This window comes from Clostridium sp. 1001283B150210_160208_E6 (assembly GCF_015669365.1).
GTDB classification, from domain to species: domain Bacteria; phylum Bacillota; class Clostridia; order Clostridiales; family Clostridiaceae; genus Clostridium; species Clostridium paraputrificum.
Window position 1 is genome coordinate 182341 of record NZ_JADPAA010000003.1, and the last position, 57671, is coordinate 240011.

General features: G+C 29.4%; 60 protein-coding genes and 1 riboswitch (2 of these 61 only partly in view). Of the genes, 8 read left to right on the top strand and 52 right to left on the bottom strand.

Going from position 1 to position 57671, the window contains the following annotated elements; all coding sequences use genetic code 11:
- From I4V16_RS05630 to I4V16_RS05640, 3 genes are all read right to left on the bottom strand, one after another.
- Nucleotides 1-2776 carry the 5' portion of a discoidin domain-containing protein gene (locus I4V16_RS05630; protein ID WP_195966556.1) on the bottom strand. It extends 2288 nt beyond the left edge of the window, so only the first 2776 of its 5064 coding nucleotides appear in the window; the start codon lies at nt 2774-2776; its stop codon lies off the left edge, out of view.
- Between the two features lie 252 nt (nt 2777-3028).
- Nucleotides 3029-3409: a metal-dependent hydrolase gene (locus I4V16_RS05635; protein WP_195966557.1), complete on the bottom strand. Its 381-nt coding sequence runs from the start codon at nt 3407-3409 to the stop codon at nt 3029-3031.
- 215 nt (nt 3410-3624) lie between these two features.
- Nucleotides 3625-4341: an SHOCT domain-containing protein gene (locus I4V16_RS05640; protein ID WP_180269531.1), complete on the bottom strand. Its 717-nt coding sequence runs from the start codon at nt 4339-4341 to the stop codon at nt 3625-3627.
- Nucleotides 4342-4537: 196 nt separating this feature from the next.
- Here I4V16_RS05640 and I4V16_RS05645 point away from each other — a divergent pair, with 196 nt between their 5' ends.
- On the top strand, nt 4538-4900 hold the full coding sequence (locus I4V16_RS05645) for a lecithin retinol acyltransferase family protein (RefSeq protein WP_111937686.1): 363 nt from the start codon (nt 4538-4540) through the stop codon (nt 4898-4900).
- A 142-nt stretch (nt 4901-5042) separates the two neighbouring features.
- Here the strand turns inward: I4V16_RS05645 and I4V16_RS17420 are convergent, their stop codons facing one another.
- The 9 genes from I4V16_RS17420 to I4V16_RS05690 form a co-directional block, all read right to left on the bottom strand.
- Nucleotides 5043-5390 (bottom strand): FMN-binding protein, encoded by a 348-nt coding sequence (locus I4V16_RS17420; RefSeq protein ID WP_049178747.1) that lies wholly within the window; start codon nt 5388-5390, stop codon nt 5043-5045.
- A 15-nt stretch (nt 5391-5405) separates the two neighbouring features.
- Entirely contained in the window at nt 5406-6830 is a 1425-nt protein-coding gene (locus tag I4V16_RS05655; RefSeq protein WP_099329722.1) for a flavocytochrome c, read from the bottom strand.
- A gap of 110 nt (nt 6831-6940) precedes the next feature.
- A complete protein-coding gene (locus tag I4V16_RS05660; protein WP_242974257.1) occupies nt 6941-7627 on the bottom strand; it encodes a response regulator in 687 nt (228 codons plus the stop codon).
- 14 nt (nt 7628-7641) lie between these two features.
- Nucleotides 7642-9177, bottom strand: coding sequence for a sensor histidine kinase (locus I4V16_RS05665; protein ID WP_049178753.1), 1536 nt, complete (start codon nt 9175-9177; stop codon nt 7642-7644).
- Between the two features lie 23 nt (nt 9178-9200).
- Nucleotides 9201-10070, bottom strand: coding sequence for a GNAT family N-acetyltransferase (locus tag I4V16_RS05670; protein ID WP_049178755.1), 870 nt, complete (start codon nt 10068-10070; stop codon nt 9201-9203).
- 78 nt (nt 10071-10148) lie between these two features.
- Nucleotides 10149-12056, bottom strand: coding sequence for a bifunctional 4-hydroxy-3-methylbut-2-enyl diphosphate reductase/30S ribosomal protein S1 (locus I4V16_RS05675; protein WP_195966558.1), 1908 nt, complete (start codon nt 12054-12056; stop codon nt 10149-10151).
- Between the two features lie 30 nt (nt 12057-12086).
- On the bottom strand, nt 12087-12743 hold the full coding sequence (cmk, locus tag I4V16_RS05680) for a (d)CMP kinase (RefSeq protein WP_049178758.1): 657 nt from the start codon (nt 12741-12743) through the stop codon (nt 12087-12089).
- A 69-nt stretch (nt 12744-12812) separates the two neighbouring features.
- The gene (locus tag I4V16_RS05685) at nt 12813-14027 is read right to left on the bottom strand and encodes an NAD(P)/FAD-dependent oxidoreductase (RefSeq protein ID WP_099329720.1); all 1215 of its coding nucleotides are present in this window, start codon (nt 14025-14027) and stop codon (nt 12813-12815) included.
- 136 nt (nt 14028-14163) lie between these two features.
- A complete protein-coding gene (locus tag I4V16_RS05690) occupies nt 14164-14346 on the bottom strand; it encodes a hypothetical protein (protein ID WP_195966559.1) in 183 nt (60 codons plus the stop codon).
- Nucleotides 14347-14658: 312 nt separating this feature from the next.
- Here I4V16_RS05690 and I4V16_RS05695 point away from each other — a divergent pair, with 312 nt between their 5' ends.
- A complete protein-coding gene (locus tag I4V16_RS05695) occupies nt 14659-16647 on the top strand; it encodes a hypothetical protein (protein ID WP_099329719.1) in 1989 nt (662 codons plus the stop codon).
- A 68-nt stretch (nt 16648-16715) separates the two neighbouring features.
- Here the strand turns inward: I4V16_RS05695 and I4V16_RS05700 are convergent, their stop codons facing one another.
- From I4V16_RS05700 to I4V16_RS05790, 18 genes are all read right to left on the bottom strand, one after another.
- On the bottom strand, nt 16716-17282 hold the full coding sequence (locus I4V16_RS05700) for a phosphoribosyltransferase family protein (protein WP_049178765.1): 567 nt from the start codon (nt 17280-17282) through the stop codon (nt 16716-16718).
- Nucleotides 17283-17295: 13 nt separating this feature from the next.
- Nucleotides 17296-18348, bottom strand: coding sequence for an NCS2 family permease (locus I4V16_RS05705; RefSeq protein ID WP_195541746.1), 1053 nt, complete (start codon nt 18346-18348; stop codon nt 17296-17298).
- A gap of 36 nt (nt 18349-18384) precedes the next feature.
- A riboswitch (purine riboswitch) is annotated at nt 18385-18486 on the bottom strand.
- A gap of 202 nt (nt 18487-18688) precedes the next feature.
- Complete coding sequence (locus I4V16_RS05710; RefSeq protein WP_195966560.1) at nt 18689-19510, bottom strand: CAP domain-containing protein; 822 nt, start codon at nt 19508-19510, stop codon at nt 18689-18691.
- 99 nt (nt 19511-19609) lie between these two features.
- Nucleotides 19610-20542, bottom strand: coding sequence for an exonuclease domain-containing protein (locus I4V16_RS05715; protein ID WP_195966561.1), 933 nt, complete (start codon nt 20540-20542; stop codon nt 19610-19612).
- A gap of 466 nt (nt 20543-21008) precedes the next feature.
- Entirely contained in the window at nt 21009-21467 is a 459-nt protein-coding gene (locus tag I4V16_RS05725; protein WP_111937694.1) for a GNAT family N-acetyltransferase, read from the bottom strand.
- Between the two features lie 18 nt (nt 21468-21485).
- The gene (locus tag I4V16_RS05730) at nt 21486-22169 is read right to left on the bottom strand and encodes a YjjG family noncanonical pyrimidine nucleotidase (RefSeq protein ID WP_111937695.1); all 684 of its coding nucleotides are present in this window, start codon (nt 22167-22169) and stop codon (nt 21486-21488) included.
- Nucleotides 22170-22232: 63 nt separating this feature from the next.
- On the bottom strand, nt 22233-22556 hold the full coding sequence (locus tag I4V16_RS05735; RefSeq protein WP_195966562.1) for a hypothetical protein: 324 nt from the start codon (nt 22554-22556) through the stop codon (nt 22233-22235).
- 95 nt (nt 22557-22651) lie between these two features.
- Nucleotides 22652-23464, bottom strand: a complete 813-nt coding sequence (locus I4V16_RS05740) for an alpha/beta hydrolase (protein WP_195966563.1) — start codon at nt 23462-23464, stop codon at nt 22652-22654.
- Between the two features lie 106 nt (nt 23465-23570).
- Nucleotides 23571-24470: a hypothetical protein gene (locus I4V16_RS05745; RefSeq protein WP_049178781.1), complete on the bottom strand. Its 900-nt coding sequence runs from the start codon at nt 24468-24470 to the stop codon at nt 23571-23573.
- A 151-nt stretch (nt 24471-24621) separates the two neighbouring features.
- Entirely contained in the window at nt 24622-24840 is a 219-nt protein-coding gene (locus I4V16_RS05750; protein ID WP_049178782.1) for a hypothetical protein, read from the bottom strand.
- 183 nt (nt 24841-25023) lie between these two features.
- Entirely contained in the window at nt 25024-26388 is a 1365-nt protein-coding gene (locus tag I4V16_RS05755; protein ID WP_049178784.1) for a hypothetical protein, read from the bottom strand.
- Between the two features lie 257 nt (nt 26389-26645).
- Nucleotides 26646-27980, bottom strand: a complete 1335-nt coding sequence (locus tag I4V16_RS05760; RefSeq protein ID WP_195616963.1) for a hypothetical protein — start codon at nt 27978-27980, stop codon at nt 26646-26648.
- 133 nt (nt 27981-28113) lie between these two features.
- A complete protein-coding gene (locus I4V16_RS05765) occupies nt 28114-28926 on the bottom strand; it encodes an arginine deiminase family protein (protein WP_111937700.1) in 813 nt (270 codons plus the stop codon).
- A gap of 339 nt (nt 28927-29265) precedes the next feature.
- Nucleotides 29266-30873, bottom strand: a complete 1608-nt coding sequence (locus I4V16_RS05770) for a M20/M25/M40 family metallo-hydrolase (RefSeq protein WP_111937701.1) — start codon at nt 30871-30873, stop codon at nt 29266-29268.
- Between the two features lie 128 nt (nt 30874-31001).
- A complete protein-coding gene (gene fliB / locus I4V16_RS05775) occupies nt 31002-32123 on the bottom strand; it encodes a flagellin lysine-N-methylase (RefSeq protein WP_195966564.1) in 1122 nt (373 codons plus the stop codon).
- Nucleotides 32124-32187: 64 nt separating this feature from the next.
- Nucleotides 32188-33609: a potassium/proton antiporter gene (locus tag I4V16_RS05780; RefSeq protein ID WP_049178793.1), complete on the bottom strand. Its 1422-nt coding sequence runs from the start codon at nt 33607-33609 to the stop codon at nt 32188-32190.
- A 190-nt stretch (nt 33610-33799) separates the two neighbouring features.
- A complete protein-coding gene (locus I4V16_RS05785) occupies nt 33800-34948 on the bottom strand; it encodes a hypothetical protein (protein WP_111937703.1) in 1149 nt (382 codons plus the stop codon).
- Between the two features lie 118 nt (nt 34949-35066).
- On the bottom strand, nt 35067-36011 hold the full coding sequence (locus tag I4V16_RS05790; protein ID WP_195966565.1) for a hypothetical protein: 945 nt from the start codon (nt 36009-36011) through the stop codon (nt 35067-35069).
- Between the two features lie 141 nt (nt 36012-36152).
- Here I4V16_RS05790 and I4V16_RS05795 point away from each other — a divergent pair, with 141 nt between their 5' ends.
- The 3 genes from I4V16_RS05795 (at nt 36153) to I4V16_RS05805 (ending at nt 39491) form a co-directional block, all read left to right on the top strand.
- Nucleotides 36153-37202, top strand: a complete 1050-nt coding sequence (locus tag I4V16_RS05795) for a hypothetical protein (protein ID WP_049178799.1) — start codon at nt 36153-36155, stop codon at nt 37200-37202.
- A gap of 13 nt (nt 37203-37215) precedes the next feature.
- On the top strand, nt 37216-37971 hold the full coding sequence (locus tag I4V16_RS05800) for a DNRLRE domain-containing protein (protein WP_049178801.1): 756 nt from the start codon (nt 37216-37218) through the stop codon (nt 37969-37971).
- Between the two features lie 158 nt (nt 37972-38129).
- Complete coding sequence (locus tag I4V16_RS05805) at nt 38130-39491, top strand: MATE family efflux transporter (RefSeq protein WP_195966566.1); 1362 nt, start codon at nt 38130-38132, stop codon at nt 39489-39491.
- Between the two features lie 45 nt (nt 39492-39536).
- Here I4V16_RS05805 and I4V16_RS05810 read toward each other — a convergent pair whose 3' ends face one another.
- From I4V16_RS05810 to I4V16_RS05840, 7 genes are all read right to left on the bottom strand, one after another.
- Entirely contained in the window at nt 39537-40742 is a 1206-nt protein-coding gene (locus I4V16_RS05810) for a hypothetical protein (RefSeq protein ID WP_195541755.1), read from the bottom strand.
- 142 nt (nt 40743-40884) lie between these two features.
- On the bottom strand, nt 40885-41325 hold the full coding sequence (locus I4V16_RS05815; RefSeq protein WP_099327479.1) for an N-acetyltransferase: 441 nt from the start codon (nt 41323-41325) through the stop codon (nt 40885-40887).
- A 199-nt stretch (nt 41326-41524) separates the two neighbouring features.
- Nucleotides 41525-42808 carry a dicarboxylate/amino acid:cation symporter gene (locus I4V16_RS05820; protein ID WP_195966567.1) on the bottom strand — a complete coding sequence of 428 codons (1284 nt, stop codon included), beginning with the start codon at nt 42806-42808 and terminating at the stop codon, nt 41525-41527.
- A gap of 277 nt (nt 42809-43085) precedes the next feature.
- Nucleotides 43086-43658, bottom strand: a complete 573-nt coding sequence (locus I4V16_RS05825) for a hypothetical protein (protein ID WP_049178541.1) — start codon at nt 43656-43658, stop codon at nt 43086-43088.
- Between the two features lie 56 nt (nt 43659-43714).
- The gene (locus I4V16_RS05830) at nt 43715-44170 is read right to left on the bottom strand and encodes a metallophosphoesterase family protein (RefSeq protein ID WP_207745411.1); all 456 of its coding nucleotides are present in this window, start codon (nt 44168-44170) and stop codon (nt 43715-43717) included.
- 66 nt (nt 44171-44236) lie between these two features.
- On the bottom strand, nt 44237-45022 hold the full coding sequence (locus I4V16_RS05835) for a 5'-methylthioadenosine/adenosylhomocysteine nucleosidase (RefSeq protein ID WP_099330289.1): 786 nt from the start codon (nt 45020-45022) through the stop codon (nt 44237-44239).
- A 169-nt stretch (nt 45023-45191) separates the two neighbouring features.
- A complete protein-coding gene (locus I4V16_RS05840; protein WP_049178540.1) occupies nt 45192-45698 on the bottom strand; it encodes a GAF domain-containing protein in 507 nt (168 codons plus the stop codon).
- 118 nt (nt 45699-45816) lie between these two features.
- Between I4V16_RS05840 and I4V16_RS05845 the strand changes: the two genes are divergently transcribed.
- Nucleotides 45817-46239 carry a hypothetical protein gene (locus I4V16_RS05845; protein WP_027097812.1) on the top strand — a complete coding sequence of 141 codons (423 nt, stop codon included), beginning with the start codon at nt 45817-45819 and terminating at the stop codon, nt 46237-46239.
- 263 nt (nt 46240-46502) lie between these two features.
- A complete protein-coding gene (locus I4V16_RS05850) occupies nt 46503-46925 on the top strand; it encodes a hypothetical protein (protein ID WP_195966568.1) in 423 nt (140 codons plus the stop codon).
- Nucleotides 46926-47092: 167 nt separating this feature from the next.
- Here I4V16_RS05850 and I4V16_RS05855 read toward each other — a convergent pair whose 3' ends face one another.
- The 10 genes from I4V16_RS05855 to I4V16_RS05895 all read right to left on the bottom strand — a co-directional run bounded on the left by I4V16_RS05855 (nt 47093) and on the right by I4V16_RS05895 (nt 53346).
- Nucleotides 47093-47365 (bottom strand): hypothetical protein, encoded by a 273-nt coding sequence (locus I4V16_RS05855; protein WP_195966569.1) that lies wholly within the window; start codon nt 47363-47365, stop codon nt 47093-47095.
- Nucleotides 47366-47372: 7 nt separating this feature from the next.
- On the bottom strand, nt 47373-47750 hold the full coding sequence (locus tag I4V16_RS05860; protein ID WP_195966570.1) for a hypothetical protein: 378 nt from the start codon (nt 47748-47750) through the stop codon (nt 47373-47375).
- A 12-nt stretch (nt 47751-47762) separates the two neighbouring features.
- Nucleotides 47763-48131, bottom strand: a complete 369-nt coding sequence (locus tag I4V16_RS05865) for a DUF2089 domain-containing protein (RefSeq protein WP_099330268.1) — start codon at nt 48129-48131, stop codon at nt 47763-47765.
- Nucleotides 48132-48334: 203 nt separating this feature from the next.
- Nucleotides 48335-48985, bottom strand: coding sequence for a TIGR00266 family protein (locus tag I4V16_RS05870; RefSeq protein ID WP_207738377.1), 651 nt, complete (start codon nt 48983-48985; stop codon nt 48335-48337).
- A 27-nt stretch (nt 48986-49012) separates the two neighbouring features.
- Entirely contained in the window at nt 49013-49564 is a 552-nt protein-coding gene (locus I4V16_RS05875) for a class I SAM-dependent methyltransferase (RefSeq protein WP_347707995.1), read from the bottom strand.
- A gap of 74 nt (nt 49565-49638) precedes the next feature.
- A complete protein-coding gene (locus I4V16_RS17425) occupies nt 49639-49782 on the bottom strand; it encodes a hypothetical protein (RefSeq protein WP_243278406.1) in 144 nt (47 codons plus the stop codon).
- A gap of 146 nt (nt 49783-49928) precedes the next feature.
- Nucleotides 49929-50246, bottom strand: coding sequence for a nucleotide pyrophosphohydrolase (locus I4V16_RS05880; RefSeq protein WP_195966571.1), 318 nt, complete (start codon nt 50244-50246; stop codon nt 49929-49931).
- A 56-nt stretch (nt 50247-50302) separates the two neighbouring features.
- Nucleotides 50303-52231 carry a DUF2075 domain-containing protein gene (locus tag I4V16_RS05885; RefSeq protein WP_049178860.1) on the bottom strand — a complete coding sequence of 643 codons (1929 nt, stop codon included), beginning with the start codon at nt 52229-52231 and terminating at the stop codon, nt 50303-50305.
- Nucleotides 52232-52640: 409 nt separating this feature from the next.
- On the bottom strand, nt 52641-52916 hold the full coding sequence (locus tag I4V16_RS05890; protein WP_207745412.1) for an ATP-binding domain-containing protein: 276 nt from the start codon (nt 52914-52916) through the stop codon (nt 52641-52643).
- 124 nt (nt 52917-53040) lie between these two features.
- Nucleotides 53041-53346 carry a hypothetical protein gene (locus I4V16_RS05895; protein WP_049178858.1) on the bottom strand — a complete coding sequence of 102 codons (306 nt, stop codon included), beginning with the start codon at nt 53344-53346 and terminating at the stop codon, nt 53041-53043.
- A gap of 328 nt (nt 53347-53674) precedes the next feature.
- Here I4V16_RS05895 and I4V16_RS05900 point away from each other — a divergent pair, with 328 nt between their 5' ends.
- A complete protein-coding gene (locus tag I4V16_RS05900) occupies nt 53675-53815 on the top strand; it encodes a hypothetical protein (RefSeq protein WP_165438825.1) in 141 nt (46 codons plus the stop codon).
- A gap of 135 nt (nt 53816-53950) precedes the next feature.
- Here I4V16_RS05900 and I4V16_RS05905 read toward each other — a convergent pair whose 3' ends face one another.
- The 5 genes from I4V16_RS05905 to I4V16_RS05925 all read right to left on the bottom strand — a co-directional run.
- Nucleotides 53951-54469, bottom strand: a complete 519-nt coding sequence (locus I4V16_RS05905) for an ECF transporter S component (RefSeq protein WP_195966573.1) — start codon at nt 54467-54469, stop codon at nt 53951-53953.
- 17 nt (nt 54470-54486) lie between these two features.
- The gene (locus I4V16_RS05910; protein WP_099330273.1) at nt 54487-55074 is read right to left on the bottom strand and encodes a methyltransferase domain-containing protein; all 588 of its coding nucleotides are present in this window, start codon (nt 55072-55074) and stop codon (nt 54487-54489) included.
- A gap of 206 nt (nt 55075-55280) precedes the next feature.
- Complete coding sequence (locus I4V16_RS05915; RefSeq protein ID WP_049178855.1) at nt 55281-55661, bottom strand: VOC family protein; 381 nt, start codon at nt 55659-55661, stop codon at nt 55281-55283.
- Between the two features lie 412 nt (nt 55662-56073).
- On the bottom strand, nt 56074-56472 hold the full coding sequence (locus I4V16_RS05920) for a hypothetical protein (RefSeq protein ID WP_195966574.1): 399 nt from the start codon (nt 56470-56472) through the stop codon (nt 56074-56076).
- A gap of 165 nt (nt 56473-56637) precedes the next feature.
- Nucleotides 56638-57671 carry the 3' portion of an iron-containing alcohol dehydrogenase gene (locus I4V16_RS05925; protein WP_049178853.1) on the bottom strand. It continues 133 nt past the right edge of the window, so 1034 of the gene's 1167 nt are visible here — the last part of the coding sequence; the start codon falls outside the window, past its right edge — the gene reads right to left on this strand; the stop codon is at nt 56638-56640.

The following is a 57671-nucleotide window of genomic DNA, read 5'->3' on the forward strand; positions in this document are numbered from 1 at the left end:
CATCCATATTATATTGTGCAATATTTTCAGATTTTGTTTCTACATCATAATCAAAGTTTACTGTAGGGTCTTCTCCAATTTCATTAATTTTTTCTTTTGCTTCATCTAATGATAAGTCATTTTTACCCCATAGTTTTGCAGCAAATAGTGGCATTGCTCCACCAATACGATCATAAACATCATATTCACTTACACCATTATTAAGATAGTCAGTCATATCATTCCATACAGCAAATGCACCACCAATCATTTGGTCATCACCAGCAGGAATAGTAACACCACCAATAGAATTAATTGGTAGGTTATACATAGTGTTATCATTTAAGTAATCATAATAGTACCCTGCATTAGGAACAATATAGTAGTTACCATCATTACAGTTAATTAAATCGAAGCCTTTTTCGTACATTTCATCCATGTTAGCATAACCAAAGTTCCATAAATTCATTTGTACGTTTTCACTTCTTACAGGAGTTGTACCTCTACATTGAGATAAGCTTCCCCATATACGTGCAGTTCTTCCTGTATCTTGAACATACTCTAACATATCATCTGCAAATTTTCTGTAGGATTCTTTATCTGCATTATATTCATCTGCTCCTACATGAATAATTGTTTGATCATCAAATACTGGGTCTTCACCCATCATATACTCATCAAAAATACTCTTAACAAAATCTAAGCATTCATCATATTTTGTTTTTAAAGCAAGGTGATCATTATCACGTCCCCATGTTCCATGACGTAAATCAGGACGTACTTTAGTTAGTGCAAGAGAGTGAGCAGGAGTATCTATTTCAGGAACAATATTAACCCCATATATTCTTGAAGTTTTAATGAATTCATTAAATTCATTTTTAGTATAAAACATATCTGTACTAGTTAAATCAGCTTTGTTTAATCCGTTATTACCGCCCTCTTTTATGTCAGACTCTAAACGGAATGCAGAATAAGCTTCCATTGGATCTTTACCAGCAGAAGAATAGTTTTCTAACGGAATTAGGTTATCATTTAAGTGAACTTGGAAATCATTTAATTTATACCATGACATTTCCTTTACTACTTGTTCTAAATAATCCATAGTAAATGTCTTACGACCTACATCAAGAATAAATCCTCTTACTTTGTATAGTGGATAATCTCTTGTAACTCCTTTTGGAATTGTAATATTATTGTTTTGTTTTAAGATCTGTAATATTGTTCTTGTTGCCCAAAAAGAACCTGTTTCTGTTTCAGCTTCTACTGTAATATAATCTGAAATATCCATTAAATATCCTTCGTCTTGTAAACCTTTAGATTGGTCCTTTGTTAAAGTAAAGGAAATATCTCCAGCCTTAGGTGTTACTCCTGAAACTACCTTTAATGTTTTACCGCTCATTGCCTTATAATCTTCAGCAAAAGTTTCAGCCATTTCTTTAAGTTCTGAAGGAACAATTATTCTAGAGGAATTTGAAATTGTAAAGTTTCCTTTGCTTCCTTTCCATTCACGAAGTTCAGGAATTACAACTGGAGAAGCATTCTCCCCTTCTTCACTTGTATATTTACCAGGAACTTTTATAGCACATTCTTTGAACTTGTACTCTTTAGTCTCTTCATTAGTAACTTTAAATGAGACGTTTACAGTAACATCAGTTATAGGTTCATAAATTGTTAAATCTTCACCAATTACTTGTTCATAATCAGTACCATTATATTCAACAATAAAACCATCTTCATTTGGTAAATTAGAAATATCTAGCTTTTTATCACCTTTCTTAGGAGATTCAATATTAATAGAATTTACAATATCAGAGATGCTTTTTTTAGTATCTCCCCCATAAACCTCCATTTCATAAAGTGAAACAGAATTCCATGTAACAATTCCATCAGGATCATCTGCAGTATATTCATTGATATATAATCTTACATATCTTGCATTATATACTTTATCTAGAATGATTTTTTGATCCTTTCTAGATGGATTTTCAGTGAAACTTTGTATTGTTTTCCAGTCATTATCATTCATAGGGTTACTTAATGTGTCAGCTATTTGTATTTCATACTTTGTAGCATTTCTTCTTTCCCAAAATAAATTAATTGTTTTTATATCTTGTTTTTTACCGAAATCTACATAAATCCAAGCTGGCTTTCCAGTTGCAGACCAACGAGATCCTTTTGATGTAGTATCACCATCAACAGCTTTATCTCCACTTAAGGAACTTGTTTCAGAATCACTAACGAATACTTCTTTACCAAAAGCAATATTTTCTGATGGATCTTGCTCATCAGGCATAGATGAATCTTTTAGCATTACTTTAAAATCACTGCAGGAAACGTTAGGATAGCCCTTTTGTTCAGTTACTTCTAACTTTACATATCTTCCTTTTACAGATTCTTCTAATAAATTTTCAGATATTTTTGTAGTATTACCTGCTTGTACAACTACTGGGTCCCCCCAATTGTTAATATCATTAGATACATAAATATTATAGCTTGAGGCATAATTTTCATTGCTTTCCCAGATCATTCGAAAATAATTTAACTCTTCTTCCTGACCTAAATCAACATATGCCCACTGAACTGGTTTACTTTCTGATGACCACCTAGACCCCTCATCTTCATCTGTTAAATTGCTAGCAGGCATGGTACTGTACTCAGCACTTGCAATTACATTCTTGTTTAATGCCAAATTTACATTAGGTGAAGTTTTAGCTGAAACTGTCATTGCATTAAATGGAATTAAATTCACTATCATAGCGGCACTAAGTAAACTATTAATGATACGCTTAAATTTCATACTTACCTTCCTTTCTTTTTAGTCTTGTCTAGTTTTTTATTGATACAATACCTTCTCAATCCCCCTATTTACATCCCTCCTGTCTTCCATGTAAATAATCACAGATAAATTATTTACATATTTATACAGTTTCAGTTTATAGCTTGTTGCCTTATATGTATTTGCACTAATTAGTAAAATTTGTGAACTTTTGGTTTTTTGCAATTTAGAAACAAAAAAATAAGAACTCTAAATTTTAGAGTTCTTATTACTTCAATACCCTACCATTAATATGATAAATATAACTGCCATTGCACAGTTGCCTATAAATATATCGTCTTTTTTCTTACATTCTATTACTCTCACACCATATATCCTTTTACTTGGATATAAAAACTGAACTCCATCTTTAGTAAAAGAATCTAAAAATATATGAAGTAAATAATTAATACACCAGACTATAGCTATATTTATATCAATTAGTAAAATAAATAAGGTAGTAAACACTAATGATAACACCGAATGAGTTATTTCCTTTTTCTTAAACAAATCTGGTGCAACTGCTGAAAATAGCCCCCAAAAAGCTATTGGTACCTCTAGTATTAAGGGTAAAGTAACAGCCAATGCCACCACAATATGTGTTTTTTTAGTCATATTATTACCACTTCCTAAACTTAGTTATAAGAATAGTATTACCTAAAATTTCATATTTATAGGTATATAGTTTACCAAAAAATATAAGACTCAAGGTTAATCTTGAGTCTTTTTCTTATTTAGCAATCTTAGTTCATAAAGTATATCGCTTGCTCCCATTAATAAAAATCCTATAAATTTTAAAGCAATGTCCATATTTACCCCTCAATCCCCTATTAAAACCCTAATAGTCTACTTTGAATCTTATCAAATTCATCTTGTGTTATTACCCCTGAATCAAGCAATCCCTGTATCTTTAAAATCTCGTCTACTGTAGATAATTCATTACTAAGATCATTATCATCTGAAGAAGAATTTAAAGAATTATTTTCAGAATTTATTGTACTCTCAAGGAATTGCATAAGTTCTTTTACAGTACCATAAATTGAGTTATATAAATTTGAACGTATATTTAGTTCACTAGCTACAATTTTTATCTCTTTATTCCCCTTGTTTTTATTAGAGGAATATAATCTTAGCTTTAAGCTATTTACAAAAGCAGTAGTAGTTTGTCCATTTATATTTTCTATTGGAGGTTGCCCTAAACCACCTTTATTAATAACAAAACCATTCTCAACTAATTCAAATCTTGTTATATCACCATATCTATATACAACTGCATCTTTAACACGTTTACCAAAACTATCTAGAACTTGGAACATCTTATTTTCTTCATCTATCTCTATGTATGTTCCAATCTTCTTATTTCCATTAAATTTGTTTAATTCCTCTTGATTAAGAAGGTATTTTGAAATTGCATCTTCAATCTCTCTTACTCTTCTTTGTGATATATCTACAGTATTGCTTAGATAGTCATAACTTTTGTCATAACATTCTTTACAAATGAATCCGTTAAATATGGCAACTTTTGCCCCTACCTTATTACACACCATACAAGATTCTTTTTTGCCAAAAATACCCATGCCGTCACCCTTTCTCTACAAAATCATTATACTATCATACACTTTTTTTAACAATATTAATAACCTTAAATATGTAAATTGCATATTATATATTACAATATTCATCAATTATTTTAGTAAAACTCTTATTATTTATTTGTAGGACAAATAAAAAGTTGGTGAGAAAATGAAAAATATTAACTACTTTTTTCAAAATAAAAGAGCTAATTTTGGTGATGTTATAAGTGTAAATAGAGGGTTATATAGACATTATGGTATATATATAAGCGATAATACAGTAATTCATTATGCATCCTTTGGTAGGGATTTTGGTAGAAATGTATGCATTCATGCAACAAGCTTAAGAAGATTCTTAAATGGATCTAGGGGATATGAAGTTTGTGTTTTCCCTAATGGATTTAATTGTAGAGAGACTGTAAAAAGAGCCCTATCTAGAATTGGAGAAAGGCGTTATAACCTATTTACAAATAACTGTGAACATTTTGCAACATGGTGTAAAACTGGAGTATCTTATTCAAAACAAATTTGAATAAATGGCTATATAAAAAACTCTGCTTGTCAGAGTTTTTAGTATTTTGTATTAAACTAAAGGTAAGTCAAATAAGATGATAAAAAGGAACTGACCATAAGGCCAGCTCCAATATTTGAATAAAGGGATTTGCGAATTTTAATTACTTAGTTGCTCCTTCAAGTGCCTTATTTACTGCTTCTAAAACACCCTTTGAAGAATTTGTAGCACCACTTACAGCTTCAACGCCTTCAGTACCTTGCTTTTCAATAATTTCTGGAATCATATTATCCTTAACTCCATCAATTAATGTCTTTGTTTCGTTATGTTCAACTACATCAACTGTAGAAATCTTACCTTTTTCAACATTAACTTCAACTTTAATTGTTCCTGAAGTTCCTTGAGCTTCACCAGTGTAAGTACCATCTGTATACTTTCCACCTCCACATCCAACTAGAACACCAGCTGTTAATATAGCTGTAGCTATTAATGAAACTAATCTCTTTTTCATATCTATTTCTCCTTACTATTTTACTAAAGCAGCAGCATTCTTACCTGCAACTCTTCCATATACAACAATATCAGCTAAAGCATTACCACCAAGTCTGTTACCACCGTGTACTCCACCAGTAACTTCCCCTGCAGCAAATAATCCTTTAATTACATTTCCATCTTTGTTTATAACTTCAGCATTTGTATTTATCTTAATTCCACCCATTGTATGGTGAACAGCTGGAGTTACAGGAATTGCATAAACCTTACCTTGATTTAATTGTCTTGGTAAATCTTCTCTTCCAAGTTCACTATCAACCTTTGAAGATACTGCATTGTTATATGTATCTACAGAAGCTTTCATAGTTGCCTTGTCTATTCCTAGCTTTCCTGCTAATTCTTCAACAGAATCTGCTTCTGTAACAAGTCCCATGTTGAAGTACTCTTCTGTAGCCTTTAAGCTCTTTCTTAAACCTTCATCAAAGAAAAGGTAAGCAACCTTATCATCTTGTTCTAATATAGCCTTAGAAACAACGTCTCTAGTTAATAATTCATTTACGAATCTCTTACCTGATTTGTTTAATAATATAGCACCGTTTCCTCTAACAGCTTCAGTAACCATTACTGCCTTATCAGGAACAACTGTTGGGTGAGTTTGAATTTCTGCCATATCAACAAAATCTGCATTAACTGCTTCTGCAAGTTTTATACCATCACCAGTAGCACCATTATGGTTAGTTGTAGCAAATCCTTTAAGGTCAGCCTTATTTTGCACTACCATTTCTTGGTTAGCAGAGAATCCACCTGCAGTAATTACAACTGCCTTAGCTTTAATTGTATATTCTTTACCTTCTTTATCTGTAGCCTTAACACCTTCAACATTTCCATCTTTGTCAAGGATTATCTCTTTAGCTTCGTTCCATAATCTTAAGTCTACCTTTTCTTTATCAGCAGCTACTTTTAAAGTATCTACTAAGTGAGCACCTACTGCTGCTCCACCAGTTGGTCTATGAGTTCTATAGTTTGTTGAACCTGCCATCTTACCAACATCTGAAAGGTCAGCTCCAATATCAGTTAACCATTTAACTGCATCTTTAGCTTCATTTGCTAGCTTTTCAACTAATTCAGGATTGTTTTTATTATATCCACCCTTCATAGTATCTTTAATCATTTGATCTATGCTATCTTCAATTTCTTTAGCTTTTTGTTGGTCAGTTTCAGCAGCATTTAATCCACCTGTAGCTCTGTTAGTGTTACCACCTACCATAGGCATCTTTTCTAAAAGAACTACCTTATTTACACCTTCTTGTTTTGCTTGAACAGCTGCAGATAATCCAGCTCCACCTGCTCCAATTACAACAATATCAGCTGTTTCACTTTTACTTCCACATCCTATCATACCGAATGTTGGAATTGCTATAAGCGCACTTAACACTAATGCAAGCACCTTTTTCTTCATATGTTTATCCCCCTTATAACTAAATTGTTTTCTTTCAACAATTAAAAGTATAAGGGGGATATATAGTTACAGCAATAATTTGGTCTTATTGTTTATTTTGTTCATTTTGTTCATGAATTTAATAACATATAATAATTAGTTGGTCTTCCTATCTTTCCATATTCACAAATCTTATCTACCTTGTTTTCCTCATGTAATTTCTCTAAATATCTTCTTACTGTAACTCTTGAAAGCCCTATCTTATCAGCAATTTCTTCAGAAGTTAATTTTTCATTTGGATTTTCATATAGAAAATTAATGATACTTTCATAAGTTTTAATATTTATACCCTTAGGCATAGGTGATTCACTACACTTTGTAGTTTTGCTAAGCATAAAATTATCTATATGCTCCTGATCTAATTCATCCATAGCATAGAGTTCCTTCTTAATGACCTTATATTTTTCTAAGGCTTCCTTAAGTCTATCAAATCTAAAGGGCTTAATTAAATAATCCATAGCTCCATACTTAAATGCATCTCTTACTGCCTCTTTACTTCTATCTGCAGTAATTAGAATTGCATCTACAGTAATATTCTCATTTCTTGTCCACTTTAGAAAATCTATACCATTTCCATCAGGTAAGAAAATATCAATTAAGACTAAATCTATCTCATCCCTTAATTCTACAATAGACTTTTTAGCCTCTTCTATTCTTCCACATTCTTTTACAAGCTTAATACCTGATATCTTATTTAAAAATTGAATATTAATAGACCTAACCATAGGATCATCTTCAATAATCATAACTTTTATCATTTGTAAATCCTCCATTAAATTACTATATCCCATATGGTTTCATTTTCATCTGAAATTAAATTTATGGTTCCACCATTTGCTTCTACAATCTCTTTTATATTATAAAGACCCATGCCCCTAAAGTCTCCTTTTGTAGAATATCCTCTAGTAAATAACTTTTCTTTTCCTTCTTCATCAATCATTGCTCCATTATTCTTCACAAGAATTTTTATATTTTTGTCTTGATATATACCAACAAAAATATATCCTTCATCCTTTTTAGATACTTCCTCAATGGAGTTTTGTATTAAGTTACCTATAATAATTAGTAATTCATTTAATGAAAGCCCCCTAGGTATCTCCTTAAAGTTACTTTTTTCATCCACTTCAAATTTAATCTTGGCTTCATCTGCTCTATTATATTTTGCAAAAATAAGCCCTTGAATAGAAACTTCTTTAATATTTCTTAATGAATCAGTAATTAACCCTCTCTTTGAAGTGGTGTTAAATATGTATTCAATAGCCTTATCATTCTCCTCTAATTGAATAAGGCCTGCTATTGTATGTAATTTATTCATGAATTCGTGATTTTGAGCTCTTAAGTTCCAAAATAGCTCCTTAACCCCAGTTAGTTCTTCTGCCATATTTGTAACTATAGTCATATCTTGAATGCTGGCTATTCCACCTTCTACATTTCCTGAATCACCAAAAATTGTGTAAAAATTAGCCATAATAATGTTATCGTCAATTCTAATTTCTTTATTAAAAACTCTAGACCTTCTATACATAGTTTCCATTAGGTTATCTAGAATTACACTAGGGACCTGAGCCCTAGAATTAATTTTTAGGATTTCCTGTGCCCTTGTATTCATCAGTCTAACATCGCCAGTTATATTTATAGCAATAAGTCCATCATGAACATTATTAATTATGGACTCTCTTTCAAAAAGAAGTAATGCAATTTGATTTGGTTCAAGACCAAATATAGCTTTTTTTATATTTCTTGCTAGTATTCTAGCTCCTAAAATAGATACCATTAAAGTAAAGAAAAGCATAGGCAATATTTTATTTGTATACTTTTTCATTTCGTATAGCATATCACCTGCTAAAATACCAACAGATACTGCCCCTACTTGTTCCCCCTCATAATAGACAGGAACAAATGATCGTATAGAAGGTCCTAGACTTCCTGTTTCCTTTGACACATAGGATTCACCATATTCAAGTACCCTATACTTGTCGTTCTGTCCAAATTTAAGTCCTATATTTGCAGGTATAGGATGTGAATATCTTATACCATCCATATCCATAACTACAATAAATAAAACTTTTGTTTTTAATCTTAAGTTTTCAATAAAATTTTGAACCTTCATTGTACTTATTTCCTTATTTGCCAAGGTTTCTTGTACTAATGGTACTGATGAAACAACCCTACCTGTATCTAGGAGTCTTGCTCCAGTATCTTCTTCAATTCTTCCCTTTATCATTTCATAAGAAAAAAAAGATATAATTAATATAGTTCCACTAATTAAAAATATAATTAACAAAGTAAACTTATTTTCTAGTTTCATAGAAACACCTTTTCTTTAGTAAATTAAATAAGATCCTTTGCCCAAAGCCATGAGCAAAAGTCACCAATCTCCTTAAATCCTACACTGCTATATAATTTTTTTGCATGAAAGTTATTATGATCTACCCTTATATAAATATCTTTTATATTTGCTCCCTTTGCCATATCTAGAAGCTTAATTAATAGATCTTTCCCATAGCCTTCATTTCTATAGCCATTAACTATTCCAAAGTTAACAATAAGATTTATATCCCTATTATAAATTATTTGACCATATCCAATTATTTTGTTTTTAACCTTTATAAAAACACATAAGTCCTTTAAATAGTATTCTTGTTTTATATCATACTTTATATCATCTACTGTAAGAGGGGTTCTATTATCTTCATTGAAAATTTCATTTTGCAATTTACATCTAATTTCATCATCTTTTCCTGCATCGCATAGACTAAATGTTGCATTAGTTCCCCTTCTTTTAGGATTAAAGTCTTTAAGATTAAGCTTCATAAGGTTAGTAACCCTAATTTTATTCATTTTCATAGTATTAATTAAATATTTTGTATATGCATCTTCATAACCCTCATATATTACTAAGCTACTTTTAAATATTGAAAGAACCTTTTCATTAAAAAAGTGTATATACTCTTCCTTTAAATACATGTCAGATATTTTGGTTGATTGAGATGTTGAAACATCTGTCCACATATACCCAACATATTTGTCCTTGTATTTTATAAGCTTTACATACTTTTTTACAAAATATTTTACTATAAAGGATTGATTATCATAATATTTATAAAAATTCAATCTATAAGGGGTTTTGTTTCTAGCCTCATATAATAATTTCTTAAATTCCTCTGTGTTTTTACTACTTAGTTTCTCAATTACCATCATAAACACAATACCTCATAAAACATAGTGAAAAGAACTCCCTTATATAATATGGGAGTTCTTTTAATTTATTACCTAATTTTAAACGTCTTTAATACTTAAGCTAATTCTCTTCTTTTCTGCATCAACAGCTAAGATCATAGCTTTAACTTCTTCCCCAACCTTTAATACTTGTGAAGGATGTTCAACTCTATCATGGCTTATTTTAGATATGTGAACTAATCCATCAACACCAGGTTCTAATTCAACAAAAGCACCAAAGTCATTTAATCTAACTACCTTACCTAAAACAACAGTTCCTTCTGGGTATTTTTCATTAACCTTTGCCCATGGTTCTTCAGTTAATTGTTTTATACTTAATGATAGCTTGTTAGTTTCTTTATCAAGATCTATAATCTTAACCATAACCTTAGAGTCCTTAGTTAATACATCTTCAGGCTTTCTTACATGGTTCCATGAAATTTCTGAAAGGTGAATAAGACCATCTATTCCATTGATTTCAGCAAAAGCACCAAAGTTTGTAAATCTCTTTATTTCTGCTTCTACTACATCTCCAAGATGTAATGTTGACCAAGCTTTTTCTTCTCTTTCAGCCTTTTCTTTTTCTAATATAACTCTTCTTGAAGCTACTATTTTAGAAGGATTTTCTTTAGAGAATTCTATTAACTTAACTTCTAAAGTTTGACCCTTTAACTCTTCTTTGTTATTTACAAATTTAATATCAATTTGTGAAGCTGGGATAAATATTCTAACTCCATTTAAATGAGCTACTAATCCTTTTTCCATTACAGTGTCTATTTTAACTTCGAAAATTGCTTCTTCATTATATAACTTTTCTAGTTTTTCCATTGCTTCTTTCTTTTCAAACTCTAATCTTGAAAGAACAACGTAATTATCATCATTCTTAAGTTTAATTACCTTAGCCTTGATGCTGTCTCCAACTTTTAGTTCTTCTGCAAGTTTTGAAGGATCTTGAAGACAAGTTAATTCCTTAAATGGTATAACTCCATCTGACTTATATCCTACAAGAGAAACTAATATTTCATCTCTTGTTTTTGAAAGTATTTCTCCTTCAACTTCGTCACCAATTTTGAACCTTCTGTCAAGTTCATTCATTAATTGTAGTTGATCATCCATTTTGTTTAGTTCATCTTGCATAGTATTAATAACCTCCCTAATTATCCAATCTGGTGTTGATGCACCAGCGGTAATCCCTATTGTTTTAAAGTTTTTATTATTTATATATTCTTCTGGTAATTCAGAAGCATTTTCTATATGTATTGTATTTTCACAATTTCTCTTAGCAATTTGATAAAGCTTTGTTGTATTAGAACTGTTTTTTCCTCCAATTACAATCATAGCATCAACAGATTTAGATAATTCATCAGCGTTCTTTTGATTTACTTCTGTAGCATTACAAATTGTATTGAATGCAAGTACTTCTTTTGTGTTTGAAGATAAATTATTTAAAGTTTTCTTCCAATTCTCTTCTTTTTCTGTTGTTTGAGAAACTGCACAAATCTTATTTGGTACATTTTCTGGTAAAGTACCATCCTTAGTAATTAATGCTTTATTATCACACCACCCATTTATACCTATAACTTCAGGGTGCTTTTCATCACCTAATATAACTATGTTGTATCCTTCATTTGAATACTTTTCAACCTTCTTATGAATGTTTGTCACATAAGGACAAGTAGCATTCTTTACAATAAGTCCTCTTTCTTCTAGGTTTGCAATAACATCCTTAGATACTCCGTGAGATCTAATTACTACCACATCCCCTTCATTTAACTTATCAATTTCTTCTAGGGCCACTGAAAAGATATTATTATTTTCAAGGTACTGAACCACATCATTATTATGTATTAGTGGTCCTAAGGTATATATTTTTTTATTAAATTCTTTTTGTATCTTTAAAGATTCGTCAACTGCTCTCTTTACTCCAAAGCAGAATCCTGCACTCTTTGCAACTTTTATTTCTCTCATTTCCTATACTCCTAAGTATATGTTTCTCATTTACTTAATATTATTACTAATTACAGAATTAATCTTTTCTGTAACTTCTATTATATTAAGTCCAGTTGTATCTACTTCAATGGCGTCATCAGCCTTTCTTAGTGGATCAACTTCTCTATGAGTATCCTTATAATCTCTTTCTATTATATCTTTTAAAATAACTTCATATTCGCAGTCTATATTTCTTTCTTTAAGTTCCTTAAATCTTCTGTTTGCTCTCTCCTCTGGAGTTGCAGTTAAGAAGAATTTAAAAGGTGCTTCCTTTAAAACTACTGTTCCAATGTCTCTTCCATCCATAATTACATTGAACTTTTTAGACATTTCTCTTTGAAGTTCAACTAATTTCACTCTAACTTCTGGAATAGAAGCATAATCCGAAACGATTCCACTAATTTCAGGTACAGTTATTTCATTTTGAATGTTAACACCATTTAACACTAAATCATCATTAACAAACTCCATTTCCATTCCTTCAATTAATGCACATATATCATTAACTTTATCAGGAGTTAATCCATTTTCATTAGATTTTAAAGCAACTGCTCTGTACATTGCTCCCGTATTTATATACATTAAGTCAAATTCCTTAGCTACTAATTTAGCTATTGTACTCTTACCTGCTCCTGCTGGTCCATCTATTGCAACTGATATTCTCACAGCTATTTCTTCCTTTCATTTTAAACACTCATACTTTAAATTATATATTTTTTTACCTTTTCAGACAAGTTAAATATTTGAACCCGCTAGAAATCCTGTAGCTAAAGCAATTTGAACGTTATATCCGCCAGTAAATGCATCAACATCCATAACTTCCCCTGCAAAGGCTACATTTTCAACTATTTTAGATTTCATAGTAGATGGATCGATTTCCTTAATACTCACTCCACCTGAGGTTACTATTGCTTGATCTATTGGTCTTAACCCTGATATTGTCATTGTTAAGTTTTTAAGTAGATTAACTAGGTTTCTTCTTTCAATCTTTGTAATTTCATTTACCTTCTTATTTTCATCAATTCCAGAAAGTCTAATAATTATTGGAATCATTTTTTGAGGTAATAATGCATCTAAAGAGTTTTTAAAAGCCTTATTTAATACACCTTGGAAGTCCTTTTGTACCCTTTTATCAAGAGCTGCTTCGTCTAAGGCTGGCTTTAAATCAATAGTTAAGATGTATTTATGATCACCTCTAATAAATCTACTTCCACTTAATATTAATGGTCCTGTTACACCAAAATGAGTAAATAGCATTTCCCCTTGGTTTTCATATACAACTTTTTTATCTCTTTTAATCTTCACATTAACATTTCTTAATGAAAGACCCATAAGCTCTTTTACCCAATCTTCTTCTATATCCATAGGAACTAAGGATGGTTTTAAATCTACAATTTTATGTCCCATCTTCTCAGCAAATACTTGCCCTTCTCCTCTAGAACCTGTAGCTGGGTAAGAAGCGCCTCCAGTTGCTATAATAAAATAGTCTCCTTCTATTTTTTGGTTTCCATTAACAACAACAGCTTTAATCTTCTTGCCACTCATGATTACATCTGTAACCTTATGTTCAAGAAGAATTTTAACATTAGCCTTCTTTAGTCCATTTGATAAGCCTTTTATAATATCAGAAGATTTATCTGACTGAGGGAATACTCTTCCCCCTCTTTCAACCTTTAATTTTATACCTTCTTCTTCAAAGAACTTCATTGTATCTTCATTTGTGTATGTATAAAGTGCGCTATATAAAAATTGAGGATTACCAGGAATAAAATCAAAAAACTCTGAAATATCCTTTGCATTTGTTACGTTACAACGACCTTTTCCTGTTATATATAATTTTTTCCCCAATCTATTATTTCCATCTAATAAAATTACTTCATGTTCTTTACCAGCAGTCATAGCTGCCATCATTCCAGCTGGGCCAGCTCCAATTACAATTACTTTCTTCATCCTTAAAGCCCTCCTTTACACCTTATAATATAACTAGTTTATTCTTTTAAATCAACATTTTACTTAAAAGTAACTTAACTATAGAGTATTACGGCATAAAAAAAGAAAGAGAATTATTATTTCATTCTCTTTCACCTTAATCATGTATATCTTCTTCATTGTTTTCAAAATAATTGCTCAACATTATTTTACTTGTAGTTGCTATCGCTACAGTTGGATCACTTGGCTGATTTATCTTAACAGTAAAAAGTTTTAACGGCGTTAATAATAAGAATTTTATTAAAATCAAACAATATGCGACTTTACTTCCCTTTTTCATATCACACCTCCTTATTCAAAAATATTATTAAATACTTTATTTTCTTTATTTATATTCTTCCAAATAATTATTGTTTAAACCAAGTATTACATTGACTTACTTTTACTTCATTCTCTAAAAAGTATATAAATCCTCCTTCTGTACTAGAAAAAGCCTTGCATAGTACCATATACAAGACTCAATTTCATTATATTGTGATTAATTTAAACAAAAGATTAACTTAAAAATATTTAAAATTTACTTAATAAGATTTGAATAATTGATATTTTTCGAGAATATATTTGCTATAAAGTTATAAAAGGAGGTATAAAAATGAATGGGTATAACCCTAAAAACAGAAAAAAAATAGCAGTTGCATTATCTGCTATAATCCTTACAAGCCAAGCAATTCCAGTAAATGCACTTACAAATGATAAATTAGAAAATAAGAAATCTACTTACACAACAATTACTAGTCTAATTGCTTCAAAAGATACTGAAGCACCTACATCATTCCAAATTTCAAAAAACGATTGGGATGGATCCCCAAACTATACTATTACAATGAACATGTGGTACGGAGTAAATGGTGATGTATGGAAGCTTTACGAAAACGGTGTCCTAATTGCTGAAGTTCCATTAATAAATAATACTCCAGCAGCCCAAACAGCTCAATATACTTTTACTGACAAGCCAAATAAAACTTACGTTTATACAGCAGAGCTTGTTAATTCAGCCGGTGTTACTCAAGCTAGAGAGTCCGTAACACATGTCGTTACTAAAAATGAAAAACCTATAGATGTTCCTTTACCTGAATCAGCCTCAGGTCTTCCTGCAGTTGGATATACAGTTTTAAGTGAAGATGAAGATACATTTGAATGGGCTGTATTTATTGCAAATCCAAATCCATCATATATTTGGAATGGTAGAGATTTCTCTGCTTGGGGACTATCCTTTGAAACAGATAACGAAATAACATCTGTATCTAATTGTGCTTCTTACACTCAAGAGAATGGAAAAGTAACTATTAATCTAAAGCAAGATGAAAGATTATTAACCTCTAAAACAACTAGAGTATTTGTTATTCAAGGGAATAAAAAAGATTCAAAAGCTCCAAGTGGATTCACTCCAAATATATTCAGAGGAAATATAACTTATCCTGAATATCAAGGATTACCATCTTCATGGAGTAAAAATAAACCTGACTTAAATATAAAAGATCTTATAGAAAATGAAGCCGAATACTATAGTACAACTGTTAAAGGTAACACGGGTAATAAACTTATGTATTCAAATCCAGCTCATCCAACGCAAATTCAATTAGGGTTACCTAATTCAATGCCTGTTCCAATAAATGGTGTTAGTGGATTAAAGGTATGGATTCCATCAGAATACTTAGCAATGGGTCTTGCTACAGGAACAGAACTATTTGGCTTAAATCCAAACTTTATGATTGGCCTTTCAATTAAGGAAAACTTTACTTGTGGTCTTGCTCCAATAGAATCTGGTTATAATGAGAATATCGTTACTGTAGATGGTAAACAATGGTCATGGCCAATTCAAAAGAAACATCCAGATGGACCTTTCCAACAAGAAAAAGGTAATTTTAATGAAGTAAAGAAACAATACCCTGATTATTTACCATTAACAGCAGAACATGAGGACTATGTAACATTAAAAACTGGAGATATTGATGATCAATCTTACGTTCATGCAGCTATAACTTCATATATTAGTTTAACAATGACACGTGAATTTTTATATGCTATTCCTAATAATAATTTTGATGAATTTATTAAGGCTGCAAAAGATCCTTGGGCTGAATTTGTCTTAGTTGATAATGCTTATAATAGAGGTGTTTATGGGTTATTACAAAGAAATTTATTTACAACTCATAGAGAACAAGCTATCAATACTAATGACATAAATGCAGAGTTCCAATTATCAGGATTTGCAAATCACATTGAGAATATAAGTAATGTTATAAAAGAAATGGATAAGGAAACTTCAAATATTTATGATGCAAAAATAACTTGGAGCGAAATGGAAAATTATTTTGATGAGTTTAGAAAGTTTTATGGTAATGGTACACCATCAGATTCCGAATGGAATGATATGAAATCTGATGTTAAACGAGCTTTCGATGTCTTATCCGACCATTGGGGAGATGGGACTATATCTTATAGGTATGACTTCTTAACTCTATTAAGAGTAGCTGAACAATACCTTCCTGAAGATAAACATCCAAACCCAACAGGACCATCTTGGATAGAACAAATTGTTTCAGCAAACAACCAAGCTGCTTCTGCTCCTTCTAAATAAATATAAAGGGTTATATCTAAATAATTTTCAAAACCTAGATGTAACCCTTATCATATATTTTGTTTTTCTTATATTTCTATAAAATTATTTTCGTCATCTACTTTAAATAACGGAAGTCTTTTAATAAAGATTATATCATCCCTATTAGCTGCATCTCCTTCTGCTAATATAGCAGCCTTTGCTGTCACTATTCCTCCAACCTTCTGAATTAAAGACTCCACTGTCTTTAAAGATTCACCAGTAGAAATAACGTCATCAATAATTGCGACTTTTTTACCTCTAACTTTTTCTGCATCTACTTTATCTAAACAAAGGAATTGTGTCTTTTGTGTAGTTATTGAATTTACTTCTTCGGTAATTGGAGAATCCATATAAGATTTGATGCTCTTTCTTGCTACTACAAATTCCTTCATTCCTAATATATTAGAAATTTCATAAGCTAAAGGAATCCCCTTTGCTTCAGCAGTTACAATTACATCAATATCTTTTAATTTTTTAGCTATTTCTGGAGCTACAGTTTTTACTAATTCTGAATCACCTAATATAACAAAACTTGCAATAGCTAAGTCATCCTTAATTTTAATTAAAGGTAGTTCTCTATTTAATGAAAGAATTTCTAAGTTATATGTATTCATTTTTCATTACCCCCTAAAATAATCCTAAAGCGAATCTAGCGATAACACCTGCAAGCATACCAAAGAATGGATCAGTAATTGCAGTTACACCCATAGTAATACCACCAATTAGACTATCAGCACCTGCAAGTGCTGCAGCAGCATTTGATGGTACAGTAACGATTATACCAAGGACAAATAAGAATCCACTTATTGATTGTGAAGGTACATATTTACCTATCTTAGGTAATAATCCAAAGAAAAGTATGGCAGCCATTATAAGCATCATAATTATACCTGAAGCTAATGGATGAGGTGCACTTCCTGTTGCAGAAATTATAGACTCAACTGGTGCTCCACCAAAAAGTGATGAACCCATATCAGCTATACTACTAATTACAGAAAGGTGATCAATGTTTACAGATGTATTAGCCATACTTCCTGTAATTTGGCCAAAAGCAATATTGGAGCCAATGTTTAAACATACCATTCCTAAAGCACCACGTAAAATTTTGCTGTTAAATATTAATTTTCGTCTCTCAACTTTTTCTTTTGGTATTTCTACATTTCTCATTTCTTTGTTAGTTATATTACCAACAATGCTTGATAATAGAACAGAAATTGTTATTGTCAATACAAGATCATTTGTAGCAAAATAAACAATTACTGCAGAAGCAATAGAAACAATACCTACTTTATTATCAGCCTTAAGCATGTCCATTGAAACTTTTGCAAGCATTATTCCAACACCAGCCATCATCCCTGATGTAATCGTTGGGCCAATAAAATCTACGATTTTGCCCAAAAACCCGAACATTCCTATTAAAGTCATAATTAACGCCCCAAAGAATATCATAGATAATCTTTCCTTCATATCCTTTCCAGCAGTTCCTGCGTATGTAATAGTTTCTGCTTGGAATGAAATAGGTGCTACTGAACCTGTTAACAAATTACCAACTGCTCCTATTAAAAATGCAAAAGCTGTTGGAATTGAAGCAAATCCAAAGGTAAGCGCCAAAAGCCCTTGTGGTAAGCCGTTTAGTACAACACCTATGATTGCTAAGAAGTCAGTTATAAATTCTGACATAGTTGTTTTCCCCCTTTAAACTTGCCTTCTCATCTCTCGTAATAATCATATCCTTATAGTAAGAACCTTTACGGAGTTCTTGTAGAGACATCTGGACCATATCACCAGAAATATACAAAGACATCAATAATTTCTAATAACAATATTATCACTACTTTCGAACATTTTCAATATTTATTTTCAAAATGTACGTTATTTTGTTCTGGTTATAAATATTCACTACAATCTCTACATAACAAAAAGGGGTTATATTTTTAACACTCTAGTTTCCTAAAAAACAAAAAAGAGAAATTGCAAAGCAATTTCTCTAAAAATTTCTATTACGTATTATTTTTATTTTTTAAAGTGGTGTATAGAATATTTGTGTTTCATATAACTTTCCGTTTCTAAAAGTAACACCTATTCCTATCTCTGTGTATCCACTATTTAAAATATTTTTTCTATGCCCTTCTGAATTCATCCAACTATTTGTTATAGAAGCTCCACTTACGCTGGAAGCTTGTCCACCCGTCATAGTATATATGTTTTCACCAATCCTTGAATACTTCCATCCATCTTTCTTAGCTATATCTTGTATATATCCATTGTTTGGCGACTTATGATCAAAATAGTTTAAGTTTAACATTTCTAAAGACTTACTTCTAGCATACTTGTTCGCTGTTGAATTTCTTTTTAATGCTGGCAATCCTTGTTTTTGTCTCTCTGCATTTGTAGCATTAAAAATTTCATCCTCTACTCTTGCTAAATAATCTCCTTCACTTTGTGTTAGTGTTTCAACTTTATTATTTGTTTCAGTTTTATTGGTTGAAGGCTTAGTTATATTAGTTGAAGGCTTAGTTACATTAGTAGAAGGTTTTTTAGTTGTATTATTTGAACCCTTCGGTGTATCTACATTAGTTATGGTACTTTTATCTTTTACAACAGATTTACTTTCATTATTTGTATTATTAGCATTTGCTTCTTCCTTTTGTTCATTACTCTCCTTGTTGACAGTAGAGTCATCAACTACTTCTTTATTTTCTTCCTCTTGCTGAGGAACAGAAGCCATTTCTACCTCCTTGGAAGTATCGCTGATTTCCTTATTTGACACAGAACATCCAGTAAGAATGCTTGTACAAATCATCCCTGCAACTAATAAGGTTATTATTCTTTTTCTTCCCATCTAATCACTCCTTTTGTTTTTTAGAGGTCACATATAAGATAACATGGAAAATGAATGGTAATCTATAGTTGATGAATGGTGCTATTTGTAATATATCACCTAATGAGTAATACCTTCCTTAATTGCTATTGATAAAAATTCCTCTTCAGTTAATATTTCTATATTTTGTCCATTATTTATTAAAGATTCTGCCTTCTTTAGCTTTGTAGACTTATACATATCATCCAGGTATTCTCTACCTTTTATGCCTGTAATCAAAATATCTGTCTTTTTAGTTACACTACTTCCTATAATGCCTCCTAATTTTATCACTATCTTAGAGGCTTCATTTCTTCTCATAGAATCTAATGGACCAGTAAATACTACAGTTTTATCAAAAAAGTAATCTGTATTCTCATTTAGAGATAAGCTTAAAGCTTCTTTCTTTGTAACATTGTTTTTATGTTTTATAAGTGATGTACATGACTCATATCCTCTATCATAAACAGAACCAATATTTAAGCCTCCATTAATATGTAAAGAAAGTAAATCTTCTATTCCATAATTTTCACTTATATGGATTAGTATTTTAGCACAAGCTGTTGCATCCTCTCCTGCGTGATGATGCTCAAATTTATGACCAACATATTCTGCAAGTGTATTTAATTTATGATTTCTTACATCTTTTATCTTATTTTTGGATAGTAAAACAGTACATATATAATGTAAATTAGGATATTCAAATCCATAATAATTAAGCAAACTTCTAAGTACACTTAAATCAAAGGCAGCGTTATGAGCCACAACTAATTCTTCATCAAAATAATGTTTAATTTTAGGCCATAACTCCCCAAATGTCATTTCATTTTCTACATCCTGTGGGTATATACCATGAATCCATATATTGTGAGCATTAAATCTCATCTCTGGAGGTTTTATTAAGTGGTATTCTGTACCTACAATTTTATTTCCTTGAACCTTTGTAATTCCAATTGCACAAGCACTATTTCTACTTTCATTTGCTGTTTCAAAATCTATTGCTACGAAATTCATTGTAATCATCCTTCTTTTCTTATCTAAAGATAAAATACCACTTACTAGGCAATTATACAATGGTATATTTTCAAATTTTCATGAGTAAACTAACTTTGAATTATTTTTTAGGTGATTTTATGGATAGATTTAAATTTGGAGTATACTTTGCTCCCGGAATTTTTATTTTGCTCTTATCAAGTATTCTATATATAGCAATGGGACATCATTCATTTAGTGGAATTTCAATAATTCTTTTAATAGGATTATATCCTATAGTATCAGTACTACAAGGAATTTTTGTAACCTTAAAGTTCTGTAACATATATTTAGCTATAATTATTTCAGCATTTTTTATTTATATAACTTTCCTTTTATATTTTAATAAAGGTCTATATGTGTATATAGTTATCTATTTAATACTTGAATTTATCTCCCATGTGTTTATAAAGATTTTTAAAGAAAAATAAAAGTTGTATTAGTTATACTAATACAACCTTTTTTCCATTGAAATATCACATCTTGAGCATACTTCACTGGAATTATATTTAAAACCTGATTTTTCATAAAGTGGAATAGCCTTATTCAAAAGTGAGTTTGTTTGTAGTGTCATAACTTTATAACCTAACTCCCTTCCCATATTTAAAGCATCATCCATTAGTTTTTTTCCTATACCTTTTCCTTGGTAACCTTCAAGTAAATACATTTTTCTTAGTTCACACTCATTATCATCTATATGATACACACCAACGGAACCTACAATTTTATTATCATCTAATACTACTTCAAACCATCCTGAATTATTTAAGTAATATTTTTCTATGTCACTTACATCAAAGTCTGCCCCATTAGGTTCAAGGCTTAATCCATACTTAGATAAAGCTTCACCAATAACCTTTAAAACCTCTTTCTCATCGCCATTTTTTGCTAACCTATAGGTAATCATAATGCCCCCTAATAACTTTTATAGAATTTCTTTTAATTCATTTAGTGAATGTATTTCATATGTTAAGTTTAAACCAGATTTATTTTCTAAATGGTTTGGATTATACCAGCATGTATCAATACCTGCATTTATTCCACCTTGCATATCTGAAGTTAAACTATCACCAATCATAAGAACTTTAGATTTATCCATGTGATCAAGTTTATCTAATGCATAATCAAATATTCTTGGGTCTGGTTTTGATATCTTTATCTCATCAGATATTATAAGCTCTTGGAAATAATCCTTTAATGGAGTCTTACTAATTCTACTTTTTTGAACATCCTTAAGTCCATTAGTTACTAAAGCTAGTTTATATTTTTTGCTTAAATAATCTATTACTTCAACTGAGTCATCAAAAAGGTATGCTCCTTCTCCTAGAAATTTAGCATATGCTTTACTAAAGCTTACAGCATCAAAATCTATCTTTATTTTCTTTGAAAATCTTTCAAATCTTTCTACACGTAATCTATCTGCTGTTATTTCTCCTCTTTCAAACTCTTCCCATATGTGTTTGTTTATTTGAGAATAAAGCTTTAAGCTCTCTTCTTTATCTACATCTAGCTTATACTCCTCTAAGGCCTTTAAAAAAGCTTGCTTTTCTGCCATTTTAAAATCAAATAATGTTTCATCTGCATCAAATAAAAGTACTTGGTATTTCATATGTATTGCCACCCTTCTGTTGTCATTTAAGAGAATAACTGAAGTACAATTACTCCCTTCCTCTTATATATTAATAATTTTTTTGTATACTTCATCTGTAATTTCTATATCATCTATATCTATTTTGTTTGGATTTGTAGTTAAAGGATATTCCTTAATCCAAATATTATCGTCTACAACCATGCCTGGAGTTATAGCTTCACCAGGATTTTCATCATAAACCTCTTCGATATTTTCATCCTTTGTTAGTATAACTAACCTTCTACAAGGTTCATCATCCTCACCATAAATATTAAAAAAGGCATTATATTTATCAAAGGCTTTAATAGAAACTACAATTTTTACATTTAAATCTAATTTTTTTGCTACATCTATAAGCTTTACCATCTTCCCACCCCGTCTATATAAAACTAGATTTATAATAACATAATTTTACTTAAATAAAAAGAAGCTAACCAAGGCTAGCTTCTACATAAATATACCTAATTATCTATAAATGTTTTTAATTCATTATTAAATCTATCTTTTTCATCATAAAATAATCCATGTCCACTCTTTTTAAACTTGATTAGTTTAGAGTTTTTAATAGCCTTATTCTGCTGTTCACTTAATTCTGGCAACACAACTTGATCATGAACTCCTTGAAGAATCAATGTAGGAATGTGAATACTCTTTAAATCTTCAAATAAACATTCATTTATCCATGTTTGAGCAATCTCTGCTGTTGCCCATCCTGCAGCTTGTAATCCAAGACTGAAAAACCAATTAGAAAAAGGAATACTTATTTTCCTATAGAAGAATATTTTACCAAAGTCATCTAACATCTTAGGCCTATCTGTGTATGTCCCATTAATTATATTTTCTACTACTTCTTTTTTTATTCCGTAAGGAAAGTCCCTTCTTTTTATTAAACTAGGTGCTGCAGCAGCACAAAGAACTAATTTTGCTACATTAAATCCTTTATGTCTTGCCATATATCTAACAGCAATTGCCCCACCTGTAGAATGTCCAACTAAACAAATATCTTTTAAACATAGCTTTTCAACTACTTCCTTTACATCATCTGCTAATGTATTATAGTCATAACCTTTTGGTGGCTTATCAGACTTTCCAAAACCCCTTTGATCAATTCCAATACATCGATATCCTTCTTTTATGAAATAATCATACTGATATTCAAAAAGCTCATGACTTCCAGGCCATCCATGTAAAAACACTATTGTTTTATTACTGTTTTTGTTAAGATCCTCAACATAAAGCTTTGTCCCATCCTTAGACTTTACGTAATAACTCATTCCATATCTCCATAAAAATAATCTTATTCTATATTACTCATATATATGAAAAAGTGATAGTAAATAAAGAAAGAAACACTAGCATAAGCAGTGTTTCATACTCGTATTACTTTGTATCACAATTACAATCACAATCTGATAAAACAACATCAGTGTAATCTGCAAATATTTTTGCTTTAAAATTTCTACTTACACATCCTGATGAATCTGTTATAGGAAAGCAAAAACCTGATGCTGTAAAAGATGTACATGGAGTTATATTTGGAATTGTAAATTCTTTAACTAAAAATCCTCTAGGTTCTTCAACTTCCTGTGAATTAACCTCCACTAAATTCACCCCTACTGCTATCATTCTACCACTACATACGTTGTCTATATCTACACTTACTTCAACTAATTTTCCATTACATTGAAGATTGGGAACCACCACCGATACAGGTATAATACTGTCACATGGTTCTACAGTAAATGGATAACATGCTTGGCAGCAACAATTGTCCTCTGGACAATTAATATTCAAATCGTCTTGGAATTTTCCATCTTCATGTTTTATTACTTTCTTTATTCTTCCACACTTTGTATCATCTATTATTATTTTCTTATTAACATAAGCATCTGGATTATTTATAGCATTATCTTTTATTTTAACCCTATAACGTAAAGTTAAAGTATCACCTATTCTAATGTTCAAATTCTTTAATTTAATCTCCGGAAAATTTACATGAACATTACTTGCAGATATTTCAGTATTATTAATTTTAGCTACTATAGAGTGCCTTACAATACTTTCTATAAAATCATCATTTACTACATCTGTAATAGTAGCTCTTTTCAAAGGTAAGTTAAATTTTATAGTTAAATTAACATCTACTAATTTAGTATTACATACATCATCAGGAATGCATAGGGTTTTGGATAGGGATTCAATTAATGTGCATTTATTTGTAACTGAACTTTTAGAAATAGTTCTTCTATCATCTGAATGTTTATTAGTGTAATAAATCATTTGTATTCCCCCAATATAATTTTATACTATATTATATTTTAAAAGGAACTTAATGCTACTTATATAGATTAAACTTAATTCAAACTTCTGAATATAAAAATAAAAACCCTACGTACCTTAAGGCAGTAGAGCTTCAACCTAATTTTTCTTATTACTCATAAATAAGGGCTTTCAAAACTTTGTCTGTATATAAAATAATACTACACTTATCAGTCTTTAATTTTAAGTAATCTGGCTCCTTTGATTGTAAGTAAGCTATTAATGTTGACATTGTCTCATTCTTAATTATGTAATAGTCTGTCCCATTAATAGATTCATCAGTTGTAAATTTAATATCTTCTCCGTTAATTAATGTTAATTCTACTTTCATGTCATTACCTCTTTGTTATCTTTATTATGTATAAAATTCTACGTTAAATATAAAAATCCTTTTAAAAATAATTATTTTCTAAATATAAAAATGTATTAGATTGAATATTATCAACCTAATACACCATATTTTAGACTACTTTATGCAATTTAATAAGCATCATAATATTCACTATACTTTGTTCTATGCTTCTTGTGTTGGTTCTGTATCACAATCACAATTTGGAACAGTTCTATTAATATAAGTTGCAAATACCTTTGCAGTAAATGTTCTATCATCTGCATCACATCCTGTATCATCTGTCAATGGGAAACAGAATCCATTTACTAGTCTACTTGTACAAGCAGTATCACTTGCTGGAATTGTAACTTGTTTTACAATAAAACCTCTTGATTCTTGTATTGTTTCACCTTCTTCTATATCACCATCACCATCAGCATCTCCAGGAACATTTTCAACTAAGAAAACACCAACATTTAAAACCTGTCCTGGACAAACTCTTTGTAGATTTACTGTTACATCAATTAGTTTACCAGTACATTTTATACGTTCAACATCTACTGTAACATTTTTGGAAAGTTCACATGGTTCTACTGTAATAGGTTCGCAAGCTTGACAACAGCATTCCCCATCCTCTTCAGGACAATCCCTAACAAATGTGTCTAGGAAGATATAATTTGGATTTTCAGTATTTCTTGGTATAACTATCTCTGGATCTATTAAATCTCCATCAACTCTTACCTCAGAAGTAACAAATCCGTTATTAGTTTTTATTTGGTCAGGAGTTATATCATACTCAAGTGTTATCTCAGTATCAGCAGTTACAGTTCCAACTGTCCATACTATATTATTGTTAGCATCCACAATAGTAGTTCCGTTGGATGCTACTATATTAGTAGGAGTACCAACATTTGAATTTGATAAATCATCTATTACAACAACATTTGTATCTCCTTTATCCAATTTAAGAGTTAAAGTAGAGTGAATAGTTTCATCACAATCATATTCATTTTTATCATTATCCTTTAATAAAGATGTTACTACAGGGGATTCAGGACAACGTGGAATAAAAAATGCTCCATTTAAATGTGGAAATGTGCAATTTCTTCCTTCGTCAGCATTTACCTGAATATTATTGTTAACAAAAGCATTATTATTATCTATCGCATTATCTTTTACTAAAACTTTAAATCTTAATGTTGCTGTCATTGGTTCATCAACATCTAAATCTGACCAAGTTACTTCAAGAGGATTTTGACTTACAGATATTGTTCCATTATTATTAGGATCGGCTGTAACACTACTTTCTATTATACTATCTACAAATACATTTGATACGTTATCTATAATTGTAACAAGACCTAATGCTTGTGCAAATACAACTTTTAATTCTACATCGACTATTTTAGTTGTACATGCATCATCCTCGGGAATAGCATTCTTTGTTACAGTTAAAGTTTCACATATATTTTCCACTACTTCATCATTATATAATTCAGTTGAAGCAGCTATTTCTGCATTTATACGTTTATTTTTAAAAAAAATCATTTATTTTTCCTCCATTTATATTCTTTATATTATATTATATTTAAAATTTAACATAATGTTCCTTATTTAAATTTATATAACACAAAGGGTGGGTGGATATTTAAATTGTAATAATAACTTTATTTTATAGCTAATTAAAATTTTATATTTTCCTAGACAGTAAAAAAGGTGTATTAGATTGAAATTTATCCATCTAATGCACCTTTTTTACACTATTTTAAATTATTTAATTAGCATTATTATCTTTACTTCATTCTCTATGACTCTTGTGTTTGGCAGTCACAATTTGGTATTGTTGTATTAATATAATTTGCAAATACTTTTGCAGTAAAGTTTCTATTTCCTGCTCTACAACCATCATTATCTGTCAAAGCAAAACAGAAACCTGGTACTTCGTGGCTTGTACAAGGAGTAATAGATTCTGGAATTGTAACTTCTTTTACAATAAATCCTAATGACTTTTGTCCCTCAGATGTTTCTTCTACTAAGAAGACACCAACATTTAAAGTTCTACCTGGACAAACACGTTCTAGATTTACTGTTACATCAACTAGTTTACCATTACATCTAATATGGTCTACATCTACAGTTGCAGTTTTGAAAAATTCACATGGTTCTACTTCAATATCTTCACAAGCTTGACAACAACATTGACCATCTTCTGGACAATCTCTCGTAAATGTGTCTAGGAAATAATAATCTGCATTTTGAGTATCTCTTGGTATAACTATTTCTGGATCTATTGAATCTCCACCAACTCTTACCTCTGAAGTAACAAATCCAGCATTAGTTTTTATTTGGTCAGGAGTTATATCATACTCAAGCTTTATCTCAGTATCAGCAAGTACAGTTCCAGCTTGCCATACTATATTATTATTACCATCCACACTAGCACTTCCCTGGCTTACAGTTATATTACTAGGAACGCCAACAAATGCATTTGCTAAATCATCAGTTATAACAACCCCTGTATCTTGCTTATCCAATGTAAGAATCAAAGTAGAGTGAATAGTTTCATCACAATCATATTCATCCTTATCATTATTCTTAACTAAAGTTGTTACTTTAGGTTGTGTTACAGGACAAGTTATATTTAATCCATCTTTTAAATCTTTATCGCCGTGGGATTTAGTACATTTACCTGCATTAATAGTATCTATCTCTATTTTTGCATTAACATAAGCTGAACTATTATTTATAGCACTATCTTTTATTATAACTATATAGTTTAAAGTTACTGGATCATCTTTTTTTATACTTGATATTGACCATATAATTTTATGATTAGGATTATCAACAACTACTGTACCAGTTGTAGTAGATGGAGTAGTTGCATCTTTTACAACACTATCTATAAAATTACTTTCTAAAAAGTCTGTAACTGTAACCTTATTTAAGTTTTTCTTAGCTTCAATAGTTAAAGTTACATGAACTCTTTTATTACTACATACTTCATCATCTGGACGAACTGTTTTTGATACTTCAATATCTTTACATAACTCATTATCTTCCTCTCCCCCATTTATAGGTTCATCAGGAAGTTCTATTTCTACAGCTATTTCTTCTATAGGTTTCTTTGTAAATAAAATCATTTGTTAATCCTCCAAATATACTATTTATACTATATATATTTTTTATCTATACTTTGTTTATATTTTTTATAGTATATTATATTTAAAGGCCCACATAATGGTGTCATCATAACCGTACTTTATATATTATTAACTATTCCCTTAAAAGATAGAGTATTGAACATCCTAAGCTTCCTTCACCCTTCATAATTTCGCTATAATTTATATAAGTTACATCATATCCTCTTTTTTCTAAGATATCTAATACATTTTTATTACTACTTAAAATTTTCTTTTCTCCTAAATACACATAATTAGTCCCTAAATTATCTGCATCATCCTTACTTATTTCTATTAAATTGGGTATATATTTCTCTATGATTTTCCTATCAAAAACATAAGAACATATAATGGCACTTCCTTTATCCAATGTATTAAACACACAATCTAAATGAATTTTACTATTATCAAAATAAATAGGTATGACCTTCATATCTATTTTCATATTTTCTAGAGCTTTTTCTAACTCTCTGCATGCATCAATTGTAGTTCTAGCACTAATCCCAATAAATAATACGCCTTCATAATGAATTACATCTCCACCTTCAATATTGTTTTCCATGCAGTAATATTTTAAATTATTATCCTTTATAAACTTTCTCAGATAATTAATCTCATCTTCTCTTTCCTTAAGCTTCATTTTACATACAAACATTATATCTTTTATAACAAAGCCTATATCTTGAGTAAAAACCTGGTGCCGTAAATTTTTATTTATATCAATGAAATTTATTTTTATTCCATAATTGCTTAAAGTATTTATAAAATTATTATACTGACTAAACATTAGCTCATTATCTATATTATTATAATAAGGACTATTTTTATTAGTTACTTTAAAATTTGTAGGATAACAAAGAAGACAAGATTTTAATTTATCACATTGGTTACTTTGAAATATCTTCATACAATTTACTCCTTAACATATTTTCATATAAATAGTTTAGTCAAATATGAAAGTAATTATGTGGCACTATAGGTAGACAAAATAGGTTGTATATTTTAAAGTATTGGTTAAATTAATTGTGATTAAGAATAAAGGAGGGTCTTAAAATGTCTAAATTTACAAAAGTTGTTGAAATGGATATTGAGCATTCAAAACTACATATAAAAGGAGAAAAAGGTAAACCTAAATCTCACAAAAGCAACAAATAATAACTACTACCTTAATTGTACAAAACCTTCAACTTAAATACTTAAGAGGGATGCAAGAATTGATTTTAATTCTTACATCCCTCTATATTTTCTATTTTATATAATTTATGAATGCAATAATTGTTGTTAAAGCAATTATTGCAAGTAATAATACCACTCCCAAAGCACCTATTGTTAATGCAATATATATGTTCCATATAACTGGGACAAAGATTATTATGGTAAATGCTACTGGAATAAGTGCTATAAACTTATTTACACCTTTCTTTAATAAAGCAAAAGTAACTAAAGAAAATACTGTTGGCCAAAGGAATAGATAACTTGCTCCCTTAAGGGTAAACATTGTAATTACCAAAAAGACAAGATTAAATCCTATAGCTCCTACTATTATACTTTCTCTATTTTTTAAAGTTTTTCTAATTACTATTGTAGATAATATTGCATTTAATATTAAGAAAGTTCCAAGAATAATGTCATCTCCTGGTACCTTAGGCATATACGTTAGCTTAAATGGTATTCTAGATACTAGTGATATTAAATATGATACTAAAATTCCACATAATAAATTCATTATTCCTAATAGAAGCCATACTCCTGTAGACCTAATTATATTTTTTAATGAGATATTAAATTTTCTAAATACAATGATTGTAGCTATTATTATTATCATCATAAAAATAAAGGCAAGAGTAGATGAGTAATTAATAAAGATGTTAGGTAATAGTGTAAAGAATATTGAATCCTCATTTGACTTTAGGGCTCCTTCTTCACCATATTCTGCATTATATACAAACTCTTCAACTATAGGTAGTATTTGTTCTCCATAGTGCTGAAGACTTGTATCACTTACATTTTCATAATTATCTCTTGGAGTATGATAATAATCTAGGCTATTTAAAACTGCAAAATTTATACCTTGTAATCCCATCTTTTTAAATTCACTAAAATCTGAACCATTTGGCATTTTACTATACACATCTGCTGCTAAGGAATATGATACAGGTAAATTAGCTTTCTTATAAAGATCTATTACCTTTTTATTATTTGAGCTTGTCTCAAACATTAAGGCTGGTCCTTTTACTCCTCTTGCTTCTATATTTATAACATATTCTACATTTTCATATAATGAGAAGTTATTATTCATTTCTTGTTTTGCTCCAAGAAGTCCCATTTCTTCTCCATCTGTTATTAAAATCTTTATTCCATTTTCAAGAGGCTTGTCTTGTTCTTTTATAACTCTAAGTATTTCTAAAATTGTAGAAACTCCATAACCGGCATCTGCTGCTCCTAATGAACCTGCCTCTTCCCCATCTCTTTTCTTAGGTGATGAGTCATAGTGAGATGCTAATAAAATATATTTTCCATCCTCCCCATTCTTCCCATCTATTTTTGTATATATATTATTTATATCTACTATTTTTCCATTTCTATCTTCTACATTTTCATAGGTAAAAACATTTGTATCTAAACCTAAAGTATTTAATTCTTGAATTATATAATTTCTAACTTCTGCTAAAGAATCCTCATCATAAATAGAATGTGGTTCTTTTGCTATTTCCTTTATATGTTCTTTAGCCTTCTCTGCTGAAAATCCATTACTTGCAGCATTTTTGCTTTTAGGAGTATAAAGACTAATTACTCCTAGAATACTAGCTATCAAGCATGTTATTAATACTATTAACCATGTTTTTTTCTTCATGTTATGTCACCTCTTATAAGCAATTTATTTTTTATGAATATTAGATTATCACAAATTACTTTGATAGTCAAATATCTTTTACATCGAAATATTAGCGCAAAAAAGAAACCCTACATGAATAGGGTTTCTTAACTTAAAAGTATTTCTTCAAAAACTTTATTATGTTCTATATCCTTACTTAAAGCTTGAATAACTCTTAGTATTCCATTTTCAGTTATTTCTTCTTCATTACCTACTGCAATTCCAATTACGTAAGCTTTAATTACTTTATAAATATTAATAAGATAGTTAATGCCTAGATATAGGTCTTCCCCTTTATTAAAGGGGATCAAGTCTGTAAATACCTTATTAACCAAATAGTTTTCAAATATATACTCAAAAGATTCAAGTTTAGAGTTATATAATTTATATAATTCTATTTTCTCTTTTGATTTTTTATATTCTTTTACACATTCCTTTAATCTAACACTTTTTATTTCTTGAATTAAATTATCATCACATAAGCTATGATAGAACTCTCTATTATCATCATAACTTCCTTTATTAATAAAGCTAAAACTATATTCTTCGTTGCTAAAATCTTCTATTAGCTCTTCAATAGTATAAAAATCATTATTCTTAAAAGATTCCTCTATTCTACTAAAGAAACACCCCAATATATCTAATCTATACTCTATGGAATACTTCCTATTTTGCAGAATATTTATGGTGATTAATCTTATATCCCAAAAGTACTGAAGTAAGTTATCACTGCCTTGAAAAGCTTCACTATCTATAATTCTTCTTATTTCTATATTATCTATATCAAGTTCATCCTCAATTTCGATAAATTCAATTTTTTCCTTATTCAAAAGAGCTTTTAAACAAATCTCATAACATGAGGTTAATCCACTCTTTTCATAAATATCATCAATTATATTATAAACTCTAGGATAACTCTTACAGGTAATACACAGGTGTTCTTTACCAATGTTACCGTGAATATCACAAAGCATGTTAGAGTTTAAAAACGGACATTTCTTTTTATTTTTTAAAATCATGAATCCATGATTAAAAACATCATGTTCATAATTATTTATTTTATACTTTCCCTGGACTAATTCCTTAAGCTTACTTTCTGAATTCTCATATCTATTATAGGTATTTTCATCTATATTTATATCCCATCCAGCACAACAAGTATCCACACACTTGGAACCAACACATTTAAAATCTTCCATGTACTTAGGGATGAACATATTTACTTTCATATTTTTCTCCAATCTTTAAGTATCATTACCATAATAGTTTATTTGAAAACAGATGTAAACTTATTTATTTCCCTAAAGCAACCTCATTTAAGTTATTTCCACTTAAAACTAGGATGTCCTTTTCTAAAATTTCAGTAGATCCCTTTGGTACAATGACTTGGCCATTTCTTTTTATCATTACTATTAATATATCATCTGGAATTTCTGCATCCATAATAGTTTTGTTCATCCACTTACTACTTTTAGATACGTTATATTCTAAAAGCATTGTTGATTTTTCTTCCTGATAATCATTAAATGTTTTTAAAACTGTTGTGTCATTATCAACAAGGTCTAATTTTTGTGCTACCTTTGGTAAAAGAGTACCTTGAACAGACACTGAAATTAGGGCTATGAAAAATATTATATGAAAAATATCATTTTCTATAGGGACACCAGAAGTAATTGCAAATATAGCAAAAACTATTGATGCAGCACCTCTTAACCCAACCCAAGAAATAAGTATTTGCTCTTTAATAGGAGTTTTAAATCCCCTTAAAATCACATGTGTAGCTATTGGCCTTGCAATAAAAATCATGAATATAGAAATAAGGATTGAAACCCCAATAACCTGAGGTAATCTTGATGGGAAAGATAATAATCCCAACATAAAGAATAACATTATTTGCATTATCCATGATATTCCGTCAAAGAAAGCAACCAAACTCTTTTTATGAGGAATCTTACTATTACCAAGTATTATTCCAGCAATATAAACACTTAAGTAGCCATTCCCACCTATAAATTCACTTAAAGCATAGGCTAAAATAGCTATTGCAATAATAAAGATGCTATAAAAACCTTCAAGTTCAAAATTAGCTCTTCTTATTATAAAAACAGTAGCTTTAGCAAGAACAGCTCCAAGAAGTATTCCAAATATAATTTGTTTTAATATCATAGGAACTATACTCCAACTTAAGCCACTAGACATTATCATTACAATACTTAGTGTCATCATATATGCAATTGGGTCATTACTTCCACTTTCTACTTCTAATAATGATGCAATTTCACTTTTTAAGTTTAATTTCTGTGATCTTAAAATAGTAAAGACTGAAGCGGCATCTGTAGATCCAACGATTGAACCTATAAGTAGTCCTTCTAAAAGACTTGTATTTAGAATAAAATAACAAAACACTCCTGTTAGTAATGATGTTATTATTACCCCAAAGGTAGACATGAGTATTGATTGTTTGGCTACTGGTTTAGCCATTTTCCAGTTGGTACCGAATCCTCCATAGAACATAATAAAAACTAGTGCAATAGAACACAGCGTACTAGTTAAATCATAGTTATCAAAATATATTCCTACTATTCCATCAGAACCAAACAACATTCCAAGAACTATGAATATAAGAAGCATTGGAACTCCAAATTTGTATAACATCTTACTGGATGTTATGCAGATTAGTAATACTAATCCACTTATAATCATTAATTCAACCATATTACCTCCTCTTGATATTTATTTTCATTTACATTATATATGAATACTCTCTTATTATATATATATTTTAAAGTATGTTTACAAAATTCATATAAATATAAAGAATCCTTGTAAAATACACATCTAAAATAGTTCTTTTAAAATTTAAAGAGTGAAATTGATTCACTCTTTGTAACATTAAATATAAAACTTATTTTTTGCACTTACATTTATTTGGTCTTTTACAAGTATCTTTTCCATTAGTTTCATCTTTGTCTTCTACACAATCTGATTTTCTACTTGTGTCATGACATTCTATTCCTTTAGGGTTTGTAAATACAGCTAGTTCTTCAGATGTAGTATGACGCATATTATGATTTACTAGGAATGAATATCCAACTATTGCACGAATGTATCCTTCACCATAATCTCCATATCTTTCTGATGTTTCTATACATTCAGCAGATAAGCAAAGTTCTAATTTAATATTACTCTTTACTGTTCTACGGTCATTTGGAACACTAACTCGTCCATATAGATTTATTGGTGTAAAATTCAATCCCACATCGAATCCGCAGCCTTCACCATTTCCTAAAGTATCTTTCTTTGTAATCTCTACAGGGTTTACAGAAATTTTAGGCCCACATCCATAAACATCCCCATAATAAAGATAATCTTTAGTAGCTGTGAAAGGTTTATCTCCTATTCTTCCTCTAATTCTAACCTTTAAATTGTTAACAAAGTATCTTACTCCTTGTTTAAATACTCTTGACTTAGGAATTGCTCCCTCTCCTTGCTCCCCATTACATTTACATCTAGTTACAGAGCTTTCAAATTCATCGTATAAATTCACTGTGTAAGGTATATGCCTACTTGTTTCTATTGATTCTTCTGGCATAAGATCTGGAATATTATCAACTTCAACCTCTGTACCTGGTACTGCTGTAAATACTTTGTTAGTCATATCATACCTTACTAAAATATTGCCTTCTCCTAGACTATCATGATCGCAACAATCACATTCTCTTATAGTGTCATCGTCTTTTATACCAATATTGTCATAGCATAATGAAATATCATCTATGCATACACAATCTCCAACTCTGTAATATGAACTTTTCCCAGTTTCTGTTTCGCAAAAATTGTCAATTGCAAACACTTCATCCTTGTCAGAAAACTGTAGAACATCAAGATATACACAGTCAAAGATTTTTTCAGCTAATATTCCTACACATTTCGCATTTGAAATATTTGTACATTGAACTTCTATTTCAGCAGATTTCTCAGGTTCACAATTGGGCTTAAATTTATCTGTTTCACAAGGTTCAACACTTTTAGATTCGGTACCTTTTCTTTCCATACATCGTTCCTCCTGTTTTTATCTAAAAAAGCCACATACGCATTTTTCCTTCATATATTTTATTCTATGATAGGTTTCGACAATTGTTACCTCAATCAGCCCTCTTCAATGCTTGTATTTACTTATCTTCATACATATTCACTTTTCTATACTTAACCCCCTTGCTATCTATAAACACCCCAATGGATTCTTTAGTACTATGATAAATATTATGAGTTGCTAGAAATGAGTATTTAACTATTGTACTTATAGTGCTACCACCATCATATTTTAATATAGGGGCTACCTCTTCTATAGAAAGAGATGGCTCTAACTTAACATTAAGCTTTATTCTCTTTTTATCTTTAGGAATTAATAAATTACCATATAAATTAACTGTTGATAAATTAAGACCAGACTCAGAATATGAACACAATTTATTTTTAGTATCTCTATAGCTATAATTACCTAACACATCAAGTTTAGTTATCTCAATTGGTGTAGATTCATTTGAATTGTTTTTTCTATAGCTTTTCACACCCTCAAAATGCTTGTCTCCAATTTTACCCTTTATATTTATCTCTAAACCATCTACAAAGTATCTTAATCCATGCTTAAACACACTAACTCTATCACTAGAATAAGCTATGCTATTAAAATATCCTTCAAACTCCTTATAAAGCATGAAATAGTTGGATTCATTGTATTTTGATACATTTGCTGAAGTATTTTTACCCTTTAAATACACTTTATTACCATTAACCTCTACAAAAATTTCACCTTTTCTATTTTCATTATTATAGGAAGATAAACCACTTATAGTTTCATCATCCTTTATCCCTATATAATCATAACAAAGTGATACTTCATCAATACAAACATCAGCTCCAATCTTATATTTTTCTTCATTCATTGTCCTAATATAAAATTCCTCATTTTTCACCCCAAATTGAAGTGTTTCAAAAGAAGTATAATCATATATTTTATCTGCTAAAATGCCTACACATTTTACTTTGCTTATATCATTTGATTCTGATTTAACATCATATGTAAAATCTAATAAAGATTCATTATCCTTCTTCATATTCAAGCCTCCAATATGAATTTTCAATACTTTATAGTATGTTTTTATTTTGTATATGTTTCACTTACACAATAACAATGTACACATTAATAGAGGTTAAAATATATTATATAAATAAGATTAATTTTAAGGAGGAGATTTATGTCATTTGAAAGAAAGTTCAATACTTTATTAGGTAAATCTGATAACTCTTTATATGAACTTTCCTATGATAATGGAATTGAATTATATATCTACGATAAAGATAGTAAATTTAAATACAAAAAGAAGTTTGTTTCAGGAAATTATAATTTTTCTAATGCTTTTTTTAATGTAGATAATAAAGATTCTGTATATGGAGTTATTTATACAAAGGATAATACTCTACTATATACCTATATTAATCAAGAACATATTTATAAAAGTACTCTACTTAAGATAGATAACCCAAAATTAAAAATAACCTTTCCTTATATAAAGAAAATAGATAATAAAATACACCTTTTCTATTACCTTGTTGATACAACTACAAGTGATGAATGTACCCTAATACATTATTATTATAATGGTCACAAATGGGTAAAGACTGAAATAGATAGGATTAAATACTATATTTTAACTAACTTTGTCATTACCTTTAATGATAACAATCCTACTATCTTATATTTAAATGACAATAAAGGATATGAAGAAGTTTTTATAGCTGGATTTAATGAAAAAACATCTTCATGGAATTCTAGTATTCAAGTAACTAATACAGGTAAGACCAAAGTATATCTTTCTGCCATTGAATTCCCCAAAAACCAATATCATATAGTTTTCTCTGAGAATAATAGTGATAGATACCATTGTGCCTACTACTCTGGGGAATTAGTAGATAATAAATTTAATAGAAAAGATTATACGATAATTCAAGATGCTGTTGCATGTGAATTTCCTCATATATTAAAAGTAAATAATGGACTTTATATTCAATGGTTAGAATTTAGTGAGCTTTTCACCTCTTTTTCAGAAGATAATGGTTCTACATGGAGTAATCCAAAGTTTTTCTTTAATGATACTGATGATTCAATAATTAGATATGATTACAAATCAAATCTTAAAAGGAATTTACCATTAGATGTTTCATATATATTTTCATATAAAACCTCACATTGCTCTTTAGGTATTCCAAGTAACCTACTCTCTGATGAAGACATTAATAATAAATAAAGGAGGCTATACATTGAGTAATATTTTAAAATTAAACTCTAAGTCTAGTACTACTATAGATATGCTTCATCCAACATCATCAAATTCTAATGTAGACAAGCTAATAGTTGGTACTCATTATAATAAAGATACTCTTTACAACATGTTTGTATCTGTAATTAATTTTAGTTCATTAGATACTAGTATTAGGAATATAGAATCTGTTTCCCTTTACTTATTTTTAGATGACCTAATATACTACGACCTATCCTATAAAAATATAGTTATATATAAAAATATTGAGTATCCTGATCTATCAAAAATTAGTTGGATAAGTCCCCCTAAGGTATCAAAAAACTATCACCTAGATGTATCCTTACCTTATAACTATATAGATGGATTTGTTAGTATTGATATAACTTCACTATATAAATATTCAATTTCTAGAAACCAAGATTTTAGTATTACACTAAGTAGTGCTACTACCCATGGTACATCCCTTGTGAAGTTTGATTCCTCCAATACTAATCATGCACCTTACTTAGAAATTAAAGTAAGTAAAGATATTCCTAAGAATACTAAGGAATATCTTTCTACTGAAGAAAAATCTTATAATGATAAAAGAAGAACTGATCATTATGTAAATATTAATGATTGTAAAGAGGATATAAAAAAATTAAAAATAGAGGTATCTTCTTTAACTGATACACTTAATTCTTTAAAGGAAGAAAATTCTAAGTTAAAATCAAGATTAGATGATTTAAGTATAGAACCAATCATTGATAAATAAGTTCTGAAGGAGAAATTTCTTTGAGATTTCTCCTTTTTAATGTCTAATAATTAAGTGTTAACGATTAATTAAATTTTTATTAAATAAATACTAGTATTATATAAGTAATTCTGTTATCCTATAAAACTGTGAATAAAAAGTTTTAAAGGGGGATGTACATGACACAAGATATGACAACTGGGAATCCAGTAAAACTGATTTTATTTTTCTCCATACCTTTACTTATAGGAAATATATTTCAACAATTTTATAGCATGGTAGATACAATTATTGTTGGTAGATTTGTAGGAGTTGAAGCTCTTGCAGCTGTTGGATCTACAGGTGCTATGGTTTTCTTAGTAAATGGATTTGTTATAGGTTTAACTGCAGGTTTTGCAATTCTAATCTCTCAAAGATTTGGAGCAAAAGACCAATTAGGTATGAAAAAAGCAACAGGAAGTGCAATAATTCTTTCTGTAATATCAGTACTTATAATAACTATAATCAGTATTTTATCTGCTAAGCCAGTACTTAGATTAATGAATACGCCAGATAATATAATGGTGGATGCTTCAAAATATATAATAATAATGTATGCTGGTACATTTGCAACTTTTATATATAATATGTTAGCAAGTATATTAAGAGCTTTAGGAGATAGTAAGACTCCACTTTACTTCTTAATTATTTCTTCAATATTAAATATTGTTTTAGATTTAGTATTTATAATTAACTTTGATATGGGTGTAGCAGGTGCTGCATATGCTACAGTTATTTCACAAGGTGTATCTGGAGTACTTTGTTTAATATATACTTACAAAAGACATACAATATTAAAGTTAAAGAAAAGCGATTTTATAGTAACAAAAGATTACTATATAACTCACTTAAAAATAGGTGTTCCAATGGCTCTTCAATTCTCTGTTACTGCCCTTGGAATAATGATAGTTCAAGGTGCATTAAATGTGTTTGGTTCTACAGTTATAGCTTCATATACAGCTGCATCTAAAGCGCTTCAATTAGTAATGCAACCTGCTGTTACATTTGGAGTTACTATGGCTACTTACTGTGGACAAAACTTAGGAGCTAGAAATTTTAAAAGAATACAAGAAGGGGTAAAGAAATGTACAATTATCTCTATAATAACTAGTATTATAGCTGGTATAGTATTAGTTCTGTTTGGTAAGTACTTTGTATTGATGTTCTTAGAAAGCCCTGACCAAACTGTTATAGTATATGCAACTCAATGCTTAGACATAGCTGCAATATTCTTTATACCACTTGGGTTAATATTTATATATAGAAATGCTCTTCAAGGTATTGGAGATTCATTTATTCCTATGATGGCAGGTGTTTATGAATTAGCAGCAAGAGCTTTAGTTGCATTTACTTTACCAAAATTTATAGGATACTTAGGAATTTGTTTAGCTGATCCAGTTGCTTGGATATTTGCTTGTGTTCCTTTAGCTTATACATACTTTAAGAGAATTAAAAAGCTTTTAAATGAAAAAGAAAATGAAGTAGAGCTAGAAGTAGCTTAATATTAAAAGAGAAAACTTTATTTAATAAAAGTTTTCTCTTTTACTTTATTCATATTTTTCACCACTAGGGGAATCACTTATAGTAACTACATATTGATATATTTTTGCATATGGATATGGACAAAGATTATACTTATCAAGAAACATACTCCCCTCATAATTTAATTTGAATAGTGTAGTCTTTTTATCCTTTGGAAATATATCTGTAGTATATACAGCATCTGTATAATTAACAAATGAATTTTTTATATAATATTCTTCATTACCAATTGGACTATAACAATTAGAGTTTTCATATTCAAAACTAATGGATAGTACCTTTCCTTCAGTTCCCTTATAATTATTTTGAAGATATCCTGCAAATGGTATATATCCATCCTTATCTTCTACTCCACTCTGTGATACATGGAATCCACCTAACTGCCCAAAATATTTTCCTTTTGGTAACTTTTCATATTGCTCAATGAAGTTATTTATCATATATTTTTCCCTAACAAGTTGCCCAGAACTTATAGATAAATTTTTTACACCAAATAAAAAGTTGCCATAATTATTACCTAAATATTCTTTAGCACTCTCTTGATTATTTTCTAGAATTTTAATAATTTCTTTACAATTATTCTGATAATTATTTCTACTAATTTTCTTTACATGTTCTATCATTTCTTTCAGTTCACTAGGTGCTTCATCCTTAGGTAATAATGATGTTATATATCTTCTTGCGATTAGAGGTTGATGTTCTATATCTATTCCAACTAATTGAAGTTTTCTATCTTCGGGGAGTGATTGATTATATTTATAAAGATTTTTTATTGATTCATAATGATTTTTTGTATAAGATTGAGTTCCCCTTAAATTTGACATTATATAATTAATAATCTCCATATCTCCTGTCTTTAAGTACTCATTTATTAATTGAGCAGTACAAAATCCTCCTTCATAAATAATATATTTTACTCCTGCTTTTTCTACAAAATACCTTGTAAAATACTCCTTTAATTCATAAGAAGCTTTTGTCCCATGAGATTCTCCTGTTAAAAAAATTTGATTATTCTCTAAATCACCATCTAATAAACTTATACTTTTAAATGATAAATCATTAATATCTAATTTTGAATTCTCTTTATAAAAAGCATCTTGTACTTTTTTTACCTGGAGATTTAATTTAACCTTTTTAATAACAGGTATACTTATTAATACAAAAATAATTATTATAGCAAAATGAATAATTCTAATCTTTTTTATTTTCATAACCCTCACTTACCTTTAACCCCAATTTATTATTTTCTTCACAACTTTATAGAAAATTATTTTATATAAAGTTATTAATATTATACCATTTTTATACAAATACAAAAAGAAGCCATTCTCATTAGATTAGCTTCTTTACATTTTAGATTTCTCTTGATGTGTATTTCATTAAAACTTCCATAAAACCACTATCTTCATTTTTTCTTTCCTCTATAGGTACAAATAAAGCTTTCTCATAAAACCTATAAGCTTTCTTATTATCTTTATATACTGATAGTGTTAAATCATTGTATTCTTTTTTTACATAATCCAACAACATTTTCCCTATTCCCTTGCTTTGGCTTGTAGGATCCACAAATAAGGCTCCAATATAACTATCATCAACAATACTTATAAAGGCCTTTATGCTATCGTTTTCTTCATATACAAAAGTTTTTGAATTTGGTATGTACTCTTTCTTTACAATATTATAGTTACATCTCCAGTAAAACTCAGGAATAAAGGGATGTCCAACCATTGTAGACCTAAACCATATGCTCATAACAGCATCTATATCTTCCTGAGTAAATTTTCTTATATACATTTTGCTCTCTCCCCTAACGCAATTTTGCATATTTTTCTTTCTTTTTACTTTTTGTTACAAATTGTTAATATAATTTTATTTTATCATCTTACTTTAAAATTATAAACATATTTTTTCATCGAAATATAATATATGCTACATAGGTTTATTGCCAAAAAAGAACTCCAACAATATCTTGCTGAAGTTCATATGTTTATATTTAATTAATTTCTAACTCTTCCCCAATTATATCATTTTCAGAGTAGTACATAGATTCATCTAGTGCTCCCTCTTTCTTTGCCACTATTAAAGTACATATACAATCCCCAATAGTATTTACGGTTGTTCTACACATATCTAGTATTCTGTCTACTCCCATTATTAAACCAATACCTTCAATAGGTAATCCTACGCTATTTAATACCATTGAAAGCATAACAAGTCCAACTCCAGGAACTGCCGCTGTTCCTATAGAAGCTAAAGTTGCTGTAAAAATAACAGTTAAAATACCTCCAAGGCCAAGATCAACTCCATATAATTGTGCTATAAATACTGTTGCAGCTCCTTGCATTATAGCTGTTCCGTCCATATTAATAGTTGCACCTAATGGAATTGTAAAGGATGAAACCTTGCTATCAACACCTAATTCATTCATAGTCTTAATTGTAACTGGTAATGCAGCTCCACTTGATGCTGTTGAGAAAGTTATGGCTCCAACTTTAGGGAACTTCTTTACAAATGGCATAATACTTAAATCAGTAAATGTCTTTAAAATTCCTGTATAAACAACTGAAGCATGAATAAGTAATGCTAATAAAACAACTGCCATATATTTCAAGAGTGATGCAAATGCCTCAACTCCTGTAGTAGCAAATGTTGTAGCTATAAGACCAAATATTCCAAAAGGTGCAAAGTACATAACTAAATTAACCATTTTCAAGAAAATTTCATTTAGATTTTCCATAAATGTTTTAACAAGTTTTACTTTTTCACCTAACAAACTAATAGTTGACCCAAATATTATTGAAAAGCATATAACTTGAAGCATATTTCCCTCAGCCATTGCCTTTATTGGATTAGTAGGAATCATATCTATTAACACATCTGCAAAAGAAGAACTTTGGGCAATTGTAGGTTGCTCTGATACAAGACTAGACATATCTAATCCCACACCAGGATTAATTAAGTAAGCAAGTCCAATTGATATTGAAATAGCTATAGCAGTAGTAGATAAATAGAAAATAAGAGTTCTAGCTCCAATTCTCCCTAAACTTTTTATATTACTTAAAGATGCCACCCCACAGGTAATTGATGCAAAAACTAGTGGAACTACAAGCATCTTAATTGCACTAATAAAACCTTGTCCTAATACTTTAAATACTCCACCAATTATGATGGTATCCTTTACACTTCCAGCAGGCGAAGATCTAACTAAAATACCTACAGCTAAACCCATACCCATTGCTATAAAAATTTTTGATGTTAAACTTAACTTTTTCCTCATAAATTTCCCCCTTTTTAATTTTTTATAAACTAACAACTTATTAATAACATATAAGTAGTATATCACGTTTTCCAATATTATGAAATATATTTTCTATAATTATTCAGTTTTTAGAATATTTTCTCTTATTTAAAATCTACTAATACTTTTAAGTGTCTCATACACAAAGTTTCTACATTTTATTCTAAAGTTTAGTTTCATATTATGCAGCTTTTGCACCATGAATATTCAAAAACAATAAAAAAGAATGCCATAATAATATGACATTCTTAAATTACTATTTTATTATGCTATATACGTAATTTTTAAAGTCCTCAAAAGTTCCACTTACTATTGAAGCTCCTTTAAGTATTCTATTTCCAAAGAAGTTATATTCACAACTTCCATAGTTAAATGCAGCACTACTTACTATTAAGTTTGACTCATTAACTCTATAAGTTGCTCTCTTTTCTAATATATCAACACAGAAATCTAGAAAATCCTTATAGTCTTTAACGTGTCCTGACTCTACCATAGAAATCACAAAATTAAATAAATAGAATCCTCCAATTAATTGTATCATCTTATCATTTGGAGTGTAGAAAACTTTCCCTGAATTATAGAAGAACTTTAATTCACCATAGGTTGCAGCTTTATATTCACTATTAATTTCTAATCCCTCTAAGTTATGCATTCTAAGTGCAGATTCAATACTTTCCCATGAGTTAGCATTTACTACAACATTATCTTTTATAACTTGCTTAAATTTTTCAAAAGACTCTTCAGAATCCTTACTTGAACTTACTTCCTTACCATCAAACATTACTTTATATTGTCCATTTTCATATATTAATTCAACTTTATTACTCAAAACAAATTCCATCCTTTTCTATTTAATAATAATTATTATAACATATTAATTCCAATTTATAAATCATGTTTTATAATTTTTATTCTATTTTGTTCCAATATACCTATTGCAAAAGAAAGTGGTAGTGAAAATCTCTTCTTACCACAACTACCTGGATTTAAGAATATCACACCATTCACTTCCTCATAAAAATACTTATGAGAATGTCCAAACACAACTAAATCTACACCCTCTAGTTTTTTAGGAATATCCTTAATATCATGTACTACATATATTTTAAAACCATCTATTTCTACTACTTCAGATTTATTTAATCCCTTTGCCCAATCATCCTTATCATTATTACCTCTTACAAAAGTAATATTACCTATATCATTTAAAGCTAAATAGGTTTCTTCATTTGATATATCTCCAGCATGAATTATGTAATTACACTTTTTAATCTCTTCCATTACTTCTTCTCTAAGTAAATTATGAGTATCAGATATAAATCCTATTCTTATCCCTTTCATAGTTTTCTCCTTTGTTAAAAAATTAAAAGACGATATTACCTATTAGGCAACATCGTCTTAAATATTTTAGTATAATTTAACGAATTCTTCAACCATTGAACTTGCATTTTTAGCTGCTATTGGTAAAAACTCTTCATAAGATAAATCTGCTGATCCATCTGCCTTATCTGAAATTGCTCTTAATACAACGTAAGGTATTTCATTTAAGTATGCAGTTTGAGCCATTGCAGCTCCTTCCATTTCTACTGCAGAAACATTACCAAAGTTTTCTTTAATTCTTTCTGCAACTGCACCACCAGCAATAAATTGATCTCCAGAAGCTATTCTACCTTCTTTTATTACTAAACCATCTATATTTTCAGCTGCTTTCTTTGCAACCTCTACTAATTCCTTATCTGCTTGGAAAAATGTAATACCAAGTCTTGATATTTCTCCTAATGGATCTCCAAATACTGTAGTATCAAAATCATGTTGAACAGCATCTGTTGAAATAACTATGTCACCTTGATTTAATTCTGGGTCCATAGTTCCAGCAACTCCTGAATTTAATAATGCAGTTACATTAAACTTATCTGCTAAAATTTGAGTACAACTAGCCATATTTACTTTACCAACACCTGATCTAACTAAAACTACATTCTTATCATGTAATTTACCAGAGTAAAAAGTCATTCCAGCAACTTCTACTGTATCTTTAACATCCATCTTTCCTTTTAATATTTCAACTTCTTCTTCCATAGCTCCTATAATTCCAAGAACTTTTTCTTCTTTATTTTCTTTGTTTGTACCACAACCAACAAATAAAGAAACTGATAATACTACTGCTCCTAATAAAGCTATAAATTTTTTCATTAGTTTTCCCCCTGTTTACAATAAAAAATCGAACTTTAAAATAATATTTGCAAATATAATTCGTAAGCACAATTATTTATAACATAGTACACAAGAAAAAATCAATATATTTTTTTAACTTTTTTCAATATAATTCGTTATGTTACGAATTATCCCTACCATTCATCTATTATAAGTAGGATATTTTGTCAAAATTTACGAATTTAATTAATACTTCTACAGCTTCAATAAGATATTTTTCTTCTATTTCTGTAAATCTGTTAAACTCATCACTATCAATATCAAGTACCCCTACCACCTTGTCATTAACAACTATAGGAAGTACAATTTCTGAATTAGATGCTGCATCACAAGCTATATGCCCTTCAAATTCATGTACATTATCTATTCTTAACACCTTTCTTTCCTTTGCAGCTGTACCACATACCCCCTTTCCAATTTGTATCTTAGTACAAGCTGGCATTCCTTGAAATGGTCCTAGAATTAGTTCATTATTTTTATTTAAATAGAACCCACACCAATTAACTCTTCCTAATAACGCATTTATTAAAGCCGAAGCATTACAAAGCTTTGTAATATCTTCCTCATCTCCACTAACTAATCCTTCTAGCATTTGTACCATAGTTTTTAATCTTTCTTCTAAATCTAATCCATGAAACATTTTAATATCAAACATCTTATCTCTCCTTTGTATTTCTTAAGAATAAATGAATTCTAGTTCAAAGTTTACATTTTGTTATAACTATTTCTTTATATTTATGATACAATAATTTTTAAGATAAGAGGTGATTAAAATGAACATTTTTAAAGGGACATATGGATTTGATGTTTTATCTATCTTTTTATTGTTTATAAGCTTGATCTTAAACCTAGGAAAACATACTCGTTTACTAGGAACTTTAGTTACTTTGTATGTAATTTATAGAGCTTTTTCAAAGAATATCTATAAAAGATCTAACGAACTATACAAATTCACTAATTTAGCTAATAAAGTACTATTCCGTTTTGGCAAAAGATTACCTGATAATATGCCAAGGACAAGTCTTGAAAATATACCTTTAATATTTAGTCAATTAAAATATGTTATTAATCAAAAAAGACAATATAAGATAGTTAAATGCCCAAATTGTGGACAAAAGCTTAGATTGCCTAGGGGGCAAAAAAAGATAATTGTTACATGTAAAATGTGTAGGTTTGAATTTAAAGAAAGAACATAAAAAGGGTGGCGTGGATATTTATTTTGCTTGTTCCGTCGCAGGCTCCAAGTCACACCAAAATAAATATCCGTTCCCATCGTACTTAAGGTAAGAAAATAGACTGCTTGTAGCAGTCTATTTTAATTTGTAAATAAAGTTATTCTATTCTTTGTAATTATTCAAACATTTCTACTTTCATTTCCCTGGTAATATTTTGCATATTGTTATATTAATATATGTGATATACTTTAAATATATATTTTTGGTAATTATACGGAGGACTTATGAGTAAGAAATTATTTAAATTCTTTATAGGGCTAACTATTGTTTTTACTTTAATAGGTTGTACAGCTAAAGAAGGCTTAAATGATACTAATACAGGTAACTTAACTGAGGGAGAGCTTCACGATATTATAAAGTCTACTTACAAAGATTGTACTATTTCATACACAACAGAGAATAGCATAAAAATATTAGATATAAAAGTTAATGTTCCTAAATCAAGCAGAGCTGAAGAACTTGAGGCCTTTACTAATGCATGTGATTTAATATCTAATAAATTAGACGACATTACATATTACTCTGGAATAATGTATACCCTACAAGTAGATGGAGAAGATAAAGCTTGTATAAGATCATATACATCTGATGATGGAAAATTCAAATTAGAAAGCACCTATATTGAAGATGATGAATACAAACAATAAAAAAATGTATTTAAATGTATATAATATTCTCTATAGGCAATAATATTATTGAGGATAGATGTAGACATATTAGTTTTAACAGTACCTAACTATGGCTACTGAATACTCAAAAAAGACACCTAATACTTCTAAGTACTAGGTGTTTTTATTATTTGTAAATTAAAATACTACATTTTTATAAGAACTTCCGTCCCATCATTTGCTTTAACATTAACTATTTCTAATCCTTTGTATTTCTTTAGCTCTTTCATTGCAACTAAAATTAAATCCATATCCAAGGCATTCATATATTCATTTACTTTATCCATGCCATCTTTACTTACATTGTTCTCTACTAAAGATTTACTCACAAAATTAGCTATTCTAACTCCACTAGTAAGTAAGAAATTAGGAATATAAATTGTAAACTTTCTTTCAATAGTCCTAACCTTTATCTTCATTCTTCACCTACTCGATTACCACTCTAACTTTATCACCATTTGCTGAATCTACAGTTACTATTTCACCTAACATTTCATTATCAAGAGAACTAATAATTACACTTGTCATTACTTCTAAATCTATACCTTCCATGTCCTCTACTTTAATTGGAAGCTTACCAGTAGCCTTTAAAATTGAAGTAATAACTGCTACAGGAAGATTAACTTTTACATTATCACCAGCAGATGAATCAACCCTAACCTTAAACATTCTCCTATCATAATTTACATTCTCTATTGGTTTATCCTCTTTTTTGTACATTGCCTCAATTAAGTCCGCACTCTTTTCAACCTCTAACTTACCTTCTGATACCATTGTAAGTACTTTTAATAAATCCGCTCTCATTCTCAGCCCTCCTTAATCTTCTTTCATTCTTTCTATTGCTTCTTGTGGTGAAATTTCACCCTTCTCTAATGCCTCTATTACCTCACTAGTTGATGACTTCACAGGTTTACTAATCCTTTTATAACCTAATGCAGATATAACTTCATCAAGCTTTGCTCTTACTGTTGGATAAGAAATTCCAAGTTCCTTCTCCACATCCTTAATGCTTCCCCTACACATTATAAAAACCTCAATAAACTTTAATTGATCCTTTGATAAATAATCAAACTTTGAAAATTCAAACTCATTTTCTATAGTAGTTTTACAATCTGAACATTTTAATCTAGTTATCCTTAGTTTCTTACCACATACAGGACAAACAGTTATTGCTTTAAACACCATCTATCACTCCTTATGCTTCTAATATATTCCTACGCTCACAAAATGTCAACAACAAATATTGATTTTATTAATTTATATCTTAATTATTTTAATATTGAACTTCAATATATTAATTTTATTAATTTATATATTGATATTTTCTATAAAGCAAAAATAGATATAGAATAAAACTCTATACCTATTTATTATTAACCTATTTAATTTTATGAGCCTGGTGATACTAAATATGATGGATTCTTAGTTTGGATCCATACTTCCCCTGGACCTTCAAACTTACATATATATCCCTCACCACTAACTAAAGATGTAAGTCCATTAGATATCATTTCAACTTTGTAATTTAAAGAACTTTCCCATAAAACCAAGTGATTAGTATCTACTATATATCTTTCTCCAGGATTTAATGTCTTCTTATGAATTGCTCCAAAAGAACATAAAGCTAATGTTCCTGCACCAATAGCTTCAACTTGGAATAGCCCTTCTCCAGAAAATATACCTTTTCCACCAGCACCTTTTGTTTTTAACTCAATATTACCATAGCTAGCTAAGAAAGCATTTTGTCCTAACCTATAATTTCTACTACCATCCATTTCAAATAATTGAATATCTCCCAAAAATGTTGGTGAAAGTAGTAGTTCCCCCTGTGAATTAGCAGTATATTCTTGAAGGAATGTACTTTGTCCTGCAAACATTCTTCCAATGGCTTTTTTAACCCCACCTGATTTTAACTTCATGTCAAAAACATCATCCATAGCAACCATTGCCCCTGCTCTAACTATGAATTTATCATTTGTATCAGCATTAACCTTTAAAATAGTATTTGTAGTTTGATAAAGCACTTGAAATTTACTCATAATAACCCTCCTTTTTTTACTTTTTACCTATATATAAGTAGTGTTCACTTGTGCCCAATAATTTTCATCTCTACTTAGTTCGAAACAAACTTCAAGCCATTTTTTAATTTCCTCTTTAGGTTTCTTGATAAGTTCTTCTTCCTTGCATCCTAGAATATTTTCAACCCCAGCAAAAACAAGTTCTTTCAATCCATAACTCCTCATTAGCTCCCTTGCTTCCTCACTTGATGAAAAATAAGCAATAGTAAAACCCTCTGTGCCATCACTTGCCCCATTATTGATATATTTAAGTGCATCATAAGGTTCATTTCCTGTCAAATCAAAATATCTAAATGAATCTTGAAGGGGTGCATAATTGCTTATAAAAGAGGCAACTATTATTCCATCATCTTTTAGTAGATCTAATGCTCCCTTTAATGCTTTTCTTCTATCCTCTTCTTTAACTAAATGATATAAAGGACCCATGAGCAAAACAACATCATATTTCTTTTTTATATTTTCGAGCTCTAATGCATTTCCCTTAATATATTCTACAAGGTTTATTCCAAGCTCCTTTGACTTTTCTTTAGCAGTATCTATATTATGCTTTGATAAATCTAAAAGAGTAACCTATGCCCTTTACTTGCTAGATAAAAGGAGTACCTACCTGGGCCTCACCCAATATCAATTATATCTAGACTATTATTAGGAATATAACTATCTATATATCTTTTTGTCATCTCAAATTCTACAGGATGTTTATAGAATCTATCCCATTCTTCATATTGGTTATCATAAAATTCTTCTATTTTGTTCATTGCCCCTCCCCTTTAATCATTTATATAAATATAGTTTTATTATATCATGAATATGTTAAATACTGTTAATACATTCTTTTAGAGAAATTCAATTTCCTAAAGAATAAAAAAGGTAACAGATAAAATCTATTACCTAAATACTTATTCTACAACTCAGTATACTTTTTAGCATTTCCTTTTGCCTTTTCTACTGGATACTTCTTTTCATTCTTATCCATTTTCATGTTTATTATTTCTTCAATATTTACATCTAGAGCATCTGCCATATGTACGCAATAAACTAGCACATCTGCAAGTTCTTCCTTAACAGCTTGAAGATTATAATTTTCTTCATCCCACAAAAAGTTTTCTAATAGTTCGTTTGCTTCTATTGAAATTGCTTTTGATAAATTAGCTGGAGTGTGGAACTGGTCCCATTCTCTATCTTCTCTAAACTTTCTTATTCTCTCTATTGTTTCATTCATAATAATACCTCTTTTCTAAAACGTTATTTAAAATTTTATTACTTTCTATAATTTTTTTATCTATTAATTAAATTTTCTTGATATAAATAATCAATCTCTTTATATCCAATATTCTTTGTCATATTATTTATACGATCTTTTATATATTTTTGTAATTCTTTATCGACACAATATATATAGCATCCCTTCATACCTCTGGTCATTAGAACTCTATAAGTATTTTTTATAATTTCATCAGCTTTTTCTAATGCTTTTTCTTTATCATTTTTATATAACTTCTTAATCCCCTTTAAACTCTGGTCAGTTTTAGCCCTTTTACTAAAATCCGATATTACTCTGTTATTTTCATATCTTAAATCTTCTCCGATTATAACCCCAACATAATCAAACTCTAGGCCTTGACATGTATGAATACATCCAATTTCATTAACTGAATTTTTACCTATTGCCCAAGGTTCTTTAGATGTTAGATTCCATTTCATCTTAAAATTATACTCAGGAAAAACTATATCATAATTATTATAATTCCCCTTACTTATCCAATCCCAACAGTATCCCGCAAGTAGTCTAGCTTTATTATTAACTTTATTCTTTTCTAATATTTTTTCTCTCATTTCACTTGGATTATCAACAACTTCAATTTCATAATCAAAATCAAAACCATCAAAATTAGCAGTATTTTTTAATTCGAGAACATCATCAATCCAATTCAAGTATCCATCAGATCCATTACATCTAAACTGAGCCGTTAATTCATCTTCTATTACATTAGCTCCTGCTTCTTTTGCTAGTCGTCTAATTTCATCTATAGAGCCAATATCGCTTAAAGTTACTCTCTGCTCCTCATCTATAAAGAAAACGGATAATTTTGCAGAATTAATTATTTCTTTAATCTGATTTTCACCTTTATTTTTAAATATGCCTGATTTCTCGTTAAGCCTATGTGCTTCATCAACTAAAAGTACATCTATTTCATCTTTTTGTGAATCGATGAAACATCCCGATCCTTTAAATAAAGAACCAATATACTTCTGAGTATAATTTCCTTTTAACTTAACCTGGTATACCTCTCTAGGAGCAGAATTTTTAGAAACATACTGTGTAACATATCCAGCAGAATTTAGTTTTACTAATAGATTTATTGCTAAAACAGATTTTCCTGTACCAGGTCCCCCTTTAATTATAAAAACATTCTTTTTACCACTAAGCATTTTCTTAAAGACAGTTTTTCTTATTTTTTCGAATACTACTTTTTGATTATCCATCAACTTAAACTCTTCATTTCCATCAAGCATTAACTTTAAAGCATCTTGAAGAGATTTTGATGGCCTTATTCTGCCACCTTCTATATCATATAAAGCTTTTTCATTATCACCTTTATACACGTATCTTGCTATAAATTCACGAAGTTTAATAACTTCACCTTGAGTATAAACAGGAGCCTTTTCTAAATAATTGCTATATATTTGAGATGTTAATGGATCGTTTTCTCTTTTTACATAATTATGCAAATATGCACATGGATGCAATGCAATTTTATTCTTCTCTACACCTTCATTATAATCCTCTATAGCACAACTATATGTCCACGCTTGATATGAAGGATGAGTTGTCCTCACTTTTCCTTTATTAATAAATGTTTTTACTATTCCATCTTCATCTGGCACCTCATCTATCTCTTCCCATTGCTTTAATTCTATAATAACTACATTTTTCTTATCACTCTTGTCTAAACCTGCAAGTATAAAATCTATTCTCATTGATGTGGCTGGTATTCTGTATTCTATAGCAACAGTTGCATCATCTGGAATCTGAGGTATATTGAGTGCTTTATACATATATAACATAGAATTTTTCCACGCTCTTTTCTCAGAGTTTTTTACTTTTCCTATCCTTCTATTATAAGCTCTTTCTATTGCTATACTTATCTCATCGTTATCTACATGTTTTATAAAATCAGCTTTAGTAGCTTTATAAACTATCATCTATTTCCCTCCGTCAAACCTTATACCATAATTATACATAATCAAAATTCATATTACAATTTGACATACTAAGTCCATATATTTTATTTCTAATTTAAATCTTTAATCCTCATTTACTTATTATCACTAAGCTTCTTAATTATTATCTTAACTCTTCCCTAAAGTTTTTATCTCATAACTTCATCATCACCGCTAAATTAGAATTCTTTTATTTACTTCTGCTTTTCTAACGATAATCCCACAAGCCCTCATTATTACTATAACTTCTTAAGTTCTTATCTTCTTAACTTGTTATCTTCTTAAGTTCTTAACTTGTTAACAACTTAAGAACTTATCTTTTTAACTTGTTGCATTTTAAAATTCTCCAAATAAAAATAGCCAGTGATCACTCACCAGCTACTTCATCAATTTATAAAAGCTTTTCCTTAATCTCCTTCTTGAAACTACTTGCCTGTTTTCTAGTTAAGGATTTAATATCAACAATCAAAATTACATGAGCCTTAGCTCTAGACATTCCAACATATAATATATTCCTTAAATCCTCATCATTCATAAAATCATGCTTTAAGTCAGGAATAATTACTACATCACTTTCAAGCCCTTTAAATCTTCTTATAGACTCAACAGTTCCCTTAAAATTATCCTCAATTCCTTTGTTAAGCCTTACCTTCTTCTTTGCTTCCATTGTTAACACAGCAATGTTTTCATCCCTTAAGTACTCATCATGCTTAAGTGCTCTTATTGTATTATTTAACTTAATTAAGGTATCAAAAGAATTCTCTGAGAAAATTATATCTGGATTAATTTAATTAAAATAATCCAAAGCAACATTTTATATATCCGCTTCTAAACCTATCGAAGAAGAACCCTTTTTTCTCTGCTTCTTCTAAAATATATTTGTCTAGTCTATACCCATTCTTATGACTACAAATTATTTCCTTTGAAAGATTTACCTCATATCCATCAATACCTACTATATAATTTTCACATCCTAAATCTTTAAAAGTTACTTCTTTCTCAAATTCTCTAGCTAAGCATTCTATTACATGTACTAAAAATTTAAAATCATCCATATTTCTTGTCATATATCCTCTAGCAATTCCATTTGCATTCATATTAAACATCTCCTCGAATTTTTATTTTTAAATGAAAAAAATCTTCTTACCTTTAAGATAAGAAGAGATTAAACCACCATAAATTCACCTCCTTATCGACTTTTAGCTGAACCACCTTGCTATAAAAACAGGTTGGTATAGGGTCACTGAGCTAAATCTCTACCCTAACTCTTGATATATTGGTTTGATATTTAATTATATTTTTATTATATCATACTTTTAAATTTCAAAATACATTTTTTGTTAAAATTCACTATAGTTATAAAGAATAAAAACAAGCTATTGAGTAAAAATAATATTGTATCTTATTATAAAGGAGGTATTTAATATGGATATACATTCTGCTTATAATAGAGCAAAGGAAATGCTAATTGATGGGGCAACTTATGATGAAATCAAAAGTTGTACAGGTCTTAGGGAGAAGGAAATAAAGAGAATTAGAAAAAATGAAATAGACAGCCATTTTTAGATTTTAAAAAAGTGGAGTGGATATTTATTTTGCTTGTTCCGTCGCTACGCTCCAAGTCACATAAAAACAAATATTCCCCCCACTCATACTAAAGGTAAGGAAAGCTATTATATTTTAATAGCTTTCCATTCTTTTCTATTGTAATAAATTTTGAGCTACTTCACTTCTATTTATTATTTGCATTAATAATGGTATTGTAATTAGTTGAACAATCATACCTGGAATTGCCTTACCAAGACCACCAACTACAAACAGTATTGGATGAACAGCTGGTGCCACTGTAATAGATACAACAAAAGCTCCTATTATAGCAAAAATTCTTCCACCTATCATTGCACCTATAAGTGATGGATATAACATTTTACTCTTATTATATAGGAAACCAGTTAATATTCCATAACCACAAAGCTCAAAGGCCATAATTGGCATATTAGGCATTAGTGGTGGCATTCCTGTGGCTAATCCACTAATAACAGGACAAATTATTCCTACTATTCCTCCATAAATTGGTCCAAGAACAAAACCTGCTAGAAGTACTGGAATATGCATTGGCAAAAATATTTGACCTGCTAAATTCACTGTGTGAAATATCATTGGAACAACAATCCCTAGTGCAATGAATAATCCAGATAGTACAATCTTCTTACTCTTCATAAATTCTCCCCCTTTTGCTATCTATTAATAATCAAGTAGTAAATATTATCATCTTCAAAGGCTTCATAGACATTTAGTCCAATCTCTTTAAAGAGTTTTTTTTGCTTATTAACTTCTATTAACCTATCCTTTTTTACCCTCTTATCTTTTCTGCTGTGCATGTTATTTAAGAACTCTCTACTACTTGAATGAGCTATTATTAACTTACCACTCTCACATAGGTTTTCAGTTACCAACTTTCTTATAGTATCCTCTCTTCTTTTTAAATGTGGAAACATAGAATAAAGAATTATTTTATTATATTTCCCTTCTACTTTTTCCTCTTCTACATCTAATAAAGTAAATTTTACATTAGGAAGGTTGTTATATTTCTCTTTTGCTTTATGTAACATACCTTCTGAAACATCCAAAGCATTAATTTCACCCATTTTATTAAATTCTCTTATAAATGGAATTAATACTCCTGTCCCTGTGCCAATATCAAGAACTTTATCTCCTTCTTGTATATGAACTCTTGATAAAAGAAAATTTATCTTTTCTTTATTTACCTCATTAGTCTTGTCCCATTCTTCTGCAATAGAATTAAAAAACGCCTTCTCACTCATCTCTGCACCTCTCACCCAATATAATACAATTATAGGCTTTTATGTATTTTCAATCAACTAAATCCTATTAAAAAAGGTGTGATGGATATTTATTTTGCTTGTGCCGTCGCTGCGCTCCAAGTCACATTGAAACAAATATCCACCAAACTCATACTAAAGGTAAGGAAAATATAAAAGAGACCCCATTAAATAAGGTCTCTAACTATTTATTTATCTTCTCTTATAATATAAGGATTTCCATCCTGATCTTTAAAAGTAAACATGCTTCCATATGGCATTTTCATTATGTCTGTAACATCTACTCCATTATTCTTTAACTCTTCATAAGTCTTATCAATATCAGTTGTACTTAAAAGAATTGATGGATGACCAGTGCATGTATTTGGATTTTGCTTTTCCATTAAAGATTTATTATATAATACAAATGTAGTAAACTCATCTTCACTTGGTCCTACTTCTAACCAAGTCATATTAGGTCCCATTGGATATTCACCCTTTACTACAAAGTTCATTTTCTTAGTCCAAAATTCCTTTGCTTCTCCTTGATCATTTACGTATATTGTTATTTTACCTATCTTATTTATCATTTGTATTTCCTCCTATAATCTATTTAGATTATATATTATAGCTCTTCATTACAGAAAAGTACATAAAAATAAAATATTTTATTGTAACAAAATAATATAAATAGAGATAGTATATACTATATATAACGCTTATTTAATATCTCTTGCCTTTTATAATAATGAAAATCCTCTCTACTTTTAAAGAAGAGAGGATTTTTTACCACATAAATACATTAAAGTAAAACATATTAAATATAAACACTAAATTATTAATTTTGCATACTTACTATTTTTTCTGCTTGTCCTATAATAATTATAGTACCTTTAGTACTAATTACCTTTAGAAGATAAGTTCTTCCCACAAACTTATCTTCAGAACCCTTACCTTTTATGAATTATCATAAAATAATCACAAAATAGAGCTTCTATGGATTTACATAGAAGTTCTATTTTTAAATTTTTCTTTATTTATCTTATCTCTTATTAACTGTAATCCACCAATTATCATTATTATTCCCAATATGATTTCGAATATAAGGCTTAAAATTTCATAAGTATTATTATTAACATACATGGAATAAGCACCGTTAACAAGGTTTATTCCAATATTAATTACAATAAATTCAATTATACTTCCACCAACATAATTAACTCCAATGTTTAGTAGTGTATTTAATTTAATTTCTTTATTTCTATATCTCTTAATTTGTTTAATAAAATTATCAAAAAGAAATGGAAATGTAAAAAATGAAATTAAGGCTGTTAATAGAATATCATTAACAAAGTAAGTTATTAAACAATTAGCTAAAAACCAAATTATAATCCCCTTCATATCATCATTCCTTTTATTTTATTCTATACTTAAATGATACATTTATTACCATACTCTGTAAATAATAAAAAATAAAACATCCCAAATTATCCTCTCGGTGTCCAATAATATAACTTCATAAATAATAAAAAGAAACCCGTATTATCTACGAGCTTCTTAAATCTCTTAAAATCCCACCTTATCTCCATAATAAGTACATTTAAATAACTTTTCCATTGTCTCATCATCAATTTCTCTTGGATTAGACCCTGTACATGCATCAAGTACTGCATTATGAGATATAAATTTTAAGTTATCATTAAAATCATCTTCAGTTACACCATATTCCTTCATAGTATGAGGAATAGCTAACTTATCATTCATATCATCTATCATTTTTATTAATGAATCAGTTAATTCACCATTTGTATTTCCTTCTAGCTTTAACATTTTTGCTATATCACCATATCTATCTTCACAGTTCTTTCTATTATATTGAATTACATATGGCAAGAATATTGCATTTGCACATCCGTGAGGTATATGAAATACTGCTCCCACCTTATGAGCCATTGAATGCACAATTCCTAATAATGCGTTTGAAAATGCCATACCAGCTAAGCATTGAGCATCATGCATTGAACTCCTAGCTTTTTCATCACCTTCATAAGACTTAACTAAATTATCTCTAACCATTTCTATAGCTTTCATAGCTAATGGATCTGAAAAATTAGACTTAAGTGATGCAGTATAAGCTTCAATAGCATGAGTTAATGCATCCATTCCTGTATGAGCTACTAACTTTTTAGGCATAGTTTGTGCTAAATTTGGGTCAACTATAGCAATATCAGGAGTTATATTAAAATCTGCAAGTGGATATTTTATTTTTTCAGTATAATTTGTTATAACAGAAAAAGCTGTAACTTCTGTTGCTGTACCACTAGTTGATGGTATTGCAACAAATTTTGCTTTTTGCCTAAGTTCAGGTAATCCAAAAGGTACAATTGCTTCTTCAAAAGTAAAATCAGGATACTCATAGAAAATCCACATAGCCTTAGCAGCATCTATAGCTGATCCCCCACCCATTGAAACAATCCAATCAGGTTCAAAGTTTCTCATAGCTTCTGCGCCCTTCATAACTGTTTCTACTGATGGATCTGGTTCTACTCCTTCATAAAGTTCTACTTCCATGCCTGCTTCTTTTAAATAATCTTCTGCCT

What these genes read in the sequence shown, in the direction of transcription:
- I4V16_RS05635 (WP_195966557.1), bottom strand. Translation starts at nt 3,409, where the DNA reads ATGACTAAAAAAACACATATTGTGGTGGCATTGGCTGTTACTTTACCC.
- I4V16_RS05640 (WP_180269531.1), bottom strand. Translation starts at nt 4,341, where the DNA reads ATGGTGTGTAATAAGGTAGGGGCAAAAGTTGCCATATTTAACGGATTC.
- I4V16_RS05645 (WP_111937686.1), top strand. Translation starts at nt 4,538, where the DNA reads ATGAAAAATATTAACTACTTTTTTCAAAATAAAAGAGCTAATTTTGGT.
- I4V16_RS17420 (WP_049178747.1), bottom strand. Translation starts at nt 5,390, where the DNA reads ATGAAAAAGAGATTAGTTTCATTAATAGCTACAGCTATATTAACAGCT.
- I4V16_RS05655 (WP_099329722.1), bottom strand. Translation starts at nt 6,830, where the DNA reads ATGAAGAAAAAGGTGCTTGCATTAGTGTTAAGTGCGCTTATAGCAATT.
- I4V16_RS05660 (WP_242974257.1), bottom strand. Translation starts at nt 7,627, where the DNA reads ATGATAAAAGTTATGATTATTGAAGATGATCCTATGGTTAGGTCTATT.
- I4V16_RS05665 (WP_049178753.1), bottom strand. Translation starts at nt 9,177, where the DNA reads ATGAAACTAGAAAATAAGTTTACTTTGTTAATTATATTTTTAATTAGT.
- I4V16_RS05670 (WP_049178755.1), bottom strand. Translation starts at nt 10,070, where the DNA reads ATGATGGTAATTGAGAAACTAAGTAGTAAAAACACAGAGGAATTTAAG.
- I4V16_RS05675 (WP_195966558.1), bottom strand. Translation starts at nt 12,056, where the DNA reads ATGAGAGAAATAAAAGTTGCAAAGAGTGCAGGATTCTGCTTTGGAGTA.
- I4V16_RS05685 (WP_099329720.1), bottom strand. Translation starts at nt 14,027, where the DNA reads ATGAAGAAAGTAATTGTAATTGGAGCTGGCCCAGCTGGAATGATGGCA.
- I4V16_RS05690 (WP_195966559.1), bottom strand. Translation starts at nt 14,346, where the DNA reads ATGAAAAAGGGAAGTAAAGTCGCATATTGTTTGATTTTAATAAAATTC.
- I4V16_RS05695 (WP_099329719.1), top strand. Translation starts at nt 14,659, where the DNA reads ATGAATGGGTATAACCCTAAAAACAGAAAAAAAATAGCAGTTGCATTA.
- I4V16_RS05700 (WP_049178765.1), bottom strand. Translation starts at nt 17,282, where the DNA reads ATGAATACATATAACTTAGAAATTCTTTCATTAAATAGAGAACTACCT.
- I4V16_RS05705 (WP_195541746.1), bottom strand. Translation starts at nt 18,348, where the DNA reads ATGTCAGAATTTATAACTGACTTCTTAGCAATCATAGGTGTTGTACTA.
- I4V16_RS05710 (WP_195966560.1), bottom strand. Translation starts at nt 19,510, where the DNA reads ATGGGAAGAAAAAGAATAATAACCTTATTAGTTGCAGGGATGATTTGT.
- I4V16_RS05715 (WP_195966561.1), bottom strand. Translation starts at nt 20,542, where the DNA reads ATGAATTTCGTAGCAATAGATTTTGAAACAGCAAATGAAAGTAGAAAT.
- I4V16_RS05725 (WP_111937694.1), bottom strand. Translation starts at nt 21,467, where the DNA reads ATGATTACCTATAGGTTAGCAAAAAATGGCGATGAGAAAGAGGTTTTA.
- I4V16_RS05730 (WP_111937695.1), bottom strand. Translation starts at nt 22,169, where the DNA reads ATGAAATACCAAGTACTTTTATTTGATGCAGATGAAACATTATTTGAT.
- I4V16_RS05735 (WP_195966562.1), bottom strand. Translation starts at nt 22,556, where the DNA reads ATGGTAAAGCTTATAGATGTAGCAAAAAAATTAGATTTAAATGTAAAA.
- I4V16_RS05740 (WP_195966563.1), bottom strand. Translation starts at nt 23,464, where the DNA reads ATGAGTTATTACGTAAAGTCTAAGGATGGGACAAAGCTTTATGTTGAG.
- I4V16_RS05745 (WP_049178781.1), bottom strand. Translation starts at nt 24,470, where the DNA reads ATGATTTATTACACTAATAAACATTCAGATGATAGAAGAACTATTTCT.
- I4V16_RS05750 (WP_049178782.1), bottom strand. Translation starts at nt 24,840, where the DNA reads ATGAAAGTAGAATTAACATTAATTAACGGAGAAGATATTAAATTTACA.
- I4V16_RS05755 (WP_049178784.1), bottom strand. Translation starts at nt 26,388, where the DNA reads ATGATTTTTTTTAAAAATAAACGTATAAATGCAGAAATAGCTGCTTCA.
- I4V16_RS05760 (WP_195616963.1), bottom strand. Translation starts at nt 27,980, where the DNA reads ATGATTTTATTTACAAAGAAACCTATAGAAGAAATAGCTGTAGAAATA.
- I4V16_RS05765 (WP_111937700.1), bottom strand. Translation starts at nt 28,926, where the DNA reads ATGAAGATATTTCAAAGTAACCAATGTGATAAATTAAAATCTTGTCTT.
- I4V16_RS05770 (WP_111937701.1), bottom strand. Translation starts at nt 30,873, where the DNA reads ATGAAGAAAAAAACATGGTTAATAGTATTAATAACATGCTTGATAGCT.
- fliB (WP_195966564.1), bottom strand. Translation starts at nt 32,123, where the DNA reads ATGAAAGTAAATATGTTCATCCCTAAGTACATGGAAGATTTTAAATGT.
- I4V16_RS05780 (WP_049178793.1), bottom strand. Translation starts at nt 33,609, where the DNA reads ATGGTTGAATTAATGATTATAAGTGGATTAGTATTACTAATCTGCATA.
- I4V16_RS05785 (WP_111937703.1), bottom strand. Translation starts at nt 34,948, where the DNA reads ATGGAAAGAAAAGGTACCGAATCTAAAAGTGTTGAACCTTGTGAAACA.
- I4V16_RS05790 (WP_195966565.1), bottom strand. Translation starts at nt 36,011, where the DNA reads ATGAAGAAGGATAATGAATCTTTATTAGATTTTACATATGATGTTAAA.
- I4V16_RS05795 (WP_049178799.1), top strand. Translation starts at nt 36,153, where the DNA reads ATGTCATTTGAAAGAAAGTTCAATACTTTATTAGGTAAATCTGATAAC.
- I4V16_RS05805 (WP_195966566.1), top strand. Translation starts at nt 38,130, where the DNA reads ATGACACAAGATATGACAACTGGGAATCCAGTAAAACTGATTTTATTT.
- I4V16_RS05810 (WP_195541755.1), bottom strand. Translation starts at nt 40,742, where the DNA reads ATGAAAATAAAAAAGATTAGAATTATTCATTTTGCTATAATAATTATT.
- I4V16_RS05815 (WP_099327479.1), bottom strand. Translation starts at nt 41,325, where the DNA reads ATGTATATAAGAAAATTTACTCAGGAAGATATAGATGCTGTTATGAGC.
- I4V16_RS05820 (WP_195966567.1), bottom strand. Translation starts at nt 42,808, where the DNA reads ATGAGGAAAAAGTTAAGTTTAACATCAAAAATTTTTATAGCAATGGGT.
- I4V16_RS05830 (WP_207745411.1), bottom strand. Translation starts at nt 44,170, where the DNA reads ATGAAAGGGATAAGAATAGGATTTATATCTGATACTCATAATTTACTT.
- I4V16_RS05835 (WP_099330289.1), bottom strand. Translation starts at nt 45,022, where the DNA reads ATGAAAAAATTTATAGCTTTATTAGGAGCAGTAGTATTATCAGTTTCT.
- I4V16_RS05840 (WP_049178540.1), bottom strand. Translation starts at nt 45,698, where the DNA reads ATGTTTGATATTAAAATGTTTCATGGATTAGATTTAGAAGAAAGATTA.
- I4V16_RS05845 (WP_027097812.1), top strand. Translation starts at nt 45,817, where the DNA reads ATGAACATTTTTAAAGGGACATATGGATTTGATGTTTTATCTATCTTT.
- I4V16_RS05850 (WP_195966568.1), top strand. Translation starts at nt 46,503, where the DNA reads ATGAGTAAGAAATTATTTAAATTCTTTATAGGGCTAACTATTGTTTTT.
- I4V16_RS05855 (WP_195966569.1), bottom strand. Translation starts at nt 47,365, where the DNA reads ATGAAGATAAAGGTTAGGACTATTGAAAGAAAGTTTACAATTTATATT.
- I4V16_RS05860 (WP_195966570.1), bottom strand. Translation starts at nt 47,750, where the DNA reads ATGAGAGCGGATTTATTAAAAGTACTTACAATGGTATCAGAAGGTAAG.
- I4V16_RS05865 (WP_099330268.1), bottom strand. Translation starts at nt 48,131, where the DNA reads ATGGTGTTTAAAGCAATAACTGTTTGTCCTGTATGTGGTAAGAAACTA.
- I4V16_RS05870 (WP_207738377.1), bottom strand. Translation starts at nt 48,985, where the DNA reads ATGAGTAAATTTCAAGTGCTTTATCAAACTACAAATACTATTTTAAAG.
- I4V16_RS17425 (WP_243278406.1), bottom strand. Translation starts at nt 49,782, where the DNA reads ATGAACAAAATAGAAGAATTTTATGATAACCAATATGAAGAATGGGAT.
- I4V16_RS05880 (WP_195966571.1), bottom strand. Translation starts at nt 50,246, where the DNA reads ATGAATGAAACAATAGAGAGAATAAGAAAGTTTAGAGAAGATAGAGAA.
- I4V16_RS05885 (WP_049178860.1), bottom strand. Translation starts at nt 52,231, where the DNA reads ATGATAGTTTATAAAGCTACTAAAGCTGATTTTATAAAACATGTAGAT.
- I4V16_RS05890 (WP_207745412.1), bottom strand. Translation starts at nt 52,916, where the DNA reads ATGGAAGCAAAGAAGAAGGTAAGGCTTAACAAAGGAATTGAGGATAAT.
- I4V16_RS05895 (WP_049178858.1), bottom strand. Translation starts at nt 53,346, where the DNA reads ATGAATGCAAATGGAATTGCTAGAGGATATATGACAAGAAATATGGAT.
- I4V16_RS05900 (WP_165438825.1), top strand. Translation starts at nt 53,675, where the DNA reads ATGGATATACATTCTGCTTATAATAGAGCAAAGGAAATGCTAATTGAT.
- I4V16_RS05905 (WP_195966573.1), bottom strand. Translation starts at nt 54,469, where the DNA reads ATGAAGAGTAAGAAGATTGTACTATCTGGATTATTCATTGCACTAGGG.
- I4V16_RS05910 (WP_099330273.1), bottom strand. Translation starts at nt 55,074, where the DNA reads ATGAGTGAGAAGGCGTTTTTTAATTCTATTGCAGAAGAATGGGACAAG.
- I4V16_RS05915 (WP_049178855.1), bottom strand. Translation starts at nt 55,661, where the DNA reads ATGATAAATAAGATAGGTAAAATAACAATATACGTAAATGATCAAGGA.
- I4V16_RS05920 (WP_195966574.1), bottom strand. Translation starts at nt 56,472, where the DNA reads ATGAAGGGGATTATAATTTGGTTTTTAGCTAATTGTTTAATAACTTAC.